The following is a 57671-nucleotide window of genomic DNA, read 5'->3' as shown; positions in this document are numbered from 1 at the left end:
CCGACTTTCAACTGGCTGGCAATCGCCGCCAGGGCACGTATGGATTTTTCCCGCGCAGCCAGCATGCCGTCCAAGGAATAACGCGGGCCGACTTTCTCCCACACCGGGTCAAACGATAGGGAGACTGCTCCAGCACTTGACCGACCACTGGCGACAAACGCCTCCGCGATAAACCGGTGGCTGGGCAACCCCGCTTCAAGGCAGTGGATGCGTACTTGGCCGAGCATTGCACCGTTGCCGCACGCATAGACCTGGGCCTGTTCCCACTGATGCCCATGACTCATTGCAACCTCCTGAACCCTGCCCTCGGAGGACCGCACGGGATGCCAGCGAAAACGGGGATGCTCAAGCATCAGGTGGTCGAGGAAAGCGCTGTCATAAAAGTCCGCCGATTGCGCGCCGCCCCAATACAACGTCACGTCGACATCGCGCTTGAGCGCGGTCAGCAAGATAGGCTTGATGCCCGCGTAACCAGTACCCGTAGCGAATAGCACCACGGGCGCCGCCTCATCGTCCTGCCAGGTACAGGCACCAAACGGCCCTTCCACGTGCAGACGCTCACCCACGGCGAGACCACCCAGGATACCCTCGGAAAAATACCCGCCACTCACCCGGCGAATCTGGAAGACCAAGCGCCCATCGTCCTCATCGGGCAGGTTGGCAATCGAGAAGCAGCGCGTGTCACCGTCCGCCAGGTGAAACTTGAGGTATTGGCCAGCCCGAACCGCCACTGGGGTTTCGGGCATCAATACCAACTCGATCACATCGGGGCCCAGCGCATGCTTGCTGTGAACCTGCGCCGACACTACCAGCGCGGGCGTATCCAGCGACCAGCCGGGAATATGCAGGCGCATGTCGCCACAGGCGTGGCTCTGGCATAACAACATCTCATTGGCTGCCAAAGGATAAGAAGGCTGCGACGCACCCGGCACCAGGCGTTTGGCCCGGTACGCACCTTCGGCGACCACCACCTTGCACGAACCGCAGGCGCCACGGCGGCAGGAGAACGGCACGGCCAGGCCACTGGCGAGCATGGCGTCGAGCAACAATTCGTCACCAGCCTCAAAGGTTTTCCCCGAGGGCGACAGTTCGATGACATGACGTGTATTCATAACAACCTCGGGCTAAGTAAGGCTTGATTGTTGCGCTAGACTAGGCCCATTAAAACCTCCAGATTTGGATACTTCAGATGGTCCAGATGCGTAAATGGCGTCCACTGCTCCGGCTTGAAGAAGGTGCAAGCCAGGCGACTTACCGCAAGATCGCCGAAGGCTTGGTCAATGCCATCCTCGAAGGCCGCCTGCCGCCCGGGACGTTACTGCCGGGCACGCGGGAAATGGCACACTTGCTCGACGTCAACCGCAAGACGGTGATCCTGGCCTACGAAGAAGCCATGACCAAGGGCTGGCTGACCAGCGAGCCGCGCCGTGGCACCTTCGTCAATGTAAAGCTGACACTCAAACACCTGCCCAGCATTACGCAACCGTCATTCGCGCCGCCGTTACTGGAGCAACCGCTGGTACCCTATTTCACCCATAATGCCCAAGTGGTCGCTCTACAGCATCGGCGCGATGCGCTGTTTTTCGACAACGGCACCAGCGACCACCGCCTGCTGCCCCAGGCAGTTCTGCACCGTTACTATCGCCATGCACTGCGCAACAGCTTTGCCTCCAATACCGTGCGCTACGGCAGCGAAGGCACCGGCTATCACTTGCGCTGCGCCCTGGCCGAAATGCTGCGCAACAACCGTGGGCTGACGGTCACTGCCGAAAATATCTGCCTGACCCAGGGCACCCAGATGTCCCTGTTCCTGAGCGCCAGCCTGCTGCTCAAGCCCGGCGACGTGGTCCTGGTGGAACGTCTGAGCTACCCACCGGCATGGGAAATTTTCCGCAAGCTCGGGGCGAAGTTGGTCACGGTCGACATTGATGATGAAGGTTGCCGCACCGACCAGATCGAGCGCTTATGCCGTGAGCACAAGGTGCGCATGATTTACCTCACGCCTCATCACCAATTCCCCACCACCGTGAGCTTGCACGCTGCACGCCGGCAGCACTTGCTGACGTTGGCCGCGCTGCATGACTTCTGCATTATCGAAGAGGACTACGACCACGAATACCATTTCAGTGGCCGCCCTTACCTGCCGCTGGCCAGTGACCGCGCCCAACGCCATGTGCTCTACATCGGCTCGTTGTCCAAGGTGCTGGGCTCGACGTTCCGCTGCAGCTATATCGTGGCGCCCACCTCTGTGATTGAAGCCCTGCAACGCAATGCCGCGCTGATGCTGGGCGATACCGACGCGGTCGCTCAAGCCATGCTGGCAGACCTGATCAATGAGGGGGAGTTGAAGAAGCATTTGCGCCGCGTGTCGAAAGAATATCGGGCGCGCCGCACGGTATTGCAAGATTGCCTGGATCAGGCGTTTGGTGCTCGCATACAAGTGCGCGAGCCCGAGGGTGGTTTGGCGCTATGGGTACGTTTCGAGGAAGAAATAGACGTCGATAAGTTGGCAAGCGCTGGACTGGACCACGGCGTTGTGGTGCGCAGTGGTCGTCAGTTTTCCCCCAACGACCAACCGGTAAACGCGCTGCGCCTGGGCTTTGCCTCCCTCGACCGGGACGAAATCCAGCAAGCCACTCAGCGCCTGGCCCGGGCGATGAACGCCATGGGCAGGCGCTGAAAAACTTACCCTGCGGCCCCTAGAAATGGCAGCGCCAGGTACAACTTGATCACCACCGCGTTAGCGATATCGATGAAGAACGCGCCCACCATCGGCACCACCAGAAACGCGATCTGCGAAGGCCCGAAGCGCTGCGTCACCGCCTGCATATTGGCAATCGCCGTAGGCGTGGCGCCTAGCCCGAAGCCGCAATGGCCTGCCGCCAGCACCGCCGCATCGTAGTTTCGGCCCATCACCCGGAACGTCACGAAAATCGCGAACAGCGCCATCAGCAATGCCTGTGCGGCCAGCAGAACGACAATGGGCAAAGCCAGTGCCGCCAAGTCCCAGAGCTTGAGTGACATCAGCGCCATCGCCAGGAACAACGACAAACTGACATTGCCCAGCACCGAGACTTCGCGTTCGAACACCTGATGCCAGCCGAGCATCGACAGCCCATTGCGCAGCACCACACCGACGAACAATACGCACACGAACGTCGGCAGTTCGAAAGCGGTGCCTTGGATGGCGGCATTCAACAAGTTGCCGCCCTGCAGGCTGATCGCCACCAGCGCCAGGGTCTCGATAAACGAAAACGCGGTGATCAGGCGCTCTTCGTTCGGTTGCTCGAACCCCTTGGCCAGGCTCGATTGCGGTTGCCCAATACCTGGAACCTCGACCCGCTTGATCAGAAAACGCGCCACGGGCCCGCCGATCAGTCCACCGAGCACCAGGCCAAAGGTCGCCGAGGCAATCGCTAATTCAGACGCAGACGCCACGCCATACTGCTCACTGAACACCGCGCCCCAAGCCGCACCGGTGCCATGCCCACCGGACAAGGTCACCGAGCCCGCAAGCAGGCCCATCAATGGGTCAAGCCCGAGCGCCGAGGCCAGCGCGATACCCATGGCGTTTTGCACCACCAGCAAGCCCGTTACCACCAGCAGAAACACCGCCAGGATCCGCCCGCCTTTCTTCAGGCTGGCAAAATCGGCGTTCAAACCGATAGTGGCAAAGAACGCCAGCATCAACGGGGTTTGCAATGAAGGATCGAAGCGTACTTCGATATCGGCAAACGCGCGCAACGCCAGGAGCAGCATGGCGACCAACAGGCCACCGGCTACTGGTTCCGGAATGTTGTAGGTACGTAAGAAGCCGATGCGAGCCACAAGCCCGCGCCCCAGCAATAGCACCAGTGAAGCGGCAACGAGGGTTGAATAGAAATCGAGTTGAAGCATCCGGTCAGTTCTCTGAAGTGGACAAGGAGAATGGGTGGCCAGAGTAGAGAGCACAGGGCGAAAAGGTATCGCCCCCACAAAAAACACAGACTTTCCCTACAAGCCTCACAATAATAACCTACAACCGCCTGCACCTCGCCCCTCCAGAGATAAGCAGAGTAGACTTACCGACGACGCCTTCGCAGCAGAGGCCAGTTGGAGGCGATCTCCCCCGGCTCAGCGTCACGCCCTGCGATTCGCACCAGGTCTGGAAACTCAAGCAACAGGGCACGATTGCCCCGGCCAATGTGCTCCATCACGGCCAGGGTAATGTTTTCACGCACCATGCCCGTCGAAACGTAATACATGGCCCAGGCTTGCTCTGGCGTACAGAGGCCGATCTGTTCTTCAATCTCTTTGTAGGCCTTGTAGTCGTCCGACTCTAAATAACGCTGATCACGACCCTGGCGCATGCTGTCTCCCTCCCCGACCCCGTCACGTACCGCTTTTGACCTTGGTCCAGACCCGTGTGCGAATGCGCTCCGCCTTCAGCGGCAAGGGCTCAAGCGGAACCAGTGTGGCCATGGTCTTTTTATCGGGATAAATCCAAGGGTTATCCCGCAACTTTTGCTCGACGAACTCAGTGGCATCTTTGTTGGCGTTGGGATAGAGCATGTAGTTGGACGTCTTGGCTATCACCTGCGGCTGCAGCATGTAGTTGATGAACGCCAGAGCGGCCTTTGGGTGGCGAGCATCCTTGAGCAACACCCAGTTTTCAGACCAGACCAAGGCGCCTTCGCGCGGCAGGCTGTAGGCAATCTTGCGGCCGCTGTTGGACTTTTCATTAATCGCCTGAGCGGCCAGCGCACCATTGGCCCAGCCGACGACTGCACAGATATTGCCGTCCGCCAGGTCGGCGTCGATTCTGGACGAGTCGAAATAGAGCACATAGGGACGGATTTTCAACAGCAGCGCCTGGGCCTTCTGGTAATCCTCTGGATCGGTACTGTTACTGGGCAACCCCAGGTAGTGCAAGGCGATCGAAATGATTTCGCTGGGGGAGTCGAGCATGGCTACGCCACAAGACTTGAGCTTGCTGATGTTTTCTTCTTTGAAGATCAGGTCCCAACTATCCACCGGGGCGTCATCGCCCAGCGCCGCCTTGACTTTATCCACGTCGTAGCCAATGCCAGTGGTACCCCAGACATAGGGCACGGCGTAGCGATTGCCTGGGTCATTGACCGCCAGCAGGGAGAGGATGTCAGGGTCGGTGTGCGAAAGGTTACTCAACTGCGCGCGATCCAGCGGCTGCAGCACCCCAGCCTTGATCAAGCCGGGTAATACATTGGAGGTGGCCACGACCAGGTCATAGCCGGTGCGCCCAGCCATGACCTTGCTCTGCATGATTTCGGCGCTGTCGAAAGCATCCATATGCAGCTTGATGCCGGTCTCCTGCTGGAATTGCCTGGGCGTCTGCGGTTCAAGAAACCCGAACCAGTTATACAGATACACCGAAGATTCAGCGGCGGCTGCGGGCGTGCTGGTTGCAGCCCCCAGGAGCGAAGCTAAAAAAATAGCTCGCAAGTGTGCTCGACTCATATGACTATCCCTGTCCACACGACACGCCTTCATGGCTATCGTAAGCTCGGGGTGAATATACCGAGCATCAACGAATAGTAAATACCTACAAGTACTTAGCTCTGGCCTGCAAAGCCCTAACCCTAAAGGGGTAGAACATGTCGCTTGACCTTCATAGCCTGGCTTGGCACCGATCGGTTGGAAAACTGATCATGCAGCTCAATCGCCCGGAGTTCTGGAGTTCGTTGATTCGCGTATTGAATGAATATGTGCAGATAGACAATTGGGTGGTGCTGGTTTTTGGCGACCACGCGGTGCGCGTGATCAGCCTGCCCGAAGTAGCAGACAGCGAAGAAATCGACGCCTTTATTCACCGCTATGTGAAAGGCCTGTATCTGCTGGACCCGTTCTATATCGCTGATCGAGAAAACCCACAGAGCGGGTTCTTCCATCTGCTCGATATTGCGCCGGAACACTTCCGGGAAACCGAGTACTACCAACAATATTTCGCGCAATACATCTCGGTCGATGAGGCGCAATACAATGTACGGCTCGATGCTGGCACAACGCTGTGCATGTCGTTTGGCAGCAACCTGCGATTCACCCAGGCGCAGATAACAGTATTGGACCTGATCAAGCCGTGGGTGACGGCATTGATGCATCAACGCATGTTTTTTGAAACTGACCCGACGAAAAACCTCGCCGAGCCGGCCCCATGGGCCGAGGCACTTACTCAGTTGGAAACACAAGTAACGGCACGTGAAAAGGACGTGCTCAAGTTACTCCTCAGTGGGTTCTCCAACAAAGAGATCGCCGGCAAGCTGTCGCTGTCGACAGAAACCATCAAGGTCCACCGCCGCAACATCTACAGCAAGCTGAATATCAAATCTCAGTCCGAACTGTTTGCGCGTTTTTTCATGCCACGGCAAGAGATCCCTTCGACGCTTTGAACGGGGTGGTGCGCTGGCGAAGTAAATTGCGCACAAACAAAAACGCCGATCATCACTGATCGGCGTTTTCGTTAAATATGGAGCGGGAAACGAGACTCGAACTCGCGACCCCGACCTTGGCAAGGTCGTGCTCTACCAACTGAGCTATTCCCGCAAATGGCGTCCCCTAGGGGACTCGAACCCCTGTTACCGCCGTGAAAGGGCGGTGTCCTAGGCCACTAGACGAAGGGGACACGCTACTGAAACACATGGTGTGTGTTCCAGTGCCCAGAGGCCTTGTCCGAAGACTTGGTCCTGGTTTCACTCAATGCCGCCCGAAGGCCACACTGCTTGTAAATTGGAGCGGGAAACGAGACTCGAACTCGCGACCCCGACCTTGGCAAGGTCGTGCTCTACCAACTGAGCTATTCCCGCATATGGCGTCCCCTAGGGGACTCGAACCCCTGTTACCGCCGTGAAAGGGCGGTGTCCTAGGCCACTAGACGAAGGGGACACACCTACAACATTCACTCCCTACCGCGTTTCGCTGTGTGCTTTACGCTGTAAGTGGCGCGCATTCTATGGATGGATTGAAAGGTCGTCAACCCCCAAGGATAAATTTATTTAAATCAATGACTTCGCCATGGTTTCACGGCCTTCGCGGGCATTGGCACCGTCCGAGCCTTGGCGCCTATATTCTGGCGTTCGACAAGACGCTATAGTTCACCCTGACAAATGATGGCAATGTGCATCCATTCAGGAAGCGCCTACCTATATAGAAGAAATCACCTGGGCAACTGGTCGATCGGTCCTATCCGCCGGATGACCCAGTCACTACACTCCACAGCACACCCTATTAAAGAGGTCACACCGGTGACACCACTCATGATCACCCTGCTGGTAATAGCCGGGATCGTAATACTGATCGCCATTGGCTACATGAACCACGTGGTGGAAAACAACAAGCTGGAAAAGAAGCGTACCGAGATCGAGCTTAACGATCGGCTGCGTCGCTGCGGTGAAATCACCGAGACCTTCCCCGGCCAACTGATGACCCCAGCGCTCAAGCTGTTGCTGGCTCGCCTGGAACTGAACGTCAACCAGCGCCTGTTGAACCTCAACAAGTCCAGCACACCGCTCAAGGCCCGCATCAACGAACTGAATGCGCTGATCGCCCAAGGCGAATCGATTCCGGTGCCCAACCCACCGGCCCCGATCCAGACCGAAGCCAAGGCCAAGGACGTGCGCTTCCTGCTCGAAGCCCTGCACGGCCAAGTCACCCGCGCCGCCCAGGATGGCTTCCTGCCGACCAACGAGGCCAAGCACTGGATCAAGGAAATCCGTCATATCCTGGTGCTGCTGCATATCGAGTTTTTCAACAACCTCGGCCAGCACGCCCTGCTGCAAGGCCAACCCGGCCAGGCACGCCTGGCGTTCGAGCGCGGCGTGCAGTACCTGCGCAAACAACCGGAGCCGGTGCTCTACAGCGCCCAGTTGCAACTGCTGGAGTCCCAACTGGCGCGCGCCAACTCCACAGTGCTGACCAACAGCAAGCCGGCCGAGGACGAAGTCAACGAGCTGACCGAGGGCTTGAAAGTCGTCGATGCCGACGCCGAGTGGAAGAAGAAAGCGATCTACGATTGATGGCATCGCGAACGCAATGCTCATAGCAACGAAGATCAAAGGTGGTGGCTTGCCTACGAAGACGTCGGCCCAGCAAACATTGATGTTGACTGACACACCGCTTTCGCGAGCAAGCCCGCTCCCACAGTGGGATTGTGGGGTGTCAGGTAGGTGAGCATCGGCTGGCAGGCCTTCATCGCAGGCAAGCCAGCTCCCACAGTGAAATCATCACATGCCATCAATGTGCACCTATCCCCCCGCTCCCGACTAGCGTAAAAAAGTGCCCCTCACTCCGTGAAATTAGAGGCCTGTTATGCCTGTCGCCGTGATTGATGGACAACCGCTGCACTATATCGACCAGGGCGCCGGCCCTGTCGTGCTACTGGGTTCGAGTTACCTGTGGGCCAGCGACATGTGGGCGCCGCAGATTGAAGCGCTGTCGCAGCAATACCGCGTGATCGTCCCCGAGTTGTGGGGCCACGGTGAGTCCGGGCCGTTGCCAGCACCCACTCATTCCCTGGATGACCTCGCCCGCCAGGCCCTGGCGTTGCTGGATCACCTGAATATCGAGCAAGCCAACCTGGTGGGCCTCTCGGTCGGCGGCATGTGGGGCGCACGCCTGGCATTGCAGGCTCCCGAGCGCATCAACAGCGTAGTGCTGATGGACACCTACCTCGGGGCCGAACCCGAAGCAACGCGCCAGTACTATTTCTCCCTGTTCAAGATGATTGAAGACGCCGGGGCGATCCCGGAACCGTTGCTGGATGTGATCGCACCGATCTTCTTCCGCCCGGGCATCGACCGCGAATCCGCGCTGTACCGGGATTTTCGCCAGTCACTGCAAGACTTCCCCAGAGAACGTTTGTTGGACAGTATCGTGCCGCTGGGCCGCCTGATCTTCAGCCGCGAAGACATCCTGGAGCAATTACCTGGCTTGGACGCCGACACCACCTTGGTGATGTGCGGCGAACAGGACAAACCCCGGCCACCTGCAGAATCCAAGGAAATGGCCGACCAGATTGGTTGCGACCTGATCCTGATCCCCGAGGCTGGGCATATCTCAAGCCGCGAGAACCCCGACTTCGTCAACGAGGCGCTGCTGTCCTTCCTCGCCAACCACGCCTGATCGCCCCGCCCTCAGATCGCAGCGCCTACGCTGCGATCAAAGGCGGAAATGCCCCACCATCCCCTTGAGTTGCGCGCCCAACTGCGCCAACTGGATGCTCGAGGCGGCATTGCCTTGCATGCTCAACGCCGAATGATCGGCACTCGCCCGAATACTGGTGACGCTGCGGTTGATCTCTTCAGCCACCGAGCTTTGCTCCTCGGCGGCAGCGGCGATCTGTTGGTTCATCTGCTGGATCAATGAAACAGCCGCCGCAATGCTGCCCAAGGCCCCTTCGGTTTCCAGCGCATCACTGACCGCCAGCTTCACCAGCTCGCCACTCTGCTGGATCTGCTGCACCGAGGACTGCGCCGCACTGCGCAGCGTGCTGACCAGCCGTTCGATTTCCTCGGTCGATTGCTGGGTGCGCTTGGCCAATGCCCGCACTTCATCGGCCACCACTGCAAAGCCACGCCCCTGCTCACCAGCACGCGCCGCCTCAATCGCAGCGTTCAAAGCCAACAAGTTGGTCTGTTCGGCCACGCTCTGGATCACGCTCAAGACGGTACCTATATTCTGGATTTGCGCGCTGAGGCTTTCGATACTGGCGCTGGCACTGTTGCTGGATGTGGCCAGCAACTCGATACGCTGCAGGCTCATGCGCACCACCTGCTGGCCGCTATCGACCTTGGCATCCGCGGTCTGTGCGGCTTGGGCAGCCTGCTCGGCATTGCGTGCCACATCGTGCACCGTGGCGGTCATCTGGTTCATCGCCGTGGCGACTTGCTCGGTTTCGTCCTTCTGGTTGCTGACTTCGGCAGTGGTTTGCTCGGTGACGCTGGACAATGAATGCGCGGAGCTGGCGAGCTGTTCGATCCCCGCCTGCAACCCGCTGACCATCTGGCTCAAGTTGTTGCCCATCTGCTGCATCGCCTGCATCAGTTGGCCGATTTCATCACGCCGGCTGATCTCCATGCGCCCACTCAGGTCACCCGAGGCGATCTGCTGAGCCACGGCGATCACCGCCCGCAACGGCGCAACAATCAAGCGGGTGATCACCCATGCAGCGATCAAGCCCACCAGCAGCGCCAGGGCAGATGAACCGATGATCAGCAGCGTGCTGTGCTGCAACTGCGTTTGCATGGACTGGTCTTCGGCGGCGTACGCCTGGTTGACCCGATTCACCACTTGCTCGGCGCGGTCATGCAACTGGGTGTAGACCACTTTTTCCTGGGCCAACAGCCCGGTGTATTCGCCGAGCTTGTCACTGAACGACGCGATATGCCCGGAGACTTCATTGAGCACGGTCTGGTAGCCGGGGTCCTTGACCGTGGTTTTGAGTTTCTCGACTTCAGCCAGGGCCTGGTCGGCTTGCTCGATCTTGCCCTGCCCGGCGTCGTCTGCGTCCGCCCTGCGGCTCTGATCCAGGCGCACCCGCGCCTCGTTCATGGCCTGCAACATCAGACGCGACACCTGGCTGACCTGCCCCGCCTGCTCGATAAACTCCGCGCCCTCCTTGCCTTGGCTTTCCTTGAGGCCATAGGCACCGTCGTCCGCCAGCCCGGCTTGCAGCACATCCAGGTTATTGGCCACGCTGGACACCGACCAACTGGCCATTTCCAGGGCGAGGTCCTTGGTCTGAGTCAACTCGACGAACTCATCGAATGCCTGGCGATAGGCGACCAAGGCTTGCTCAACGTCACCCATCACTCGCTCGTTGCTGGCAGACCGAGCCTTGAGACGCGTGGCCTGGGCCAGCAGCGCATCGACACTGGCATGCAGGGCATCAACGGCCTTGGGGTCGGCGTGCAACGCATAGTCCTGCTCGATCACGCGCACCTTGAGCAGGTCGCTGTTGAGCGTGGACATCGACGTGAGGCCTTCGAAGCGCTGGCCGATGGTCTGCAGGGACCACACACCGATGGCCGCTACCAAGGCCGTCAGCAGCAGTACCAGGGTAAACCCCAAGCCGAGTTTTTTTGCCATACCGAGGTTGGCGAAACGTCGTTGCACGCCCGAAATCATTGCACTTGATCCTCTTGCAATGGCAAATGCCATAAGCCAGGTTTACAAGCAGCGAGATTCGCAACCCCGAGGCACTGAGCACAAGCCGCTGGCGCCGGAATAATGGCAAAAAGCTACATGCGCGTCGTTTTCAGAATGGTCGAGGTCGATCTTGCCGCGCCCATGGCTCGGAACAGCGTCAATGCACGTTGATCAGCCGCGTAGGCCACATTGATGCGTAACCATTCGCTGCGCTCACCCGTGGGGCTGAACAATGCGCCGGGCGACAGCAACACACCCAGCCGCTGGGCGCAGGCTTGCAACCGCAAGGGGTCGGCCATGCCTGGTCGTGCCCACAGGAACATCCCGCCCGCGGGTGCGGCAAATACCTGCCACTCTTCATCCTCCAGTACCTGCAACGTGGCGGCCATCTGCGCATTCAAGCGCTTGCGCAGGCGCTGCACCCACTTACGGTAAGTGCCGTTACTCAGCAACGTCGCCACCATGGCTTCGGCAAACCGTGAAGTGCCGATGCCTGTCAGGGTCTTGAGCTGGGCCAATTGCGTAATGATCGCAGCACTGGCACACAGGTAACCCACGCGCAGGGCGCTGCTCAGGGTCTTGGAAAAGCTCGACACATAGATCACCCGGTCATCATGGGCCAGCGCTGACAAGCGCGTGCAACTGGCATGCTGCAGGTCGCCGTACACATCCTCTTCGATAATCAGGAAGTCGAGTTCGCGGGCCAGCTCCAACAACCGCTCCGCCACCGGACGGCACAGGCTGGTGCCGGTGGGGTTGTGATACAGGCTGTTGATGAACAGGCACTTGGGCCGATGGGTTTGCAGCAGCGCTTCCAATGCCGGGATATCCGGGCCGCCATGGGCACGTGGCACTTGCAGCAGCGTGACCCCCCGAAAGGCCAGTTGGCGGTAGAGATTGCCATACCCGGGTGTTTCGACCACCACCTCATCACCGGGTTTGAGCAACGTGCGTATCAGCAGGTCCTGGGCATGGCTGGCGCCATGGGTGGTCAGGATACAGTCCAGGCTGGCGGGCACGTGAATCTGCGTCAGGCGCTTGAGCAGTTGTTCGCGCAACGCCGGCAGCCCCAAGGGTGTGCTGTAGTTGAACAGGCCACCAGTGTCGGTGCGGCTCAGTTCACGGATCGCGTAGCTGATGTCATCGCTTTCGCGCCAAGTGTCGGGTAACCAACCGCAGCCCAACTTCAGCTCGCCCAGCGGGCTATCGGTAAATGCACCCCAGCCTTGTTCCGCACCTTCATACCAATGGTTTTCGTGGGCCGTGGCGGGATGCGCCACCACGAACCCCGAACCCTGCCTGGGAGCCAGCAGCCCCTGGGCCACCAAGCGCTCGAATGCCTCGATCACGCTGGACTGGCTCAGCAGGTTATCGAGGGCCAATTGGCGAATGGACGGCAAGCGTGTGCCAGGGCTCACCCCCTCCTTGCGAATCCATTCTGCCACCGCGCCGACGATCTGCTGAACAACCGGTACCAGGGCTTGTCGATCGATCCCTAAATCCATGAGCCACTCACTTAAACTGTCTGTTAACCCAAAACAGTTAAGCACAGAAGCCTGGTAAAACCGGTCGCCAAGTTTTATTAAAGTATTGATTTTATTAGATTATTTACCTTCGGAAACATATTCAGCCACGGCACTCTGCCAGCTATGGAAACGCCCCACATCACCCCGCGCTCTTTTCAAACAGCGTGCCAAGCGCGGTCCTAGATCGCCGTCGCGCCACCGTCCACCGCCAGGGCCTGACCGGTGGTAAACGCTGCGCCATCACTGCACAGGTACAACACGGCGCTGGCGATTTCCTCAACCTTGCCAATGCGTCCCACCGGGTGCATGGCTGCGGCAAACTCAGCCTTGCGTGGGTCGGCCTCATAGGCGCGACGAAACATGTCGGTATCAATCACGGCCGGGCAGACGGCATTCACGCGAATTTTCTTCTTCGCGTACTCGATGGCCGCCGATTTGGTCAGGCCAATCACCGCATGCTTGGACGCCGCATAGATGCTCATCTTCGGTGCCGCCCCCAGCCCCGCCACCGATGCGGTGTTAACGATGGCCCCGCCGCCCTGGGCCAACAGCAACGGCAACTGATACTTCATGCACAGCCACACGCCTTTGACGTTAACCCCCATGATCGCATCGAATTCATCAAGACTGCCGTCAGCCAGTTTGCCCTTTTCGATTTCGATGCCGGCGTTGTTGAAGGCGTAGTCCAGGCGCCCATAGGTGGCGACGGTCTGTGCCATCAATTGCTGCACGTCCGTGTCGAGCGTGACGTTGCAGCGCACAAATATCCCTTCGCCACCGGCCTGGTGGATCAGTGCCACAGTGCCCTCGCCTCCTGCCACATCAAGGTCCGCGACCACCACCTTCAAGCCTTCGGCGGCGAATGCCAGCGCGGTGGCGCGGCCAATACCAGCAGCGGCGCCGGTCACCAAGGCGACCTGGCCGGAAAACGTCATGCTCATGGGAACTGTCCTGTGGGGTTAGTAACGGTGGAGCGAGTCTAGCCAACGCCGGCAGCCGCGCGTCAGCACTATCAGAAGGCCGGTTGGCGCTGCATGAATCGCAGTGATAAAGCCGCCTGCCTGACTATCAGCGAGGCCTATTGCCGGGCATTCGCCGGCTCCGCACACCCTTGCCCTTCTGCCACTGAGGGTCTATCACTCATGTTCCATTTCTAAAGAGTCCTTGCCATGACCGCCCAGACCAATCGCCAATTTCTGCTCGCCAAACGCCCGGTCGGTGCCGCCACGCGAGAGACCTTCACTTACCAGGAAGTGCCAGTGGGCGAACCCCAGGACGGCCAAGTGCTGGTGCGCAATGAATACCTGTCCCTCGACCCGGCCATGCGTGGCTGGATGAATGAAGGCAAGTCCTACATCCCACCAGTAGGCATCGGCGAAGTGATGCGCGCCTTGGGCGTAGGCAAGGTGATTGCCTCGAAGCATCCGAACTTCGCGGTGGGGGACTACGTGAACGGTGCACTGGGCGTGCAGGATTACTTCCTCGGCGAGCCCCGTGGTTTCTATAAGGTGGACCCCAAGCTGGCACCTCTGCCCCGCTACCTGTCCGCCCTGGGCATGACCGGCATGACGGCGTACTTTGCCCTGCTGGAAACCGGCGCCCCGAAAACCGGTGACACCGTGGTGATCTCCGGTGCTGCCGGTGCCGTGGGTAGCATCGCCGGGCAGATCGCCAAGCTCAAAGGCTGTCGCGTGGTGGGGATCGCCGGTGGCGCCGAAAAGTGCAAGTTCCTGGTGGATGAGCTGGGCTTCGACGCCGCCATCGACTACAAAACTGAAGACGTGCCCGCCGCCCTCAAGCGCGAGTGCCCCAAAGGCGTGGACGTGTATTTCGATAACGTCGGCGGCGATATTCTCGACGCCGTGCTCAGCCGCCTGGCGCTCAAAGCCCGCGTAGTGATTTGCGGCGCAATCAGCCAGTACAACAACAAGGAAGCGGTCAAAGGCCCGGCCAACTACCTGTCATTGCTGGTCAATCGTGCGCGCATGGAAGGCTTTGTGGTTATGGACCACGCGGCGAACTTCGCGGCGGCGGGCCAGGAAATGGCCGGTTGGATGGCCCAGGGCAAGCTCAAGAGCAAGGAAGATATTGTCGAAGGGCTGGAGACATTCCCGGAAACGCTGATGAAGCTGTTCAATGGCGAGAACTTCGGGAAGTTGGTGCTCAAAGTCAGCTGACACACCACAAAAACAGATGTGGGAGCTGGCTTGCCTGCGATGCAAGCAACTCGGTCTTTAAGTGATACCGAGTTGATACTATCGCAGGCAAGCCAGCTCCCACATTTTTGCCGCTCTAAAAATCAGGCGATCTCGGCGACGACTGCTGCCAACGCCTTGGCAGGATCCGCTGCCTGGCTGATCGGACGGCCAATCACCAGATAGTCAGAGCCCGCATCCAGGGCCTGGCGTGGGGTCAGGATGCGGCGCTGGTCATCCTGGGCGCTGCCGGTAGGACGGATACCCGGTGTCACCAGTTGCAGCGAGGGGTGAGCGTTCTTCAGGGCCTGGGCTTCCAGGGCTGAGCACACCAGGCCGTCGAGGCCGGCTTTCTGCGCCAGGGCTGCCAGGCGCAACACCTGAACCTGCGGCTCGATATCCAGGCCAATGCCCGCCAGGTCCTCGCGCTCCATGCTGGTGAGCACGGTTACACCGATCAACAACGGTTTTGGGCCGCTGCGCTGTTCCAGCACTTCGCGGCAGGCGCTCATCATGCGCAGGCCACCGGAGCAGTGCACATTGACCATCCACACGCCCATCTCGGCCGCGGCTTTGACGGCCATCGCCGTGGTGTTGGGGATGTCATGGAATTTCAGATCCAGGAACACTTCGAAGCCTTTGTCACGCAGGGTGCCGACGATTTCCGCCGCGCAACTGGTGAACAGTTCCTTGCCGACCTTGACCCGGCAAAGCTTGGGGTCCAACTGGTCAGCCAGCTTCAGTGCGGCGTCACGGGTGGGGTAATCCAGGGCGACGATGATAGGAGTCTGGCAGACGGACATTGGAATGGGCTCTCAGGCAAGTCGAAATCGGCGCGGATTGTAGCGCAAGCAGCGCCGTTGCGGGATCCGATGATCGGTAAATACCGATCAAGCGCCCAATATAGGCGATTCAGGATGATTGTTTCAGCCCCGATACATTCACGACATGCCCTCAATACGCCGTCCGGCTAGCCTCGCGCACATGACCGCCCGCCCAGCACTTCCAGCCCTGGAACTGGGCGCCTATGCTGACAGCCACAACCAGGCAGATGACCTCGCTATGCATACCCCTTGCGACCCTGTAAACGAAGCGCCAAAAGACGCGGTGATCGCCGAAGACAAGCGCTGGAACACCCGCGCGCTGATTGTCGACGACGACGTACCGATCCGCGAACTGCTGATCGACTACCTGGCACGCTTCAATATCCTCGCCTCAGGCGTCACCGACGGCACCGCCATGCGCCAAGCCATGCAAGCGGAGACCTTCGATGTGGTGGTGCTCGACCTGATGCTGCCGGGCGAAGACGGGCTGACATTGTGCCGCTGGCTGCGCGCCGAGTCGGACATTCCGATCCTGATGCTCACCGCCCGCTGCGAACCCACAGACCGCATCATCGGCCTGGAACTGGGGGCAGACGACTATATGTCCAAGCCGTTCGAACCCCGGGAACTGGTCGCGCGTATCCAGACAATCCTGCGCCGGGTGCGTGATGACCGCACCGAACAGCGGGCCAATATCCGTTTCGACAATTGGCGCCTGAACAGCGTGCTGCGCCAGTTGGTGGCCGATGATGGCCTGGTGGTGCCGCTGTCCAACGCCGAGTTTCGTTTGTTGTGGGTGTTCATCGAACGCCCGCGCCGTGTGCTGAGCCGCGAACAGCTGTTGGACGCGGCCCGTGGGCGCTCTATCGAGGCCTTTGATCGCAGCATCGACTTGCTGGTGTCGCGCCTGCGTCAGAAGCTGGGGGATGACCCCAAGGCTCCGCAACTGATCAAGACCGTACGCGGCGAAGGTTACCTGTTCGACGCCCGGGATATCGGTTGATGCGCGCGCCCTTCAACACGCTGTTCGGGCGACTGTTCGGCCTGTTGCTGGTGGCGATTGTGCTGGCCCATGTGCTGGCGTTCTTCTGGTTCCACCACTACGGCCCGCCGCCACCACCCCGCGCGGCCTTCGTCGAACAACCAGATGGCAGCCTCACGCCCTTGCGCAAAGCGCCTCGCCCCTGGTTCGGCGGCCCGGTTGTGCCCCTGACATTTCAATTTATCTCGCTGATCATCGCTGCCTGGTACGGCGCCAAACTGCTGAGCCGGCCAATCCAGCGCCTGAGCGCAGCGGCCGAGCGCCTGAGCGTCGACCTCGACAGCCCGCCCCTGGTGGAAACCGGCCCTCGCGAAGCACGCCAAGCGGCCTCGACCTTCAACCTGATGCAAAAGCGCATCCGCGAACAAGTCAGCCAGCGCGCCCGCATGCTCGGCGCCGTCTCCCATGACCTGCGCACCCCCCTCTCGCGCCTCAAGCTGCGCCTGGAACAGATCGAAGACCCCAAGCTGCAAGGCCAGATGCGCCAGGACCTGGACGACATGATCGGCATGCTGGATGCCACCTTGAGCTACCTGCACGAACAGCGCACCAGCGAGACACGGCATTGGCTCGATGTACAGGCGTTGGTGGAATCCCTGAGTGAAAACGCCCAGGACCAAGGCCGCGACGTGCAGTTTGCCGGCACCTGTACGCCGTTGCAGGTACAGCCGATGGCCCTGCGTTCATGCCTGAACAATTTGATCGATAACGCCCTGCGCTATGCCGGCACCGCCCGGGTGGAACTGGCCGACAGCCGCGGTGCGTTGGTAATCCGGGTGATCGACCACGGCCCGGGAATCGCCGCCGATAAGCGCGAAGCGGTGTTCGAGCCGTTCTTTCGCCTGGAAGGGTCGCGCAACCGCAATTCCGGAGGGGTCGGTTTGGGGATGACCATTGCCAGGGAGGCCGTCGAGCGACTCGGCGGCCACCTGAGCCTGGAAGATACACCGGGCGGTGGGTTGACGGCGGTGATGTGGTTGCCGAGGGTTTAAGAAGGCAGTCGCACGACCTGCACCTGTGGGAGGCCAAAAATGTAGGAGCGAGCTTGCTCGCTCCTACAGAAGGCCAGTTATGTAGTCACCGATCAGTTACACGGTTTGTCTTCACGACGCACTTGCGCCTGGCTCGCGCTCCAGTCTGTCAACAGGCTGTAGGCCACCGCCAGCAACGTCGGGCCAATAAACAGGCCGATAAACCCGAACGCTATCAACCCACCAAACACACCCAACAGCACAATCACCAACGGCAGGTTGCCGCCACGGCTGATCAGGTACGGCTTGAGCACGTTATCCACGCCGCTGATCACGAACGTGCCCCATACGCCCAGGAATACCGCGTAGGTGTAGTCGCCCTTCCAAGCCAGCCACGCCGTAGCCGGAATCCACACCAGCGGCGGCCCCATGGGAATAAGGCTGAGCAGGAAAGTCACGATACCCAGCACCAGCGCGCCCGGTACGCCAGCGATCAGAAAGCCGATCAGGGCCAGCAGCGCCTGGGCCGCAGCGGTGCCGATCACACCATTGACCACCCGCTGCACCGTGCCGGCCACCAGTTCGATGTAATAGCCAGCGCGCTCGCCAATCAGGCGCTCCAACAGGCGGTGCACAAACATCGCCAGGCGCGGCCCGTCACGGTAGAAAAAGAATACGAAGACCAGGCTCAGGGTCAGCTCAAGAATGCCGCCGCCAATTTGCGCACTGCGCGCCAACAACCAATTGCCGACCTGACCCAGGTACGGCTTGATGCTCACCATCAGCGCCGCGCCTTGTTGATCAATGCTGTCCCAGGTCGCCACCAGGCGCTCGCCTACGAAGGGGATCGACCCCAACCAGGTCGGCGCCTCGGGCAAGCCGTCGACCTGGATGTCCTTGATGAGAGCCACCGCATCACGCACATGGTCAGCCAGGTTGAACCCAAGCCATACCAATGGCACCGCCACCAGCAACATCCACCCCAACGTCAGGATGCCAGCGGCCAGGGACTCTCGGCCGCCGAGCCAACGGGTGAGCAAACGCATCAGCGGCCAGCTGGCAAATGCCAGCACCGCGCCCCAGAACAGCGCCGACCAGAACGGCGCCATGACCCAGAAGCTGGCACCAAACAGCACCAGCAGCAGGATTTGCACCAGCAGGCGATCGTTATTGAGCATCGGGTATCTCGAAAAGAAGGCTGTAGGAAGAGAGCTTAGGCGAACGGCACGGGTCCGTTCGCCCTGTGGTGCTTAGCGTATCAGATGCAGATGCAGCCCTTGGGTTTCACCGGTGCCGGTTTCCAGACGGGCGGTGCGCACGCCCTTCTCCACCAGCGCCTGGCGCCAGGCCTCGGCCTGCGGCCCGCTCAGGCTCACGCGCAGGGTGGTGTCGAGGTTCAAGGCTCGGGATATCAAGGTCAGCCAGGTGTCGTCAGGCTCGGCGCCCAGCGCGGGAAAATCCAGCTCGCCGGTACTTTTGAGTTCCCGCAGCAGGGTCGCCGAGGTGGGCAGCAGCTCGCCCAAGGGCGCGCTGGCGTCGAGTTGCTCCACATGCAGGTAGGCGCGGCGGTTACCACGTGTGATCCCGTACAGCGCGACCAGGGAATTGTCCTGCGGGGCGGCCAGGCGTAGCAGCAGGTATTCCTGTTGGCCGTCGGCGCCCACCAGCTTGGCGTTGCCAAACACTTCGTTGGCCCACAGGCTGCTTTCGCCACAATCGCGGGCCTTGCACCAGAACAACAACTGCGCACCCTTGGCCTGCAAAGCTTCGCGCGTTGCGGTAAAGGCGGCGCTGGAGCTGTGTTCGGCGGGCAATTCATAGGTGATTGCAGTGGCTGGGCCGCGTGCGATGGCCTGGCCTTCATAACGTAACTGGCCGCTGATCTTGCGGATTGCGCCCATGGGGTAAATGCGTTCCTTGTCTTCAGCGGGGCGGTAATCGACGATTTGCGCATCAACCTGACGGGCTACCGCCGGTAGATCCTGGCTGCCAGGCAGATCGGCGGCAAATACCAGGGGGCTGAAACAACAAAGGCCCAGGGCACGGATACATCCTTTACCCAGGCTCATCGGATCAGTGAGCCCTGGCCAATGTTGGTCACAGCGATATCGAGTGTGTTCATGGTTGACTCCCTTTCAATCCGCCCAGCCTCGGCAGTTGACCCCGCCAAGTCAAGGCGTGGAGAAGAACCGATTGAAACAGTCTGCAACAAGAGCCGCACCGGGCTCGTCATTCAGGTGTAAATGATGGCCGCCTGGCAGCGTGGTAACCGTGAAGGGTAGCTGAGAAAGCAATTCGGAATGTTTCGCCAGCATGCCGTCAGCCGCGACCACCAACTGGGTAGGGCACCCTACCCTTCGCACGAAAGCCATGGCTTGTTCGTCGGTCAGGCGCATCGGCGACGCCAGGGTCAGGCGGCTATCGCTGCGCCAGGTGTAACCGCCTGGTACGGGCATCAAACCGCGCTGGGCCAGGAGCTGCGCTGCTTCACGGCTGACCGCGACCACGCCTTTCATCCGCGCCTCGACCGCTCGATCAAGGCTGTTGTAGACCGGCTTGCGCTTGTCCTGCAGGCTCAATTGCGCCTGCAACGCCATGCCCAGGCGCTCGGCCGCGTTCTCGCCACTGGCGGTCGGTGGGATCACGCCGTCAATCAGGCCCAGGTGTGTCACCCGCTCCGGCAAGGCCCCGGCCAATACCAGAGAGACGATGGCGCCCAGGGAGTGGCCAAGTAATGCAAAACGTTTCCAGCCCAGTTGCTCAGCCACCTGCAGCACGTCATAGACGTAATCCCACAAGGCATAACCGGCGCCAGCCGGGCGATGCGCCGAATGCCCATGCCCCGCCATGTCCAGGGCGACGATGCGCAACCCTCGCAGCTTGGGCGCCAGGCGCGCAAAGCTGTTGGCGTTGTCCAGCCAACCATGGAGGGCAATTACCGGCAGGCCGTCCTCGGGCCCGAACAGATGCGCGGCCAGTTCGATGTGCGGCAGGCTCAGGCGTACCTCTTCGACGGGCGTACTCATGCGCAACTGCGCTCACGGGCCTGCCAGCGGGCGAACAGGGTCTTGATCAAGGCAGCAGTGTCCTGAGGGCGTTCGAGGGGAAACATATGGCCGCCGGGCATGGTGAGCATTTCGCCCATGGGCAAGCGGTCAACACCGCTGGCATGGTGACGCATCACCACCCGGCTCTGGCGGCCACGCACCACGGCCAGCGGCACCTTCAACTGGCGCACCTGGCCCGGGCTGGTGTGGGGCACGCCGCGATAGATGCTGATTTCGGTGGCTGGGTCGAACCGCAGGCGCAGGCGATCGCCCACTTGCTGCAGGCCATGTTGCAGGTACGCGTCAAAGCAATCGGGGTCAAAGCCACGGAACAGGGTCTTGCCGGCGAAATAGCTGCGCGCGGTGTCCAGGTCGGTGAATTCTTCGCGCCGGCCAAGCGTGCGCCCAGCCGGGGTGAGTCGGTCGATAAAACCAAAGCGCTTGGCAGCGCGGATCACCCAGCGGTCTGCGCGGGTGAGCACCGGCGAATCCAGCATCACCACGCCCCGGTACAGGTGCGGGCAGCGCATGGCCGCGTGTAAATGCAGCACGCCACCCAGGGAATGGCCCACGCCCCATACCGGCTCTGGCTGCTGCTCCAGATGATGGATCAGCTCGTCCACCAGGTTCTGCCAGTTATCATCCACCGGGAACCTGGGGTCGTGACCATGCTGCGGCAGATGTGCCACCGCATATTCCGGGGCCAGGGCGGCAAACAGCTTGCCGTAGGTGGCCGAAGGGAAGCCATTGGCGTGGGTAAAAAACACGTGCTGCGACATACAGGTTCCATCAACAAAAACAGAGGGGGATTGTCACCATGCCCGGCCTCTACAGCAATGACTGTAACTGCCAGGAATGATGACACTCACGCCACGCCTATCGCGCCGGCGGTTGTTCACCCAGCGGCACCACGGCCATGGTCAGCCGCGAGACACAACTGGCCTTGCCCTCGTCGCTGCTCAGGCGGATGTCCCACACCTGGGTAGTGCGCCCGATATGAATAGCCTTGGCCACCGCCGTCACCCGGCCGCTGCGCACGCCGCGCAGGTGGTTGGCGTTGACCTCCAGGCCCACGCAATAGAACTTGCTTGCATCAATGCACAAGTAGGCGGCCATGGAGCCGACACTTTCGGCCAGCACCACCGAGGCGCCGCCGTGCAGCAGGCCGTAGGGCTGATGGGTGCGGTGGTCGACCACCATGCTGGCGGTAAGGGATTCGTCGTCGAAGCTTTCGAAACGAATATCCAGCATTTCACCGATGGTGTTTTTCTGGATCGCGTTGAGGTGTTCGATATTCGGTTGGGTACGCCACAGGCTCATACGGTTGTCCTTGTTGGTTTTATTACGGCCCTAATCCTGCCACAAAACGGTTTCGGCGCGTGCGCTCCATGCTTGCAATTGTGGCCCGTACGTCGACTCGATCACGTTGCGTTTGATCTTCAAGGTCGGCGTGAGAAAACCGTTTTCCACCGCCCATTGGTCTTTCACCACCACCAATTGCCCCATGCGTTCGTGCTTGTCCAGGCCTGCGTTCACCTGTGCCAGCCAGCGTTCAAGACCACCGCCGAGGGCTTGGCGGTCCTCGCCGGGTGCCGACAACACGCACAGCCCTATCGGCGCACTGAGCCCCTCGCCGACCACACACACCTGTTCAATACGTGCATGTTCGGCCAGGCGGTTTTCAATCGGCGCCGGGGCTACGTATTTGCCTTTGCTGGTCTTGAAGATTTCCTTGAGACGTCCGGTCAGGCGCAGGCGACCGTCCGCGTCCTGCTCGCCCTTGTCACCCGTCCGCAGGAAGCCATCTGCGGTGAGCGTATCCGCGGTTTTCTGCGGGTCCTTGAAGTAGCCCAACATGGTCGCGCCACTGTGTACCTGCACTTCGCCTGACGGGTCGATACGCACTTGCACGCCTGGGCAGGGCTGGCCGATCCAACCGAGCGTTTGCCCACCTGGGCGACACACATGGGAATAGCCGCAGTTTTCGGTCATGCCGTACACCTCCAGCACATCCAGGCCCAGGCGCTGATACCAACGCAGCAACGCCTCGGGCACCGGCGCGGCGCCGGACAGGGCGATGCGCAGCGCATCCAGCCCCAGGCCGGCGAGAATTTTATGGCCGACGCGTTTGCCGATAAAAGGCAGGCGTAACAGGGTATCGAGGCGTTTTTCCGGGATTCTGGCGTAGACGCCCAGTTGGAATTTGGTCCAGATGCGCGGCACGCCAAACAAGGCCGTCGGCCGCGCCCTGCGCAGATCGGTGAGGAAGGTTTCCAGGCTCTCGGCGAAAAAAACGGTTTGCCCGGTATAGATCGACGCCATTTCTACAAACATCCGCTCCGCCACATGGCACAGCGGCAGGTACGACAGCAACCGGTCGCCCTCCCCCAGGCCAAACAGCTCAGTACCGCCCGAGGCAGCAAACCCCAAGGCGCCGAAACTGTGCATCACCCCTTTAGGCAGGCCGGTCGTACCGGAGGTGTAGATGATAGTGGCCAGGCTGGCGGCATCCGGTAGCGGGTTGTCCTGGATCGGTGAACAGGCTTGCAGGTCCGCCCAACTGAAATCGAAAGTCTCTTCAGGAGGGCACAGCGGCAAGCTGATAGTCGGCACACCCACAGGAACGCCAGGCGCCATCGCCGACCAATCATCCAGCTTGCCGATCAGCGCCAACCGCGCCTGCGAGTGAGTCAGCACATGGGCGACTGAGTCCGCGGTGAGGTTGGGATAAAGCGGCACCGACACATGCCCAGCCATCCAGATCGCCAGGTCGGCGATGATCCAGTGGGCGCAGTTTTTTGAAATCAAGGCAATATGCGAGCCCTGGGGCAACTCCCGCGCGCGCAGCCAGTGCGCGGCGCAACGAGCCTGGTGGCCGACCTCGCCCCAGGTGAGGGCCTGCACCTCACCGCCGCCGATGGGCTGAACGAGGAAGACTTTGCGCGGGTGCCGCGCTTCACGCTCGAAGAAGACCTGCAACGGCAAACGAAAAGCGACAGGCATGGGACGCGCTCCTTTGTGATCCGAGATACAGCCAACCAAGCACTTGCTTGGTTGACTGTATAGCACAGACGAAGGAAACGGCCTGCCGCTAACCACGATGCGAAGCGAGACGCTCTTGATCTGCTCTTGATCTTAGGCGCCCCCCAAATCACTGGCGGATTACGGGCACACCGAGCCTGGGCGAGGTGCCGAGTGGTGGGGCAAGAGCCCTTTGGTTACTTTGGGCTGGGCCGGCATTCCGGCTTTGCCAAAGTGACCCGCCGTTCAGGGCGGAACCCTAAGTGGCCGTTACCGCAGGAATGGATATGTACTCGGTATAACGGTGTCGACTGTGACGCCGTCTTCGCGAGCAAGCCCGCTCCCACAGTGGAATCGTTGGGGCGTCAGCGAGATAGGCGTCGGCTGGCAGGCCGCCTTCGCAGGCAAGCCAGCTCCCACAATTGGATCGCGGGGCGTCAGCGAGATAGGCGCCGGCTGGCAGGCCGTCGCGGGAGCAAGCTCCCTCGCCACAGCGTCGCACGATGCCTAAGGATTCTTCACATCCACCAGACTCATCAAGCCAGCCAACGGAAAGTCACCCTCAAGCTCCGCCAGGCTGGCCGTGTACATCGGCTGTGGCTGGCGCTGATGCCCATGCTGCAGAAAACTGATCAGGCTACCCACCAGCGGTTGGTGGCTAACCAACAGCACGTCGTCGTCGGTGTCGAGTTTCTCCAGCACTCGCTGGACATCCCCATCGGGCGTCAACCACGGCACCGTGCAGATATCAGGCTCAAACCCCAGCACATCGCGCACCAACTGCGCCGTCTGCTGCGCCCTAACATAAGGGCTGGCAATGATGGCGCCCAAGGGCTGGCCAATCAGGTGCGCAGCACTGCGCAATACTTCAGCACGCCCATGCTCGGTAAGGTTGCGCTCGGCGTCCGTGCGCGCATGCGCTTGGGCCTCGCCGTGACGCAGAATCCATACTTTCATAGCTTCGGCTCTTCATCACGCACCGGGTGCGGTGCCGGCGGTACGCTGTGGGCCGCTTCGCCTTCGGGGGCGCGTGGGGTTGGCCAATCGGCGAACGGCCAGGGCTTTTGTTCGGTGTGGAAGCTGCCGAAGCGGCCAATCTGCGCCAGGAACTGGCTGAGGCTGTCGCCAAAGTTCATCAGGCCCAGGTTCGGTGCGCCGTAGATCAGCCGGTAAACCAATTGCACCACCACCAGCGCACCGAGCAGGAATTGGGCTACCTGCCACACCAGCGCAAACACCAGCATCCACAGGATGCGCAAGACAATCGACTCGTATGGGGGGGCAGCTTTGGGATCGTTCATGACGCGTTCCTCAGTTGAAACCACTGGTGGAAATAAAGTCGACATCGGTCTTGGGCTCGGCCCGCATCAGCAGCTCGATGACCTGGTTCAGGGTGCGCCCTTCGAACAGGATCGCATGCAGGCCGGCGACCAGCGGCATGTACACGCCCACTTCCTGGGCCTTGGCCTTCAAGACCTTGAGGGTGTTGACCCCCTCGGCCACTTCGCCCAGACGCGTCACCGCTTCCTCCAGGCTCAGCCCTTGGCCCAAGGCGAACCCGACCTGGTAGTTGCGGCTTTTGGGCGAAGAACAGGTGACGATCAAGTCCCCTACGCCCGCCAGGCCGAGGAAGGTCATCGGGTTGGCGCCCTGGTTCACCGCAAAACGTGTCATCTCGGCCAGTGCGCGGGTAATCAGCATGCTCTTGGTGTTTTCGCCCATGCCCAGGGCCACGGCCATGCCAGCAATGATCGCGTAGACGTTTTTCAAGGCCCCGCCCAATTCGACGCCGAAGCGATCGCCGCTGGCGTAGACCCGGAAGGTACGGCCGTGCAACACGGCCTGGACGCGCTCGCACAAAGCCTCGTCCTCACTGGCGACCACGGTGGCGGTCAACGCGTGCTCGGCGACTTCCCGCGCAAGGTTTGGCCCGGACAGCACGCCAATGCGCGCCTGAGGGGCGATTTCGGTGAGGATTTCACTCATCAACTTGAAGGTGTGGGCTTCGATGCCCTTGGTCAGGCTGACCAGTAACTTGCCGGCCAAGCGTTCGGCGTGTGGCGCCAGTACCGAGCGCAAGGCGCTGGAAGGCAGCGCGACAAAGCACAGGTCGCAGGCCGTGAGGGTTTCCAGCAGGTCGGTCACCGGCTCGACGGCGGGATGAATCTTGATACCTTTAAGGTAACGAGGGTTTTCGCGATGCACGCGAATGGCTTCGGCCTGCTCGGGGTCGCGCATCCACTGGCGCACCGCGTGACCGTTCTCGGCCAGCAGGTTAGCCACGGCGGTACCAAAACTTCCGCCTCCCAGGACCGCAATAGGGCGCTGTTCAGTCATATGCAATCCGTTAATCCATACCAGTGGCGATGGCGGCATTATACGGGGCGCCCCGCTTGCGGCCAGCCCCCGTATCAATTCGCGCGAGTCAGAAAATGCCAGAGGCGTGCGAAGTAAATGCAAGTCCGACGACTGGCAAACAGCCGCACCTCGGTTAACATGGGCGGCTATCCGCAATTAACAAGGCCGTGCCGTGTATCTGGGCCCTCCTCCTCGCTCATCATTGTTGTTGGTGCTGTTGTGCGCTACCTGCGCGCAGGCCGACGATCTGTTCCTCGACAGCCAGCCGCTGCCGCAGGTCTTGACCGCCACGCGTCTCAAGCAATCGGCCGCCGCCGTGCCCGGCAGCATGACGGTGATCGACAGTGAGCTGATCAAGGCCAGCGGTGCCCGGGACATCTCGGAACTGCTGCGGCTGGTCCCGGGGATGATGGTCGGCTACACCAGCGGCAACCAGGCGTCGGTGAATTACCATGGCACCAGCGCCAGTGACGCACGGCGCATGCAGGTGCTGATCGACGGTCGCTCGGTCTACCGCGCCGGCCTGGCCACGGTGGATTGGAGCGATATCCCAGTGGCCATGGAGGACATCGAGCGCATCGAGGTCTTTCGCGGCCCCAACACCGTCAGCTACGGTGCCAATGCGCTGATGGCGGTGGTGAATATCCTCACCCGCTCGCCAGCCAACAGCCACGGCTCGCGGGTAAAGGTCATCCGTGGCGAGCGTGGCATCAATGACTTCTATGCCAGCCAGGGTGTGGGCTGGGAGACCGGCGATTTGCGCTTGTCTCTGTCCGGGCAACAGGACGATGGTTTTGACAGCGACGCGGTCGGCGCCGACCGCCGTGACGGGCGTCGTCTCAACCGTTTCAGTCTGGCGGTGAGCCAGGCCTTGAACGCGCAACAAAGTCTCGATTGGCAACTGAACGTCAAGGAAGGCACCAACCAGCGCCCTTATACCTACACCCCGGTGTTTGCCGGAATTACCGAAGGCGGCACCAATTCCGATGTCACCGCCAAGGACTACGCAGGCTCCCTGCGCTGGAACTTCGACTTCAACCCCGACCACAGCCTGTATATCCAGGGCTCGGCACAGCAATGGGACCGCAAGCAAATCTGGAAAGCCTGTGACGCCAAGGCCTCGTTCAGCCCTGAACTGACCCAGTTATGGCAGCTCAACCCCAACTATGCCGAATTGCTGGCACGGCACATGGACACCTACAGCCAAGGCTCCGCCCCACCGGGTAACGCCGCCGAACAGGCCTTGGCCAACCAGGTGCTGGACCAGTGGCGCAACGGTGCCAACCAAAGCGTGTGCGGCGATATCGACCAGAGCACCCGCGAAAGCCGCTACGACGTGGAAATCCAGGACACGCTCAGCCTCTCCGACAGCCTGCGCCTGGTCAGCGGTATGAATTACCGCTATGACCGCGCCGACTCCGAAACCTACTTCAATGGCACCCTGGACGACACCACCTGGCGCCTGTTCGGCCACCTGGAATGGCGCGCCAGCGAGCACTGGCTGCTGCAAGGTGGCGCCATGTACGAAGACACTCACCTGAGCGGCAACTCGCTCACGCCGCGTGTGGCGGTCAATTACCTGATCAATCCTCGCCACGGCTTGCGCGCGGTGTACTCCGAGGCAATCCGCTCGCCGGACATGTTCGAGAACAACGTCAATTGGAGCTACCGCGTCACCAATCTCAGCTCCCCGACCTACGGGCAAAACGCCGGTCAATATTTTGTCGTGACGCGCGGCCCTGGCAACCTCGACAAAGAGTTGATGCGCTCGCGCGAACTGGGCTACAACGGCTTCTTTGCCGAGCTGGGGCTGAATGTCGACGTGAAGCTGTTCTATGACGAAATCACCGACATGATCAGCTCGCCGCTGCGCAACAACCAATACATCGCCAGCAACGCCAACAGCTCGCGTTTTAGCGGTGCCGAGTCGCAGTTCGACTGGCGCGTGAGTGACGCCGACCGCCTGCGCCTGACCTATGCTTATGTAGACGCCACCTCCAGCAACCCGCTGGACAAAGCGCAAACCGCGCGTAACAGTGGCTCGGCCGGTTGGCTGCGTGAGTGGGGCCAGGGTTGGTCCAGCGCCTTGTTCTACTATGGCGACGACGCTCTCAACCAATATCGCTTCCAGCGGGTCGACCTGCGGGTGGCCAAGCGCATTGCCGTAGGCAAAGCCAATGTGGAGCTGGCGGGCATGTTGCAGCAACGCCTGGATGACCAGCCCACCACCTGGGCCGACAACAACTACGACCATCGCCACGTTCTCTACTTCAGCGCCGAGCTGGACTTCTGACATGGCCGACCAGTCACGGATGACCCTCTTGTTGGTTTCACGGTTTTGGCGCCGCGGCCTGCTGCTCGCCTGCCTGTTGCTGACAGCGCCGGCGTGGAGTGCCGACATTCTGCTGACGGCCGCCGAAGACAGCGCCGGCGTGCGCGCTTTTACCCAGGCCCTTGCCCAACAACGCCCCGAAGACCAGGTCAGCTTCACGCCACTCAAGCAGTTGCCAGCGCCCAGTCACCTGCCTGCCAGCACACGCCTGATTCTCCTTGACCTGCCGGGTCTGGACTGGCGCCTGCAGGATGCTCAGGGGCCATCAACCCTTGTGCTGCGCATCAGCCGCCTGCAGGCCCGACAACGCCTGGGCAATTCCCACCCGGCAAAAATCAGTCTGCTATGGAGCGACCCGCCGCTGGAGCGTCAGCTGCGCCTGATCGCCAATATCCTGCCCCAGGCCCGGCGCGTCGGCGTGCTGTACGGCGTCGATAGCGAATTCCTGCTGCGCGAACTGATCCAGTTCGCCAAACCCATGGGCCTGGAAATCATGCCCCAGCCATGGGACAACACCAGCGACAGTCGCCCGCTGCAAACCCTGTTCAAAAACAGCGACGTGCTACTGGGCCTCGACGATCCGCAGCTGTACAACCCCAAGACCGTAAAAAACCTGTTGCTGAGCAGCTACGCCCAACAACTGCCGTTGGTGGGGCCCAACGCTGGGTTTGTGCGGGCCGGCAGCCTGGCCAGCACCTACAGCGATCAATCCGATTGGCTCGCGGTGCTGGACCAACTGCTGGACCAGCCGCCGGCCAGTTGGCCCAGCACGCTCTACCCGCAGCACTTCAAAGTCGTGGGCAACCCACAAGTCGCGCGCTCACTGGGCATCGAACAGGTCGATGAAATCGCCGTTGCCGCCCGCCTGGCCGAAGGAGAACAACGCCCATGACCTTGCGCCGTCGTTGGGATATCAACACCCGCACCCAGCTCATTACCCTGGGCCCCGCGCTGCTGTTGACCCTGCTGCTCATCACCTTCTTCACCTTCGTGCGCATCCAAGACTTGCGCCAGGAGCTGGACCACACCGGTCAATTGATCGCCAACCAGCTGGCGCCTGCCACTGAGTACGGCGTGATTTCCGGCAACAACGATGTGCTTGAAACCCTGCTACGTGCGACCTTGGCCACACCCCATGTGCGCTTCCTGGAGATCCAGGACAGCGCCGAGAACATCTTGGTGTATGTGGAGCAGCCGTCCGAGCGGCATGACCGTTCGCTGTCGGTGAAGGTGTTCCAGGCACCGATCCGCCTGCAACACATCCAGCTCAACAATGACTTTTTCCAGGACAACCTCAGCGAACCCAAGGCACCCCGCGCGGACTACCTGGGGCGGGTGATTGTGGGCATGTCCAACGACGCTTTCAGCCAGCGCCAGCAGGAAATCCTGTTCAAGGCAGGGGTCCTGGCGCTGTTTGCCCTGCTGTTTACCTTCCTGCTGGCGCGACGCTTGTCGGCCAGCCTGTCACAGCCGATCAGCGCCATGGGGCACGCGGTCAAGGCCATCCAGCAAGGCGATTACAAGACACCACTGCCCATCGTCGATGACTCAGAATTGGGCGACCTCTCGCGGCATATCAACAACCTGGCCGAGGGCCTTCAACAGGCCAGTCGCGAACAGCAACAAGCCATGGCCCAGTTGATCCAGACCCGTGAAGAAGCCGAGCGGGCGAACAACGCCAAGTCGGATTTTCTGGCGATGATGAGCCACGAACTGCGCACGCCCATGAACGGCGTGCTGGGCATGCTGCAACTGCTGGAAACCACGGAGATGACCGAGGAGCAGACCGAGTACGCGGCGCTGGCGTGCGAGTCCACCGAGCATTTGCTCAAGGTGATCAATGACATCCTCGATTTTTCACGCATTGAACGCGCCGCCCTGGAACTGGAACATATTCCGTTCAACCTGGCCGATCTGATCAACAGCTGCGCCCAGGCTTTCCAGCACAGCGCCCAGCAGCGCGGGCTGAGCCTGGAACTGCCCATTCCCATGGGCATGGAGGCTCTGCGTGTACGCGGCGACCCGACGCGGATCCGCCAGATTCTGGTGAACCTGATCGGCAATGCATTGAAATTTACCGAACATGGCAGCGTGACCGTGGAGCCCCACTGGCAAACCCTGGACCATGAGTTGGTGTGGTTCACCTGCACCGTACGCGACAGCGGTATCGGTATTTCCGCCGAACGCCTGGATTTGATGTTCGATGCATTCCAGCAGGCAGACAGCTCCATTTCCAGGCGTTACGGTGGCACGGGCCTGGGCCTGCCGATTGCGCGCACCCTGGCCGAACGTATGGGTGGCACCTTGCGCGCCCAGAGCGAAGAAGGTCGAGGTTCAGTGTTCACCTTGGAGATTCCGCTGGCCATTGACCAGCAGCATGCCCCGGTCACCGCACCTGACGCGCTTGGCAAAGCCAGCGCCGGCGATGGGCGCCACGTGCTGTTGGTAGAGGACAACCCGGTCAACCGCACCGTGGTCGAAGCGATGCTGCGCAGCCTGGGTTTTGAAGTCAGCCTGGCCACGGACGGCGCCGAGGCGATCCGCAGCGCCGAGAGCCTGATTTTCACCGCTATCCTGATGGATTGTCGCCTGCCCTTGATCGACGGCTACGAAGCCACACGGCAGATTCGCCAACTGCCCGGTTGCGCCGATCTGCCGATCATCGCCCTGACGGCCAACGCCTTGCAGGGCGATCGCGAAGCCTGCCTGGCAGCCGGAATGAACGATTACCTGGCCAAGCCGTTCAAACGCACGGATTTGCAGCAAATCCTGCAGCGCTGGGTGCAATAGCGCCGCGCCATCAGCCAACTGCGACTGGCGTGAAAGACGAAAGTGCGGCAGTCTTAGGCACCCGAACGGGCTGATAAACAGGCCCGGTTTAAAATTTCAGTGAACAAGTGTACATTCAGTGCCTTGCCGCTGTGACTTTCACTACAACGCAATAGTCTATGTGTAGGCTGCCGCTATGAGGCATGAACGCTTCATTCGGTTCGGGAAGATTTGCCCTACCCTGCCGCATGGGATTATTGAGGAGCTCGCATGACCAAACAAAACGCCTTTACTCGGGAAGACCTGCTGCGCTGCAGTCGCGGTGAGCTGTTCGGCCCAGGTAACGCGCAACTGCCCGCCCCGAACATGCTGATGGTGGATCGCATCACCCATATCAGCGAAGAGGGTGGCAAGTACGGCAAAGGTGAATTGGTCGCCGAGCTGGATATCACCCCTGACCTGTGGTTCTTCGCTTGCCACTTCGAAGGCGACCCTGTGATGCCAGGTTGCCTGGGCCTTGACGCCATGTGGCAACTGGTTGGCTTCTACCTGGGCTGGCAAGGCCTGCCGGGCCGCGGTCGCGCCCTGGGTTCGGGCGAAGTGAAGTTCTTTGGCCAGGTACTGCCGAGCGCCAAGAAAGTCACCTACAACATTCAAATCAAGCGCGTCCTCAAGGGCAAGCTGAACCTGGCCATCGCCGACGGTTCGGTGACTGTCGACGGTCGCGAGATCTATACTGCCGAAGGCCTTCGGGTCGGCGTATTTACTTCCACTGACAACTTTTAAGGGTTATCCGCATGCGCCGCGTCGTTATCACTGGTCTGGGCATCGTTTCTTGCCTGGGCAATGACAAAGAGACCGTCACCGCTAACCTGCGTGCAAGTCGCCCTGGCATCCGCTTCAACCCGGAATATGCCGAAATGGGTCTGCGTAGCCAGGTTTCCGGCTCCATTGACCTGCCCCTCGAAGAACTGATCGATCGCAAGATCTATCGCTTCGTCGGCCACGCTGCCGCCTACGCCTACCTGGCCATGAAAGACGCGATCGCCGACTCCGGCCTGGGCGAAGACCAGGTTTCGAACGTACGCACCGGCCTGATCGCCGGCTCCGGCGGCGCATCGACCCTCAACCAAATGGAAGCGCTGGACATCCTGCGCGAAAAAGGCGTGAAGCGCGTCGGCCCTTATCGTGTCACGCGGACCATGGGCAGCACCGTTTCCGCCTGCCTGGCTACGCCATTCCAGATCAAGGGCGTGAACTACTCGATCTCCTCCGCATGCGCCACCAGCGCCCACTGCATCGGGACTGCCGTTGAGCAGATCCAACTGGGCAAGCAGGACATCGTATTTGCCGGCGGCGGTGAAGAAGAGCATTGGAGCCAGTCGTTCCTGTTCGACGCCATGGGCGCATTGTCCACCCAGTACAACGAAACCCCAGAAAAAGCCTCCCGCGCCTACGACGCCAAGCGTGACGGTTTCGTCATCGCCGGTGGTGGTGGCATGGTGGTGGTCGAGGAGCTGGAACACGCCCTGGCCCGTGGCGCCAAGATCTACGCGGAAATCGTCGGCTACGGCGCGACGTCCGACGGCTACGATATGGTTGCGCCAAGCGGTGAAGGCGCCATCCGCTGCATGCAGATGGCAATGTCCACCGTCGATACCCCAATCGACTACCTGAACACTCACGGCACTTCGACCCCGGTCGGCGATGCCAAGGAAATGGAAGGCGTGCGCGCGGTATTTGGCGACAAGGCTCCGAAGATCAGCTCCACCAAGAGCCTGTCGGGTCACTCCTTGGGCGCCGCTGGCGTTCACGAAGCGATCTATTGCCTGCTGATGATGGAAGGCAACTTCATGGCCGGCTCGGCCAACATCGACGAGATTGATCCGGTTGTGGCCGATATGCCAATCCTGACCAAGACCGTTGAAAACGCCAAGATCGACACCGTGATGAGCAACAGCTTTGGTTTTGGTGGCACCAATGCCACCTTGGTACTCAAGCGCTGGCAGGGCAAGTAAGCTCGCAGGTTGATCACACGAAAAAGCCCCGACTGGTTCGGGGCTTTTTTTTTGCGTTTGATTTGAAACCGCGTCGCCTTCATCACAGGCAAGCCAGCTCCCACGTTCGACCGCGTTCATCCTGAAGGAATACGGTCCAGTGTGGGAGCTGGCTTGCCTGCGGCTGGGCCACCCCGGTTCCCCGCCCTACACCGAAAACCGCGCCACCATCGAATTCAGATCCACCGCCAACCGCGACAACTCCTGACTCGCTGCACTGGTCTGGTTGGCCCCGGTCGATGTCTGGTGCGCGAGGTCGCGGATATTCATCAGGTTACGATCCACCTCCCGAGCCACCGCCGCCTGCTGCTCCGACGCGCTGGCAATCACGAGGTTGCGTTCGTTGATCAAGGTGAATGCCGAGGCAATCTCTTCCAGGGCCATGCCCGCCGATTTGGCGAGATCCAATGTAGAGCGCGCCCGTGTATTGCTCTGCTGCATCGAGCTGACAGCCTGGTCGGTGCCCTGCTGAATCCCGCTGATCATCTGCTCGATTTCCTGGGTCGACTGTTGCGTGCGATGGGCCAAGGCCCGCACTTCATCGGCTACCACCGCAAACCCGCGCCCGGCATCCCCCGCTCGCGCCGCTTCAATCGCCGCGTTCAGTGCCAGCAAGTTGGTTTGCTCGGCAATCGAGCGAATCACATCCAGCACTGTGCTGATGCCATAGACCTTTTGCGCCAGCGCTTCGACCTGGGTCACATTGGCGGTCACATCGGTCGCGAGGGCTTCAATCGACACCACCGTCTGCTGCACCTGCTCACGCCCTTGCTGGGCAATCCGGTCGGATTCGCGAGATGCCTGGGACGTGGCCACGGCATTGCTCGCCACCTCCTCCACCGCCACCGTCATCTGATTGACTGCCGTGGCCGCCTGTTCGATTTCCTGGTTCTGCTGGTGTAAACCACGGGTCGCATCCTCGGTGACGCAACTGAGCTCTTCGGAAGCCGACGCCAATTGGTTCGACGATTCTGATATGCGCCGGATAGTGTCGCGCAAGCTCTCCTGCATGCGTTTGAGCGCCTGTTGCAAGCGCGCCGGCTCGTCGCTGCCACTGAGCCTGATGTCGCCCGTCAAGTCGCCACTGGCAACGCCCTGGGCCACTTTCAACGACTGTGCCAGCGGCAGCACGATGCTGCGTGTCAGCCACACCGCCAGGCCAATCGTGACCAACGCCGTGACGCCAATCATGGTCATCACCCAGACCCGCGACTGGCTGAACACCTGCTGTGCCAGCCGGGCGGCCTCGTTGGCGCTGGACTTGTTCAGATTGACCAAGTCACGCAGCGTCACGGCCATCTGGTCAGCCATCTGATTCATTTCGCCATTGACCACCGCAATGGCCTCCTCCAGCCGATTGGCCTTGGATAAGCCCACCACCTGCTCCTGGCGTTGCAGGTACTGCTGCTCCTCGACCTTGAAGCGATCAAACAGCACGCGCTCCTCAGGCAAGACGATCAATGCCTCGTACACGCCTTCAGCGTGGTGCAAACCGGTTTTGATCTCGGCAATTTTCTGCTCGTTCTGCGCCACCGCCTGGGGGTCGCGGTTGACCAGCAAGCGCAACGTCAGCGCCCGAATGCGCAACACATCCTGGTTCATCTCCCCCACCGCCATCACGCTGGGCAGCCAGTTGGTCTCCACCTGGTCCGACTGCTGGCGCATATTGGCCATCTGCAACAGGGCAAAGCCGCCCAAGACGAACACCATCAACGCCAGCACACCAAAGCCCAGGCCAGCGCGAGGGGCGATATTCAAACTGCGGATATTCATGCCAGGGTTCCTTCCAAAAGTACTGCATCCACCTGCAGCGGGTCTCTTGGACGTTATCGGCACCTCAGGTCATTGGCGTAAGATCAAAACGCGATATCAAGGCGCGTCGCCATCGCGATGCGGCTTGGGCAGGATGGCGAGGAAGTTGTCGCGCGCAACCTTGTGGGCAACGTCTTCGGGCAACGCATCGAGGAAAGGATCGAAACGGCGCATCTCCTTGCCCAACTTATTGAAGCGCCCCACAACATCGGAGCCGAGCATGAAGCGATCCGGGAAGCGCTCCACCAGCGCAACCCATTGCGACCGTGGCTTGCCGGCGTCATCCAGCAGATAGGGCGTGAGCATGCTCCAGGACAGGTCGATATACAGGTTGGGGTACGCCTCAAGCAGGCGCGTCAGGGTAGGCAACAAAAAGTCCATCTGCACCTGATGACGGTGAATTTCCTTGCTGGTACCGGCATGGGCCCAGATAAAACGCGTGTGCGGGTGATTGCGTAACGGCTGCTCGACTTCCGCCAGGTACAGCGGGTTGCGCTCACGTTTGGAGGTGATGTTGGAGTGCAGCATCACCGGCAGGTCGTTTTCGGCCGCCAGGTGATAGATGCGCGTCATGGCTTCGTTATTGGCGCGCGGGGTGTCACCGGAGGTCAGGGCGGTAAGGTCATCGTGCCGGGTGAACACTTCACCGATGCCCTGCCACAGCCCTGGGTTGAGGTCGAGCATACGCTGGATGTGGGCGGCGGAGTTTTTGTCGTTGGGATTGAAACCGGCGAGGAAGGGATGAAAGTGCTGGCGTTGCTCGGGGGAAAGTTTATTGACCGCCGCCGCGACGATCACATCCGTGGCGCTGTACCAATAGGCATCGGCGTCGTCACCGGCGTAGTAGCGCGGGCGCTTGGGCTCGTCTTCGTGCCATTTCTTGGCCACGGGAATCCCGGAAATCATGACGTGCTCAATACGGTTGTCCGCCATGGCCTTGAGCAGCTTGTCCATGCCTGCGGTTTCCTGGAAAAAATCCACGTAATGCAGGTGCGCGTCGCTGTAGGCATAGTCACGGGCCTGCGCGACAAGGCTGCTGGCGGCGAGCAACAAGGCAAGACTCAGGCGGGCTCCAGACACGGTAAAACCTCAATAAGGGTTGATACGGGTAGACCTTGCGCCAGCCTTCAGGGTTCAGCATGGAAAAAACCGGAACACTGGGGTGCCAGCATGCTCTATAACTGCATGACCTTCATCCTGCGCCCTTATGAGGTTTGCCATGCCTGTTACCGTTAATACGCTGAACGCTGAAAACTTCCGTCACAGCGTGAATATCAATAATCACGAGCTGTTTACCGACCTGCCCAAGAGCCTGGGCGGTGACGATTCGGCACCCTCCCCCCACGATTATTTCGATGCTGCGCTGGCGTCGTGCAAAGCTTTGACCGTGAGGCTCTACGCGCAGAAAAAAGATATCCCGCTGACCGGCGTGACCGTGGAGGTCACTCACGACAGCGACGAAGAGCAAAAGGGTAAATACAAACTCAACGTCAAGCTGACCCTCAAGGGCGTACTCACCGACGCCCAGCGCGATGAACTGCATCGCGTGGCCGATAAGTGCCCGGTACATAAGCTGATGACCACCGCCGAAATCACTATCGAGACGAAATTGTCGGAAGGCGCCTTCAGCCAATAGCCCCAACTTCCCATCGAGCGGGTTATGCTCAAAGCATCCAACCCGCTCAGACTGGGATGCCCATGACCACCCTCACCGTGATTCGCCCTCGCCCCGAAGATGTAGAAGGCCAGCCTATCCTGCGGCCCCTGCCCTCACGTGAATGCCGCAGCGTCGGTCCCTTTGTATTTTTCGACCATATGCTGCCGACCCGCTACGCACCGGGTAACGGCATGAATATCCGCCAGCATCCCCACATCGGCCTGTCCACCCTCACCTACCTGTTTGAAGGCACCTTGCAGCACAAGGACAGCCTTGGCTCGGACCAGGTGGTGCAAGCCGGCGATGTCAGCTGGATGACCGCCGGCAGCGCGATTGCCCACGTCGAGCGCACACCTGAAGCGGTCAAGGCCAGGGGTTTCAACCTGCATGGCCTGCAGGTGTGGCTGGCCTCGCCCAAGGACCACGAGACCGGGCCCGGACACTACAGCCACCACCCAGCCGCAAGCTTGCCGATGAGCGATAACCTCGGCGTGCAGGTGCGTTTGATCGCCGGTGATGGCTTTTGCCTCAGATCACCGGTGCCGGTGCTGTCGCCGACGCTGTATGCCGAGGTACAGATGCAAACCGCCACCACCCTGTTGATTCCTGATGAACATGAGGAACGCGCGGTGTATGTGCTGGAGGGTGAGGTGCAATTGGACGGTGAAGCCCTGGAGGTCAACAGCTTGGTGGTATTGCCGACTGGGCAGGAGATGACTCTGTATGCCGAGAGTGATTGCCACCTGATGGTATTTGGCGGGGCACCGCTGGATGGGCCACGGCGGATCAACTGGAATTTTGTGGCGAGCGACCCGGCTGTGATCGAGCAGGCGAGACAGCGTTGGGCGGCTGGGGATTGGCCCACTGTGCCGGGGGAGTCAGAAAGAATCGAGTTGCCTGTGAAATAGCTATCGCAGGCAAGCCAGCTCCCACATTTGATGGGTATACACATTTTAGAATGTAGGAGCTGGCTTGCCTGCGATGGCGTCCGATCAGGCGCTGAGAAATCAGCCCTTGAACACTTCATCCAACAAGTTATGCATCGACTGGAAAGCCCGTGCGGCGGTCTTAGCGTCGTACATCATCTTGCCCGGCACATTGGCATGGGGGTCGGTGAAGGAATGCACCGCGCCGCCGTAGCTGAGCAACTGCCAATCCACACCCGCCGCGTTCATTTCATCTTCGAACGCTGGCAGTTGCTCTTTGGGCACCAACGGGTCCGAGGCGCCATGCAGCACCAGCACTGAACCCTTGATGTTCTTCGCGTCTGCGGGGTTCGGTGTATCCAGAGTGCCATGGAACGACACGGCAGCCTTCAGCGGCGCGCCGGTACGGGCCAGTTCCAGGGAGCAGCAACCGCCAAAGCAGAAGCCGAAGGTGGCCAGTTTGGACGTGTCCACCGCGGCTTCAACCTGGCCTTGCAGTTGCTCGAAGGCGGCTTGCATGCGCTTGTTCAGCAACGGGCGATCATTCTTCAACGGCATCATCGCCGCGCCCGCTTCATCGCCATTTGAAGGACGTACGTTTTGCCCGTAGAGGTCGGCAATCAGCACCACGTAGCCCTTGCCAGCAACGGCCTTCGCAATCTCTTCGGCCCCCGCACTCACGCCCATCCAGTTCGGCGCCATCAGCAGTCCCGGCAACGGGCCCTTGTGGCTGGCATCGAATGCCAGACGGCTTTCATAAGACTGGCCATCAATCTGATAGACCACGGAACGTACAGTGACTTGGCTCATCATTTTCTCCAATTCAGATGGATTGACGATGCTCCCTGTAGGAGCGAGGGGGACGCCTAGTTCTTGCTCGCGAAAAACGTGAGATCACCGCGCTCATTCAGCATTTGCGCGTTATCGTTGACGTTCTTCGCGAGCAAGCTCGCTCCTACAGTAGAGCCAGAACGAAAAAACCCGCCGAAGCGGGTTTTTCTACAACGGTGTTAAACCGACAATTCAACCAACAGCTTGTTCAGTCGACGCACATACGCGGCCGGGTCCTTCAAGCTGTCGCCGGCTGCCAGGGCGGCCTGGTCGAAGAGGATGTGCGACAGGTCGCCAAACCGCTCTTCGCTCTGCTCGCCATCGAGTTTCTCGATCAGCGGGTGAGACGGGTTGAATTCGAAGATGGGCTTGGAATCCGGCACTTTCTGGCCGCTGGCTTCGAGGATCTGGCGCATCTGCATACCCAGGTCCTGCTCGCCGATAGCCAGGATCGCCGGGGAATCGGTCAGGCGGTGGGAAACCCGCACTTCACTCACCGCTTCGCCCAGGGAAGCCTTGATGCGCTCAACCAGGCCCTCTTTGGACTTGGCGACTTCTTCGGCTTCTTTCTTCTCTTCTTCGGAGTCCAGGTTACCCAGGTCCAGGTCACCACGGGCCACGTCGACGAAGGTTTTGCCGTCGAACTCGGTGAGGTAGCTCATCAGCCACTCATCGATACGGTCGGTCAGCAGCAGCACTTCGATGCCTTTCTTGCGGAAGACTTCCAGGTGCGGGCTGTTCTTGACCTGGGCGTAGGTTTCGCCGGTCAGGTAGTAGATCTTGTCCTGACCTTCCTTGGCACGTGCCAGGTAGTCAGCCAGGGACACAACCTGCTCGCCGTCTTCGCCTTGAGTCGAGGCAAAACGCAGCAAACCGGCGATTTTTTCCTTGTTGGCAAAATCTTCCGCCGGGCCTTCTTTCATGACCTGGCCGAAGTTTTTCCAGAAGCTCTTGTATTGCTCAGGCTCGTTCTTCGCCAGCTTTTCCAGCATGTCGAGTACGCGCTTGGTCAGCGCCGACTTCATGGAGTCGATGATCGGGTCTTTCTGCAGGATTTCCCGCGACACGTTCAGCGACAGGTCGTTGGAGTCGACCACACCTTTGATAAAGCGCAGGTACAGCGGCAGGAAGGATTCCGCCTGGTCCATTACGAACACGCGCTGCACGTACAGCTTCAGGCCTTTTGGCGCCTCGCGCTGGTACAGGTCGAACGGAGCACGGGCCGGTACGTAGAGCAGCGAGCTGTATTCGAGCTTGCCTTCAACCTTGTTGTGGCTCCAGCTCAGCGGGTTCTCGTAGTCGTGCCCGATGTGCTTGTAGAACTCCTGGTATTCCTCGTCCTTGATCTCGGTACGCGGACGGGTCCACAGGGCGCTGGCGCGGTTGACAGTTTCCCACTCCACCGCAGGGGCTTCTTCGCCTTCGGCAACGGTCTGTTCCTTGGGCAACTCGATCGGCAACGCGATGTGGTCGGAGTACTTCTTGATGATGTTGCGCAGACGCCAGCCATCGGCGAATTCGTCTTCACCGGCTTTCAAGTGCAGCACGATGCGGGTGCCGCGGTCAGCCTTGTCGATAGTGGCGATTTCAAATTCGCCCTCGCCCTTGGAAGCCCAGTGCACGCCCTCGCTGGCGTCAAGGCCGGCGCGGCGGCTGAATACTTCAACCTTGTCGGCGACGATGAAGGCCGAATAGAAGCCCACGCCGAATTGGCCGATCAGGTGAGAGTCTTTTTTCTGGTCGCCCGACAGGTTCTTCATGAAATCTGCGGTGCCGGACTTGGCGATGGTCCCCAGGTGGGTGATCGCATCGTCACGGCTCATGCCGATACCGTTGTCTTCGAGGGTGACGGTCTTGGCGTCTTTGTCGTAGCTCACACGGATCTTGAGTTCCGCGCCGCCTTCCAGCAACTCGGGCTTGGACAGGGCTTCGAAACGTAATTTATCGACAGCGTCAGAGGCGTTCGAGATCAATTCGCGAAGGAAAATTTCCTTGTTGGAATACAGCGAATGGATCATGAGGTGCAGCAGTTGCTTCACCTCGGTCTGGAAGCCCAGGGTTTCCTTTTGAGTTTCCACACTCATGGTCATCAAACTCCAATTGGATGGCAGTGGCCGCGCCCTTGAGGGTTGGCGGCGGGTTGTCATCAAAGTTGGGGACTAAGACCAGGATTTCAAGGGCGGACCAATTCCTCAATTTTGAAATGTGCCCGGGCAGTGGCAATCGGTTCGGCCGGCGTGCTCTGCCAAGCGGTAATCGCCACGTTGGCCACGCGCCGGCCCTGGCGCCATACCTGACACTTGGCATAGGTGTCCCGAAACTGGCCGGCGCGCAGGTAATCCAGGGAGAAGTCGATGATTTTCGGCAGGCCCGGAGCGCCAGTGAACACCAGCAGGTGCATGGCGGCTGCCAGCTCCATGAAGCCGGCGATCACCCCGCCATGCAGCGCTGGCAATATGGGGTTACCAATATTGTCCTTGCTGGCCGGCAGGCGAAACAGCAACTCATCCCCCAGGCGGGTGCATTCGATGCCGATCAGCCTGGCATAGGGCACCAGCTCGAGCAGCGCATCGTAGTTGCCACGGTCGAGGGCTTGCTCCAGGCGCGTCTTGAACCGATGCGTCATGCCTGTTCTCCCTTGATGACAGTGCCCAAGCCTTGAGTCCCTTTGAGGCGCTTGCCCATGCGCATGAACGTGCCTACCACATGGGCGATAGGTTGTTGCGGGTCATCCTGATAGGCAACGCCACGGGTGAAGATCACGTCGGTGGTGACCCGGTAGCATTGCGCGAAGCCATACACCGGCTTATGGGGTTCGGCGGGATGCATGTAGTCGATACGCAGGTCCAGGGTGGGGCACACCTCGAACTCGGGCAATACGCACAGGGTCGCCATGCCGCAAGCGGTGTCCATCAAGGAGGTCAGCGCGCCGCCGTGGATCACCCCGGTCAGGGGATCACCGACAATATGCGGCCCATAAGGCAGTACGAGGGTCATGCCCTCCTCGCTGGCTTCATGCACCGCCACACCCAGCACCTGGCAATGGCGCAGGGCCGAAACGAAGCGCACGGCACGCTCCAACAAAGGGTTTACGGTCATTGTTTTTAGACTCTTATTAGTGTGAATTCGGCGGATTGGAATGACTGGGTAAAGTTCCTGTACGAAACATGCTATATATCTGTGGGACATAAGGAACTAATGCTGGCCCCTTGGGTTCGAAAGGCCAGTAGATATCTTCAATAAGGAGAAACACCCCATGCGTAAGACATTAGCTATTTCCATGATGCTGGCCGCTGCTCTCGGTCTGGCTGCCTGCGACAAGAAATCCGAAGACAAAGCCCAAGACGCTGCTGCACATGCTGAGCAAGCTCAGCAAGATATGGCTAAAGCACAGGATAAAGTGAACGACGCTGCGAAAGAAAACGCCGAAGCTGCCAAAGCTCAGGCCGAATCGAACGAAGCTGCTGCAAAAGAAGCTGCACCTGCCGCACCTGCAGAACCTGCCAAGCAGTAATCGCAGGGTTTGAAGCTGTATTGCAGCAAAAAGAAAGCCCGCTGACTAAGCGGGCTTTTCTTTGTCTGCGATTTACTGCCAGCGCTACGATGCGCCCTCTTTTACAGCGTCGACTGCTGGCATATCGGTCGGGGTGTACACCATCACCTGCAATACATCGGAATGGAACTCGCGGCGGTACAGCACCAACACCACCCCACTGCTCATCAACATGAACAACCAGGGGCTGACAAACCAGGCCAGCATGGTCATGCCGAAGTAATACGCACGCAGGCCAAAGTTGAACTGGTTGGCCGCCATCGAAATCACCCGTGCCGCCCGCAAGGCAAATGCATTGCGCTCCTGCTCCGACACATGTCGTTCACCAATCATCGGCGCCGAGCCCACCAGCACCGCCGCGAAGTTGTACTGGCGCATGCACCAACTGAAAGTAAAAAACGCATAGACAAATACCAGGGCCAGGCACAGCAACTTGACCTCAGACATGCCCTGGGACGCCTGCTGCACCATCGGAATGTCTGCCAGCAACGACACCGCCCGCTCCGAAGCACCGAGCACGGTCAGGATACCCGCAAGGATGATCAACGTACTGGAGGCAAAGAACGAGGCATTACGCTCCAGGTTGCCGATCACGCTGGCATCGGCGATGCGGTTATCGCGCAACAGCATGCGGCGCATCCAGTCTTCACGGTACAGGTGCAACACGCTGGCCAGGCAGGCCGTATCTCGAGCTTTCCAGGTGGCATAACGGGTATAGCCACCCCAGCACAGGATGAACCACAGTGCGGCAAGCAGGTGGACTTGATTGGTTTCGACGAACGACATGCGGGTCCTTCTAAATGTGAGCCCGGTGAGTTGTGCAACAAATATCAAAACCCCGGCCGTACTACCTGTCTTTTATGAGAATTCCTGTTTCCAGATGTACATGAGTTCGGCCTTGGAACCAATAGGACGCCTCCACTCACTTAGTTGGCCCCAGGGCACGAAGCCTTGATCATTTCTCAGGCGGAAGGAACTGCATATCTATCCTTAGGATGTTAAATGCGCTCAACGTCTCTCTCTGTCAGCCAAACACATGCGCCGCAAGCGATCCAGCTGTCCGTGGGCACAGCCTCTGAATCAACAACGCAACACCCGCCTTTATCGCATCACCCTCAGCCCAAGCCGTTGGGACTGAACACGGATGATCGGATCAAAATCCAAGTAGCCGGCATAAAGCCAGTCGTTGCCAATGATACAGGGCCGAACGCAGTCGCCGCGCAATCCCAATTGATTGAGCAGCATCAGGCGTACAACCAGAAAATTATTGATTTACTCAGTCAGCAGATGACATTCCAACGCTTCACCCAGGCTCAGTTGAAAAAAGCCTTTCCCCAGCTCACATCAATCGACCCGAACATTATCCACGTCAACACCTATCGAAAACAGCCGCCGGCAGAGCCCGTGCTGATTTCTACGCAAACCTTATCGGAGGCATTGCTCGAAAAAGTCGCGCAAGTCCACATAAACGCCGTCACTGGCACGCCCAACACTGAAGAGCACAGTGCCGACATACAAACGGGCTTTTACATTGACGGACCTGCGGGTGCTCCCCAAACCAGACTGGAGCATCAGGGTTCCCTGCTGACGCTTGCATACGATATCGCAACCCGCTTTTCAGGCGCGCTCAGTAGCTACTGGAAAAGATCACCCGTAGGCTCCCCCAAGCAGCCATCACGATCAGCCCAACTGCTCGCCCTGCATCGGCAAATGCTTTCCACCGAGGCAGCCCTGCGGGTTGAAGACGGAACCCTCAGCGAGGCTGGCAAAAAGCTGATCGACACCGCCTTTCAGTACCCCACCCTTGAAGCACGCGAGCGCGAACTTCCCGCAGGGGATCGGCCTGGGGTGTATCCGATCCGGATAGATGACAACTCCGCCAACGGCGCATTTTTAGCCGGTTGTTTTCTTATCACTCGCAGCGACGGCTCGTCGGCCGAGGCACCTTACACCGCAAGTGACACCCGTAATATCGGGCTGGATGACACCACCGGGCCTGTAGTGCTTTATACCCCCGGGGACGGTTTCGAGGAGTTCGCGAGCCCTGGCAAAGCCCGCGAAGCATTGATGCAGAGAATCGATAATGATGACGAGAAGGCCAACCTGCTACTCAAAAGTCTACCGGTGTCGGTAGAGTACAGTCGAAACCCTCCGTGGGGTGATGATTTAATGCTGGGATTCGCCCCCGTCTGCGGCGACGTCGTGGCACAAACCTTTCCCCAGTTGTTGCAGCGACAGGCTGACGAGGTCAATGAAACCATGCAGGCCGGGTTCGCCCAAGCGCAAGCCGAAGCTGGCTCCTCTCGCACACCGTCGTTGCTCTCTGCCCAAACTGTCGAAACCATCAATGATGCAGCGGATCTTTCACTGCATTTCGATGGCAGTAATGCCCTGCTCGCACGCAATGAGCAACTGCACAACAAACTGCAGCCACAATGGCTTAAAGAACTGACTCCCCAACAAGAAACGAGCTATAGGGAGCTGGAGGAAGCACAGGATACAAGCCTTACGCACTTGCAAGCGCTATTGGCAAACATCCCGGACCCCAACATTTTCGCCAAACAGTTGCTGGCCCAGGCGTTGAAAGCCAAGCTGCCGGACCGCTACCGGCACGAGGAAATAGACCCTGACCACGTGATGGTTCAGATGACCACACAGCAGTCGAGCAATCGCGGCCTTTTAGGTTCCGCAAACGCACCAAAGCCGAAGATCCACACCCGATCGCTTACCGACCTGACGCTCATGAACACAACGCCATGGCATGAACGCTCGCCGACGAGCACCTGGGCCGCTCGCGTCGTAAGTGCCAATGGAAAATACCTGCTGACCCTGGATAAGCCGTTTCTCGAGGACCTGATCAGCCAAACCGATGTGGGCGGCAAATACCTCAAACTACTGGATGACAAACTCAGCCCCACTGCCACCTCCGACGAAGCCAGGGTGCTGCCCGACGCGTGGAAAAACCATCTGAAGGCAAGGATGGCCAAGGACGCGTTCATCACCAGCCTGGATCCCGACGCCTATCTGAACAGGCAAAAAATCGCCGAACAATGGATCGAAGCGACGCTTGAGCATAGCGACTCCACCACCTGGCCAATCGTGAATGGTGCGTCCATCGTCTCGCATAGAGTGGTCCTGAACGGCAAACCCGTCCAGGGCATGATGGTCATCAAACCGACCAACCACCCCTCGCTGGTGCTGTACAGCCCGGATGCTCCCGACGGACGTCCTTTCAGAGAAATTGTGGACGAGGATCAACTTAACACGCTGCTGAACACGTCCGAGTGGATGTCCTACATGGATCAGCGGGTATCACCTGTTGATCGATACAATATTCACGACACCCTGTTTTTGCCTCAGCTCGGCACGTGGCTCAAGAAATTCGCGGCCGACCATGAAGCGGGCATCCGGCTGAAGCCGTTCAAAGGTAGCATCACTGAAAACCTGTACATGCAGGAGGTGGGGTTACTCAGAGGGAGAGCGTCGGTTGGGATGACAACCAGCGCAGAGATATCGGCCCGATCCACAGCCAACAAATTAATGTTCGCCGCAGACATAGCCCAATTCGTTCTAAGCCTCATACCGGTCAACGCTGGTATGTCAGCCACCAACAGGCTCTCCAAGGCTGCGCTAAGAACGTTGCGTACACCCGGACAAAGCCTGCCCAAGCTCCTCACCCAACCGGGACGCTGGGGGGCGGTGTACAACGACTTCGCCATGGCTGCGTCGGGTATCCCTTTACTCAAAAGGACCCCGTTGCGCCCAGTGTTCAGAACCCCTGGGCGCACGCTCCAACAGCGACTGACAATCACGGCAGGTACAAACGGTACGCCAAGCGGTCACGTCGTACCGGTTCCGGGTACGTCGATATCGGCCGGCCGCCCCTCAAGCATCCCGACTCAATTGCCGAACCCGGCCCACCCTGTACAGAACCGTGGGGACCTCGCCGCGCACGCACTGGATAATCAGCTACTGGCAGGAAAACCGCTCAGCGCCACCGGGCCACAACAAGTCGGTGAAAAATGGTTGATCCGTTACACCGATAACTCAGACGTGAGCAGGGTCTATCAAATAAGCCCAGCGTTCAAATTCGAATCAGGATTTGTAAACGTTATAAACCCCGAGACAAAGCGTCGGGTGGCTACGCTTTTGAACAAAGGGAACGGCGAATGGGTGCTAACCGGTTTGCCGGGAGGCGCCAAACTACCTCAAACGCTAGCCCCCCTACCGCAGCCTCATTCTGCCTCCTCGGCGGAAAACCTAGTGCCTGCAAGCAGCTCCTCCACCTCCGGCAGCTCGCGAATAGAGCCGCCCATTCGAAAACCACTTGCAGTGCTGGTCAATACCAGGGCTCGTGACCTGAACGCCGAGCTGCATCTGGCCGGAGCGGCATTGAACCCCCGAGCGGCCCGAGCGGAACTGGTTCGCATCACAAAGCCGGATGACCTGAAGGTTGTATTGAAACCCGACACAGTCAGCAAGTTCGTCTTCACTCAAGACAACCAACTGATCATCGGTACTATCGACAAAAGTGCACCGCCAAAATGGTTATCACATCCTGCCATCGCGGAAATCGGTGCTGGCAGTGGCCAATCAGAAAAGGTAGTCAGCGCAGGCTATATAAGGAAAGACGCCTTCGGGAAATTCCACCTTTCCGATGTCTCTGGACACTATCTACCCAAAAAAAGCGATTTAAGGCCCGCCCAGGAATATTTGAGGAACATGGGAGCGGATTCGACAAAGAGCAAGTTCCCGATACCCTGAAACAGGCAGCCTGGCTTGGCACTGCGTACAAAAAAGCCCCGGATCATTTGATCCGGGGCTTTTTAATTGCAGCGTATAAGTCAGCGGTTTTAAGCGATCGCTTCGCTGCGCTTGCCCAGCATACGGTCAATCACCACGGCCACGACCAGCGTCATCACCGACGGCACCAGCCACGCCAAGCCTTGTTCGCTCAACGGCAGGTTTACCAGTTGCGTAGGCATCCAACCCGCCAGGCCCGCACCCTTGAGTGCGTCGATGCAGCCAAAGATGAACGACACCAGCATCACCGGGCCGACAATACGGCCCTGTTCCTGCCAGAACCCTTTGCAGAAGCTCAAGGCCACCAACACGATGCACGGCGGGTAGATCGCGGTCAGCACCGGGATCGAGAAGGCAATGAGTTTGGTCAAGCCCAGGTTGGACACAAACAGCGAGAACAGTGCCAGGATCACCACCAGGGTCTTGTAGGACAGCGGCAGGATCTTGCTGAAGTACTCGGCGCAGGCACAGGTCAGGCCCACGGCGGTCACCAGGCATGCCAGGGAAATCAGCACGGCGAGGAAACCACTACCCAGGGAGCCGAACGTGTATTGCACATAGGCGTGCAGTACCGCCGCGCCATTGCTGGCACCCGCGGCCACGGCATGGCTGCCCGAACCCAGACGGAACAGGCTGACGTACACCAGTGCCAGGCCCACGCCGGCAATTAGCCCGGCAATGATCGCGTAACGGGTGATCAGCTTGGGCGACTCGACGCCACGGGAGCGGATAGCGTTGACGATCACAATGCCGAACACCAGGGCGCCCAGGGTATCCATGGTCAGGTAACCATTGATAAAGCCTTGGGAGAACGGCGCGGCAACGTATTCCGGCGTGGCAACCCCCACCTCACCGGCGGGCAAGGCAAACGCAGCGATACCGAGGATAGCCAGGGCGATGATCTTCAGCGGCGCCAGGAAACGGCCCACGGTGTCCAGCAGTCGCCCTGGATACAGGGAGACAAAGAACACCACCAGGAAATACACCGAGCTGTAGAGGAACAACGCCAACGGGCTTTCACCGGTCAAGGGCGCCAGGCCCACTTCAAACGATACTGTTGCGGTGCGTGGGGTCGCAAACAGCGGGCCCACTGCCAGGTAGGCCGCTGCCGCCAGCAGGCCACCGGCAATCTTGCCAATTGGGCTGCTCAGCGCGTCCATGCCACCACCGACCTTGGCCAGGGCGATCACGGTGACCACCGGCAAACCGACTGCGGTGATCAGGAAGCCCAGCGCCGCCATCCACACATGCGGCCCGGACTGCAAACCCACGATAGGCGGGAAGATGATGTTGCCGGCGCCCACGAACAGGGCAAAGGTCATAAAGCCCAGCGCCAGGATATCCTGGCTTTTCAACACTTTCATTTGAGGAAATACCACACTACTGAATCGGAATTTAGAGAGGGCTTCCCTATGGATGAGGGAAATGCTGCCGGCCCTTGTGGGGACCGACCGGTCTAGCGCGCAGCTTCCTTTTGGGACGCGGACGCATAAAGAGGCGGCTAGAGTACAGAATCAGGCTGACAAACGCACTGTTGCGGGGCGAACTGTCCGATAAGCGACATTTGAATGTCGCGTTTTCATACTTAATTGGGCAACACAGAACCCTGTGGGAGCTGGCTTGCCTGCGATGGCATCGACTCGGTTTGGCTGATGCACCCAGTTGCCTGTATCGCAGGCAAGCCAGCTCAGACATTGAACCGAGCACATTCGTCAATCTGGCTATATCCAGAATGCACAAAGGCCACCCGAAGGTGGCCTTTGTGTGGTGAAGCGTCAGCTAAGCGCGAGGCTTACTTGACAGCCCAACCGGTCAGCTCGGCCAGGGCCTTGCCGATGTCTGCCAGCGAACGCACGGTTTTAACGCCTGCGTCTTGCAGTGCAGCGAATTTCTCGTCTGCAGTGCCTTTGCCGCCAGAGATGATTGCGCCAGCATGGCCCATGCGCTTGCCCGCAGGGGCAGTCACACCAGCGATGTAGGAAACAACCGGCTTGGTCACGTGTGCCTTGATGTAGGCAGCCGCTTCTTCTTCAGCCGAACCGCCGATCTCACCGATCATCACGATCGCTTCGGTCTTCGGGTCTTCCTGGAACAGCTTCAGGATGTCGATGAAGTTGGAGCCTGGGATCGGGTCACCGCCGATGCCGACGCAAGTCGACTGACCGAAACCGGCGTCAGTGGTCTGCTTTACAGCTTCGTAGGTCAGGGTGCCGGAACGGGAAACGATACCGACTTTACCTGGCAAGTGAATGTGACCTGGCATGATGCCGATCTTGCATTCGCCTGGGGTGATCACGCCTGGGCAGTTAGGGCCGATCAGGACTACACCCAGCTCGTCGCACTTAACTTTAGCGTCCAGCATGTCCAGGGTAGGAATGCCTTCGGTGATGCAGACGATCAGCTTGATGCCGCCGAAGGCCGCTTCCAGGATCGAGTCCTTGCAGAAAGGAGCTGGAACGTAGATCACGCTGGCAGTGGCGCCAGTGGCTTCTACCGCTTCTTTCACGGTGTTGAACACGGGCAGGCCCAGGTGCTCGGTGCCGCCTTTGCCTGGTGTTACGCCGCCAACCATCTGGGTGCCGTATTCGATGGCTTGCTGGGTGTGGAAACTACCTTGCGAACCGGTAATACCCTGGCAGATAACTTTGGTGTCTTTATTGATCAGGACGCTCATTACTTGCCCTCCGCAGCTTTGACAACTTGTTGAGCAGCGTCGGTCAGGCTGGTAGCCGCGATGATGTTCAAACCGCTTTCTGCCAGTACTTTAGCGCCCAGTTCAGCGTTGTTACCTTCAAGGCGAACAACAACCGGGATTTTAACGCCGACTTCTTTCACTGCACCGATGATGCCTTCGGCAATCATGTCGCAACGAACGATGCCGCCGAAGATGTTGACCAGTACTGCGGCGACGTTGGAGTCGGACAGGATGATCTTGAACGCTTCGGTAACGCGTTCCTTGGTAGCGCCACCACCTACGTCGAGGAAGTTGGCTGGCTTGCCGCCATGCAGGTTGACGATGTCCATGGTACCCATGGCCAGGCCGGCACCGTTGACCATGCAGCCGATGTTACCTTCCAGGGCTACGTAGTTCAGTTCGAACTTGGCAGCGTGCGCTTCGCGCGGATCGTCTTGCGACGGATCGTGGAAAGTCTTCAGCTTAGGCTGACGGTACATGGCGTTGGCGTCGATGTTGATCTTGGCATCGAGGCAGTGCAGATCGCCGTCAGCCTTGATCACCAGCGGGTTCACTTCCAGCAGGGCCAGATCGTGATCCTGGAACAGTTTGGCCAGACCTACGAAGATCTTGGCGAACTGGGCAACTTGCTTGCCTTCCAGGCCCAGCTGGAAAGCCAGCTCGCGACCCTGGAATGGCTGAGCGCCAACCAGTGGATCGATAGTGGCCTTCAGAATTTTTTCTGGGGTTTCGTGAGCGATTTTCTCGATGTCCACGCCACCTTCGGTGGAAGCCATGAACACGATGCGACGGCTCGAACGGTCAACGACAGCGCCCAGGTACAGCTCTTTAGCGATATCAGTGCACGATTCAACCAGGATCTTGGTGACTGGTTGGCCATTGGCATCAGTCTGGTAAGTCACCAGACGCTTGCCCAGCCACTGCTGTGCGAAGGCCTTGGCGTCTTCTTTGCTGCGAACCAGCTTGACGCCGCCCGCTTTACCGCGACCACCGGCGTGGACCTGGGCTTTGACAACCCACTCGCTGCCGCCGATTTTGTCGCAAGCTTCTGCTGCTGCTTCCGGGGTGTCTACTGCGTAGCCCTTGGAAACTGGCAGGCCGTATTCAGCGAACAGCTGCTTACCCTGATACTCGTGAAGATTCATGCTTTTTACCGTCTTCGTTAGGTACTGCGCATTCGGCGCTGCGCTCATTATGAGTGCCGCGCCACCTGTGACTGCTGCTTGCGCAACTTGCGGGGCTTATGGCCCGTAAAGCTGCGCAAGGCTGCGTCCAGCGGATATTCCGCGGTGAGTCTTGCGCGCAAGGCTCACGACGGGCAACTCCGCCGTGGTTTCTTATTATCTCGCTTAGCGCTTCTTGCGGTTGGCGATGTGGATGGCGCCGCCATTCACTGCCAACGCTGCTTCGTGCAACGCTTCGGACAGGGTCGGATGGGAGAAGACCATCATGCCCAAGTCCTCGGCACTGGTGCCGAATTCCATGCCGATCGCGCCTTGCTGAACCAGTTCTGCAGCGCTTGGGCCAATCACGTGGACGCCCAAAACGCGGTCAGTCTTGGCATCAGCGATGACTTTGACAAAACCACCGGTGTCGTTGGCTGCCATGGCACGGCCAGAAGCGGCAAACGGGAAGGTGCCGACGTTAACTTCAACGCCTTCAGCTTTCAACTGCTGTTCGTTCTTGCCGACCCATGCAATTTCCGGGTGGGTGTAGATAACCGATGGGATCAGGTCGTAGTTCATCTGGGTCTTGTGACCCTTGATGCGCTCAACAACCATGATGCCCTCTTCGGAAGCCTTGTGGGCCAGCATCATGCCACGAACCACGTCGCCAATGGCATAGACGCCAGGCACCGTGGTAGCGCAATGATCGTCAACGTGGATGAAACCACGCTCGTCGATGTTCACGCCGCTGTCGGAAGCCAACAGGTCATTGGTCACTGGGCGGCGACCAACGGCAACGATCAGCTTGTCGAAGGTGATGGTCTGCTCGCCGTCTTTATCGGTGTAGGTCACCACGACTTCTTCGCCGTTGACCTTGGAACCGGTAACACGGGCGCCAAGCTTGATGTCCAGACCTTGTTTGGTCAGGGTTTTCAGCGCTTCCTTGGAGACTGCAGTGTCAGCCGCCAGCAGGAACGTGTCCAGGGCTTCCAGCACGGTGACTTCAGCGCCAAGGCGCGACCATACCGAGCCCAGCTCCAGACCGATGACGCCAGCGCCGATCACGCCCAGGCGCTTAGGCACAGCCTGGAATTCCAGGGCGCCGGTCGAATCAACGATCACGTTGTTATCAACAGGAGCAGGCGGAATGTCGATTGGACGCGAACCTGGCGCCAGGATCACGTTTTCGGCTTCGATGACTTCAACCGAACCGTCTGGCTTGGTGACTTCAACTTTCTTGCCGGCCAGCAGCTTGCCGTGGCCTTGAATCGAAGTAACGCCGTTGGCCTTGAACAAGGTCGCAACGCCGGAAGTCAGGCCTTTGACGATGTTGGCTTTACGGCCGACCATTGCTGGTACGTCCATGGTCACGCCAGCATGGTTGATGCCGTGGATCGCGAAGCCGTCTTGGGCTTCGTGGAATTTCCAGGAGCTGTCCAGCAGCGCCTTGGACGGAATGCAACCCACGTTCAGGCAAGTACCGCCCAGCGCCAGTTTGCCTTCCTTGTCGGTGTATTTTTCGATGCAAGCAGTGGAGAGGCCCAGTTGCGCAGCCTTGATGGCGGCAACATAGCCGCCAGGGCCTGCACCAATCACTACAACGTCAAATTTCTGTGTCATGAAAATAGATCCTCTATTTGCGACAAGCTTCTAGCCACACGTTGCAAGCCAAGCTGCTTTTTCCTACAGCTTGTAGCTCGCAACGTGCGACTGCTTCTATCAGATGTCCAGGAGCAGGCGAGCAGGGTCTTCCAGCAGGTTCTTGATGGTCACCAGGAACGTCACGGCTTCTTTACCGTCGATCAGGCGGTGATCGTAAGACAATGCCAGGTACATCATTGGGCGGATCACGACCTGGCCGTTGATGGCCATCGGACGCTGGATGATGTTGTGCATGCCCAGGATCGCGGCTTGCGGTGGGTTGACGATCGGCGTCGACATCATCGAACCGAAGGTACCACCGTTGGTGATGGTGAAGGTACCGCCGGTCATCTCGTCGATGGTCAGCTTGCCGTCACGGGCTTTCTTGCCGAAGCCAGCGATGCCGCCTTCGATTTCGGCCAGGCTCATCAGCTCGGCGTTACGCAGGACTGGAACCACCAGGCCACGGTCGCTGGAGACGGCAACGCCGATATCTGCGTAGCCGTGGTAAACGATGTCGCCGCCGTCGATGGAAGCGTTGACTGCCGGGAAGCGCTTCAGCGCTTCGGTGGCCGCTTTCACGAAGAACGACATGAAGCCCAGGCGCACGCCGTTGTGGGACTTCTCGAACAGGTCCTTGTACTTCGAACGCAGGGCCATGACTTCGGTCATGTCGACTTCGTTGAAGGTGGTCAGCATCGCCATGTTCGACTGAGCTTCAACCAGGCGCTTGGCCACGGTGGCACGTACGCGAGTCATCGGTACGCGCTTCTCGGTGCGGTCGCCAGCGGCAAACACAGGCGCAGCGGCAGCAGGCGCTGCAGCCTTGGCAGGTGCGGCAGCCGGAGCGTTCTTCTTGGCTTCAACTGCGGCAACCACGTCTTCCTTGGTCACACGGCCATCTTTGCCGGTGCCCTTGATGGAAGCCAGGTTGATGCCGTTTTCTTCAGCCAGTTGACGCGCAGCCGGAGCAGCGATTGGATCTTCGCCACCGGCTGCCGGCGCAGCGGCAGGCGCCGAAGCAGCCGGTGCAGCAGCGGCAGGAGCAGGCGCTGCAGCAGCGCTGCCCTCTTCGATCGAGCCCAGTACCTGGTTCGACAGAACGGTAGCGCCCTCTTCAGCAACGATCGCGCCCAGCACGCCGTCAGCTTCGGCCAATACTTCCAGAACGACTTTGTCGGTCTCGATGTCGACGATCAGGTCGTCACGCTTGACGGCCTCGCCTGGTTTCTTGTGCCAGGTGGCAACGGTGCCATCGGCAACCGATTCCGGGAATGACGGGGCTTTGATTTCGATAGCCATTATCTGTAGGTCCTTAAAATTCGGTTTCAGTCAGCGCGAAGGCGTTAAACAGTGAAAGCATCTTGCAGCAGTTTTTCCTGCTGCTCGGCGTGCATCGACGCATAACCACAGGCAGGTGCAGCAGAAGCATCACGACCGGCGTACTCAAGGACCAAGGCCTTGTTGTGGTTGCCGATGCTGCGACGCAGATGATGCTGGCTGCTGTACCAGGCGCCCTGGTTCATCGGTTCTTCCTGACACCACACTACGTTCGTGAGGTTGGTGTAAGGCGCGATGATCTCCATGAGGTCATCTTCCGGGAACGGATAAAGCTGCTCGATACGCACGATGGCGATGTCTTCGCGGCCTTCGGCACGGCGTTTTTCCAGCAGATCGTAGTAGACCTTGCCGCTGCACAGGATCAGGCGAGTGACCTTGGCGGCGTCCAGCGTATCGATCTCTGGAATCACGGTCTGGAACGAACCTTGGGCCAGATCTTCCAGGGTCGAAACGGCCAGTTTGTGACGCAACAGCGACTTCGGCGTCAGCACCACCAGCGGCTTGCGCAGCGGACGGATCACCTGGCGGCGCAGCAAGTGGTAGATCTGGGCCGGGGTCGTCGGCACGCACACCTGAATGTTGTGCTCGGCGCACAGTTGCAGGTAACGCTCCAGACGGGCCGAGGAGTGCTCCGGGCCCTGACCTTCATAACCGTGTGGCAGCAGCATGGTCAGACCGCACAGACGGCCCCACTTGTGCTCGCCGCTGGTGATGAACTGGTCGATAACCACCTGGGCACCGTTGGCGAAGTCGCCGAACTGGGCTTCCCAGATCACCAGCGCGTTCGGCGTGGTGGTCGAGTAACCGTATTCGAACGCCAGTACGGCTTCTTCGGACAGGAACGAATCGTACAGGTCGAAACGTGGCTGGCCTTCGTAAAGGTTCTGCAACGGGATGTAGGTGCCCGCGTCTTTCTGGTTGTGCAATACAGCATGACGGTGCGAGAACGTACCGCGGCCGATGTCCTGGCCGGTCATGCGGATCGGGTGACCTTCGAACGCCAGGGTCGCGTACGCCATGGTTTCGGCGTAACCCCAGTTGATCGGCAGGCCGCCAACTTGCATCTTCTGACGGTCTTCGTAGATCTTCGCAACCTGGCGCTGTACGACGAAGCCTTCGGGAATTTCCAGCAGCTTGGCGGACAGTTCCTGCAACGTCTTCAAATCGAACGAGGTATCGTGACGGGCAGTCCAGGTGTGACCCAGGTACGGGCGCCAATCAACGAACAGCTCTTTGTTCGGCTCCTTGACCAGGCTTTTCACTACATGCAGGCCGTTGTCCAGCGCGTTGCGGTATTCGTCGACTTTCGCCTGAACACGCGCATCGTCAACCACGCCGGCCTTGGTCAGGCTTTCGGCGTACAGCTCACGGGTGGTGCGCTGCTTGGTGATCTGCTGGTACATCAACGGCTGGGTGCCGCTTGGCTCGTCCGCTTCGTTGTGACCGCGACGGCGGTAGCAAACCAGGTCGATGACCACGTCACGCTTGAACTGCATGCGGTAGTCGACAGCCAGTTGGGTCACGAACAGCACGGCTTCCGGATCATCGCCATTCACATGGAGGATCGGCGCCTGGATCATCTTGGCAACGTCGGTGGCGTACTCGGTGGAGCGCGCATCCAACGGGTTGCTGATGGTGAAGCCCACCTGGTTGTTGATGACGATGTGAACGGTACCGCCGGTCTTGAAGCCGCGAGTCTGCGACATCTGGAACGTTTCCAGGACCACGCCTTGACCGGCGAATGCCGCGTCACCGTGGATGGAAATCGGCAGCACTTTCTCACCGGTGGCGTCGTTACGACGGTCCTGGCGAGCACGCACCGAACCCTCGACCACTGGCGAAACGATTTCCAGGTGGGAGGGGTTGAATGCCATGGCCAGGTGAACTTCACCGCCGGTGGTCATCACGTTGGACGAGAAGCCCTGGTGGTATTTAACGTCACCGGAACCCAACTCGACCTTCTTCTTGCCTTCGAACTCGTCGAACAGCTCACGCGGGTTCTTGCCGAAGGTGTTGACCAACACGTTCAGGCGACCACGGTGAGCCATGCCGATCACGATTTCCTTGGTGCCATAGGAACCGGAACGCTGGATCAACTCGTCGAGCATCGGAATCAGGCTTTCGCCGCCTTCCAGGCCGAAACGCTTGGTGCCTGGGTATTTGGTGCCCAGGTATTTTTCGAGACCTTCGGCCGCGGTCACACGCTCCAGCAGGTGGCCGCGCACATCGGCGGACAATACCGGACGGCCACGCACGCCCTCTAGGCGGTGCTGGAACCACTGGCGCTGCTCGGAATCAGTGATGTGCGTGAATTCAGCGCCGATGGTGCGGCAATATGTCTGCTGCAACGCTTCGTGAATTTCGCGTAGGCTCGCTTCCTCTTTGCCGATGAACAGGTCGCCGGCACGGAAGGTCGTATCAAGATCGGCATTGGTCAAGCCGTAATGATTGATCGACAGGTCTGCAGGTGCAGGACGCTGCCACAGCCCCAGCGGGTCAAGCTGGGCTGCCTGGTGGCCACGCATACGGTAGGCCTGGATCAGTCGCAGTACTTCAACTTGCTTCTTCTCGTGCTCACTGCTCACGCTGCCGGCGGAAACCGGTTGGGCGCGGCGCTGGTTCTTTGCCAGCAGCACGAACTGATCGCGAATTGTTGCGTGCGATACATCGGTGGCAGCGTTGCCGTCTGAAGACAACGTCTGAAATTTGGTGCGCCATTCTTCTGGCACAGCGTTAGGGTCGTGCAGGTAGAGCTCATAAAGCTCTTCCACATAGGCAGCGTTACCACCTGAAAGATAGCCGCTGTTCCACATGCGCTGCATCACGCTTTCTTGCATGCTTGGTCACCCTCGATTTGGGGACACCACCGGCGAAAACACCGAGTCTGCTTGCAAAAGGCCAAGTGCAGCGACCAAAACAAGCCACTTAGGATCACGCTGATAGTTCGGGTACCAACCCGAATGCCCCTGCTTGTCTCATTTCTTCAAAATAAGAGCCGCGGCTTTGTAAGTCGCTGCTCAAGTTAAAACTACGGCGCCGGTTGAAGCCTGCGCCGTAGCATTTACGGGCACAACGGTCCTGCTTTTACTACAACGTCAGTTACACGCCGCTCTGCAGCAGCATGTTACGGATGTGACCAATGGCCTTAGTCGGGTTCAGGCCTTTAGGACATACGTTGACGCAGTTCATGATCCCGCGGCAGCGGAATACGCTGAACGGGTCATCCAGCGAAGCCAGACGCTCGGACGTCTTGGTGTCGCGGCTGTCTGCCAGGAAGCGGTAGGCTTGCAGCAGCGCAGCTGGACCCAGGAACTTGTCCGGGTTCCACCAGAAGGACGGGCAGGATGTCGAGCAGCAAGCGCACAGGATGCACTCGTACAGGCCATCGAGCTTTTCACGTTCTTCCGGGGACTGCAGACGCTCGATGGCCGGAGCCGGCGTGTCGTTCTGCAGGAACGGCTTAACTTTCTCGTATTGCTTGTAGAAGATGCTCATATCGACGACCAGGTCACGGATAACCGGCAAACCTGGCAGCGGACGAACGATCAGCTTGTTGCCTTTGACCACGGCGGACAGCGGCGTGATGCACGCCAGGCCGTTTTTGCCGTTGATGTTCATGCCGTCGGAACCGCACACACCTTCACGGCAAGAGCGACGATAGGAGAAACCCTCGTCCTGCTCTTTGATCAGTGCCAGTACATCCAGCACCATCAGGTCTTTACCACCGGTATCGACCTGGAACTCCTGCATGAACGGCGCAGCGTCCTGATCAGGGTTGTAGCGATAAACACTGACTTTCAACATGGCAGCCACCCTTAGTAAGTCCGAATCTTCGGTTCAAACGTCGGTACCGTCTTCGGCGAGAAGTTCACGGCACGCTTGGTTACGCGCTTGTCACCCGGGAAGTACAGGGTGTGGCACAACCAGTTTTCGTCGTCGCGATCTTC

General features: G+C 59.6%; 48 protein-coding genes, 4 tRNA genes and 2 pseudogenes (2 of these 54 cut by a window edge). 16 read left to right on the top strand and 38 right to left on the bottom strand.

Annotated features, from left to right (window positions below):
• On the bottom strand, window positions 1–1112 hold the 5' portion of the coding sequence (locus tag AC1RAC_RS13180; protein ID WP_054898858.1) for a M24 family metallopeptidase. The gene continues 550 nt to the left of window position 1, outside the view; the window shows 1112 of its 1662 coding nt (coding positions 1–1112); the start codon lies at window positions 1110–1112; its stop codon lies beyond the left edge, outside the window.
• Between the two features lie 77 nt (window positions 1113–1189).
• On the opposite strand from AC1RAC_RS13180, the gene pdxR reads away from it, so the two are divergent.
• Window positions 1190–2680, top strand: coding sequence for a MocR-like pyridoxine biosynthesis transcription factor PdxR (gene pdxR, locus AC1RAC_RS13175; protein WP_492616636.1), 1491 nt, complete (start codon window positions 1190–1192; stop codon window positions 2678–2680).
• A 5-nt stretch (window positions 2681–2685) separates the two neighbouring features.
• On the opposite strand, the gene gltS is transcribed toward pdxR, so the two are convergent.
• The 3 genes from gltS to AC1RAC_RS13160 form a co-directional block, all read right to left on the bottom strand.
• Complete coding sequence (gene gltS / locus AC1RAC_RS13170) at window positions 2686–3897, bottom strand: sodium/glutamate symporter (RefSeq protein WP_034127220.1); 1212 nt, start codon at window positions 3895–3897, stop codon at window positions 2686–2688.
• Between the two features lie 164 nt (window positions 3898–4061).
• A complete protein-coding gene (locus tag AC1RAC_RS13165) occupies window positions 4062–4349 on the bottom strand; it encodes a hypothetical protein (protein ID WP_054898856.1) in 288 nt (95 codons plus the stop codon).
• Window positions 4350–4371: 22 nt separating this feature from the next.
• Window positions 4372–5475, bottom strand: a complete 1104-nt coding sequence (locus tag AC1RAC_RS13160; protein WP_054898855.1) for a polyamine ABC transporter substrate-binding protein — start codon at window positions 5473–5475, stop codon at window positions 4372–4374.
• A gap of 137 nt (window positions 5476–5612) precedes the next feature.
• Between AC1RAC_RS13160 and AC1RAC_RS13155 the strand changes: the two genes are divergently transcribed.
• Window positions 5613–6404 carry a helix-turn-helix transcriptional regulator gene (locus AC1RAC_RS13155; protein ID WP_054898854.1) on the top strand — a complete coding sequence of 264 codons (792 nt, stop codon included), beginning with the start codon at window positions 5613–5615 and terminating at the stop codon, window positions 6402–6404.
• A 78-nt stretch (window positions 6405–6482) separates the two neighbouring features.
• On the opposite strand, the gene AC1RAC_RS13150 is transcribed toward AC1RAC_RS13155, so the two are convergent.
• The 4 genes from AC1RAC_RS13150 to AC1RAC_RS13135 form a co-directional block, all read right to left on the bottom strand.
• Window positions 6483–6558, bottom strand: a tRNA-Gly gene (locus AC1RAC_RS13150).
• 3 nt (window positions 6559–6561) lie between these two features.
• Window positions 6562–6637, bottom strand: a tRNA-Glu gene (locus AC1RAC_RS13145).
• Window positions 6638–6742: 105 nt separating this feature from the next.
• Window positions 6743–6818, bottom strand: a tRNA-Gly gene (locus AC1RAC_RS13140).
• Between the two features lie 3 nt (window positions 6819–6821).
• Window positions 6822–6897: transfer RNA gene (locus AC1RAC_RS13135), tRNA-Glu, on the bottom strand.
• A 359-nt stretch (window positions 6898–7256) separates the two neighbouring features.
• Between AC1RAC_RS13135 and AC1RAC_RS13130 the strand changes: the two genes are divergently transcribed.
• Both AC1RAC_RS13130 and AC1RAC_RS13125 read left to right on the top strand, forming a co-directional pair.
• Window positions 7257–8027: a hypothetical protein gene (locus tag AC1RAC_RS13130; protein ID WP_034127216.1), complete on the top strand. Its 771-nt coding sequence runs from the start codon at window positions 7257–7259 to the stop codon at window positions 8025–8027.
• Window positions 8028–8319: 292 nt separating this feature from the next.
• Window positions 8320–9132 (top strand): alpha/beta fold hydrolase, encoded by an 813-nt coding sequence (locus AC1RAC_RS13125; RefSeq protein WP_127881404.1) that lies wholly within the window; start codon window positions 8320–8322, stop codon window positions 9130–9132.
• Window positions 9133–9168: 36 nt separating this feature from the next.
• On the opposite strand, the gene AC1RAC_RS13120 is transcribed toward AC1RAC_RS13125, so the two are convergent.
• From AC1RAC_RS13120 to AC1RAC_RS13105, 4 genes and pseudogenes are all read right to left on the bottom strand, one after another.
• Complete coding sequence (locus AC1RAC_RS13120; RefSeq protein WP_370706333.1) at window positions 9169–10011, bottom strand: methyl-accepting chemotaxis protein; 843 nt, start codon at window positions 10009–10011, stop codon at window positions 9169–9171.
• 15 nt (window positions 10012–10026) lie between these two features.
• Window positions 10027–10254, bottom strand: a pseudogene (locus tag AC1RAC_RS13115) (HAMP domain-containing protein); the annotation flags it as partial.
• 995 nt (window positions 10255–11249) lie between these two features.
• Window positions 11250–12662, bottom strand: coding sequence for an aminotransferase-like domain-containing protein (locus tag AC1RAC_RS13110; protein ID WP_054920050.1), 1413 nt, complete (start codon window positions 12660–12662; stop codon window positions 11250–11252).
• Window positions 12663–12862: 200 nt separating this feature from the next.
• Window positions 12863–13624: an SDR family oxidoreductase gene (locus AC1RAC_RS13105; RefSeq protein ID WP_003190072.1), complete on the bottom strand. Its 762-nt coding sequence runs from the start codon at window positions 13622–13624 to the stop codon at window positions 12863–12865.
• 228 nt (window positions 13625–13852) lie between these two features.
• Between AC1RAC_RS13105 and AC1RAC_RS13100 the strand changes: the two genes are divergently transcribed.
• The gene (locus AC1RAC_RS13100) at window positions 13853–14860 is read left to right on the top strand and encodes an NADP-dependent oxidoreductase (protein ID WP_089042713.1); all 1008 of its coding nucleotides are present in this window, start codon (window positions 13853–13855) and stop codon (window positions 14858–14860) included.
• Between the two features lie 122 nt (window positions 14861–14982).
• Here the strand turns inward: AC1RAC_RS13100 and pyrF are convergent, their stop codons facing one another.
• Entirely contained in the window at window positions 14983–15681 is a 699-nt protein-coding gene (pyrF, locus tag AC1RAC_RS13095) for an orotidine-5'-phosphate decarboxylase (RefSeq protein ID WP_003190068.1), read from the bottom strand.
• 259 nt (window positions 15682–15940) lie between these two features.
• Between pyrF and AC1RAC_RS13090 the strand changes: the two genes are divergently transcribed.
• Window positions 15941–16705, top strand: a complete 765-nt coding sequence (locus AC1RAC_RS13090) for a response regulator (RefSeq protein ID WP_034127268.1) — start codon at window positions 15941–15943, stop codon at window positions 16703–16705.
• The gene (locus AC1RAC_RS13085; protein WP_014717755.1) at window positions 16705–17736 is read left to right on the top strand and encodes a sensor histidine kinase; all 1032 of its coding nucleotides are present in this window, start codon (window positions 16705–16707) and stop codon (window positions 17734–17736) included. Before AC1RAC_RS13090 ends, AC1RAC_RS13085 begins: the two co-directional genes overlap by 1 nt.
• Window positions 17737–17828: 92 nt before the next feature.
• On the opposite strand, the gene AC1RAC_RS13080 is transcribed toward AC1RAC_RS13085, so the two are convergent.
• The 9 genes from AC1RAC_RS13080 to AC1RAC_RS13040 form a co-directional block, all read right to left on the bottom strand.
• Window positions 17829–18893 (bottom strand): AI-2E family transporter, encoded by a 1065-nt coding sequence (locus AC1RAC_RS13080; protein WP_003190063.1) that lies wholly within the window; start codon window positions 18891–18893, stop codon window positions 17829–17831.
• A 72-nt stretch (window positions 18894–18965) separates the two neighbouring features.
• Window positions 18966–19784 (bottom strand): DUF4892 domain-containing protein, encoded by an 819-nt coding sequence (locus AC1RAC_RS13075; RefSeq protein ID WP_054920057.1) that lies wholly within the window; start codon window positions 19782–19784, stop codon window positions 18966–18968.
• 102 nt (window positions 19785–19886) lie between these two features.
• Entirely contained in the window at window positions 19887–20741 is an 855-nt protein-coding gene (locus AC1RAC_RS13070) for an alpha/beta hydrolase (RefSeq protein WP_054920059.1), read from the bottom strand.
• Window positions 20738–21541, bottom strand: coding sequence for an alpha/beta fold hydrolase (locus tag AC1RAC_RS13065; protein WP_044273029.1), 804 nt, complete (start codon window positions 21539–21541; stop codon window positions 20738–20740). Before AC1RAC_RS13065 ends, AC1RAC_RS13070 begins: the two co-directional genes overlap by 4 nt.
• Window positions 21542–21638: 97 nt before the next feature.
• Entirely contained in the window at window positions 21639–22082 is a 444-nt protein-coding gene (locus tag AC1RAC_RS13060; RefSeq protein WP_014717751.1) for a hotdog fold thioesterase, read from the bottom strand.
• A gap of 30 nt (window positions 22083–22112) precedes the next feature.
• Window positions 22113–23765: an AMP-binding protein gene (locus AC1RAC_RS13055; protein WP_127881401.1), complete on the bottom strand. Its 1653-nt coding sequence runs from the start codon at window positions 23763–23765 to the stop codon at window positions 22113–22115.
• A gap of 525 nt (window positions 23766–24290) precedes the next feature.
• Window positions 24291–24740, bottom strand: coding sequence for a phosphohistidine phosphatase SixA (gene sixA, locus AC1RAC_RS13050; RefSeq protein ID WP_236454913.1), 450 nt, complete (start codon window positions 24738–24740; stop codon window positions 24291–24293).
• Window positions 24737–25084 (bottom strand): DUF4389 domain-containing protein, encoded by a 348-nt coding sequence (locus AC1RAC_RS13045; RefSeq protein ID WP_054899024.1) that lies wholly within the window; start codon window positions 25082–25084, stop codon window positions 24737–24739. The genes sixA and AC1RAC_RS13045 overlap by 4 nt, the downstream gene beginning before the upstream one ends.
• Window positions 25085–25094: 10 nt before the next feature.
• On the bottom strand, window positions 25095–26120 hold the full coding sequence (locus AC1RAC_RS13040) for an NAD(P)H-dependent glycerol-3-phosphate dehydrogenase (protein WP_034127205.1): 1026 nt from the start codon (window positions 26118–26120) through the stop codon (window positions 25095–25097).
• A 193-nt stretch (window positions 26121–26313) separates the two neighbouring features.
• Between AC1RAC_RS13040 and AC1RAC_RS13035 the strand changes: the two genes are divergently transcribed.
• The 5 genes from AC1RAC_RS13035 (at window position 26314) to fabB (ending at window position 33260) form a co-directional block, all read left to right on the top strand.
• Window positions 26314–28434: a TonB-dependent receptor plug domain-containing protein gene (locus tag AC1RAC_RS13035; RefSeq protein WP_083544080.1), complete on the top strand. Its 2121-nt coding sequence runs from the start codon at window positions 26314–26316 to the stop codon at window positions 28432–28434.
• Window position 28435: 1 nt separating this feature from the next.
• Window positions 28436–29365 carry an ABC transporter substrate-binding protein gene (locus tag AC1RAC_RS13030; protein WP_492616635.1) on the top strand — a complete coding sequence of 310 codons (930 nt, stop codon included), beginning with the start codon at window positions 28436–28438 and terminating at the stop codon, window positions 29363–29365.
• Entirely contained in the window at window positions 29362–31263 is a 1902-nt protein-coding gene (locus AC1RAC_RS13025) for an ATP-binding protein (RefSeq protein WP_054899022.1), read from the top strand. The genes AC1RAC_RS13030 and AC1RAC_RS13025 overlap by 4 nt, the downstream gene beginning before the upstream one ends.
• A 249-nt stretch (window positions 31264–31512) precedes the next feature.
• Window positions 31513–32028 carry a 3-hydroxyacyl-[acyl-carrier-protein] dehydratase FabA gene (gene fabA / locus AC1RAC_RS13020; protein ID WP_003190035.1) on the top strand — a complete coding sequence of 172 codons (516 nt, stop codon included), beginning with the start codon at window positions 31513–31515 and terminating at the stop codon, window positions 32026–32028.
• An 11-nt stretch (window positions 32029–32039) separates the two neighbouring features.
• Window positions 32040–33260: a beta-ketoacyl-ACP synthase I gene (gene fabB / locus AC1RAC_RS13015; RefSeq protein WP_197900608.1), complete on the top strand. Its 1221-nt coding sequence runs from the start codon at window positions 32040–32042 to the stop codon at window positions 33258–33260.
• Window positions 33261–33446: 186 nt separating this feature from the next.
• Here the strand turns inward: fabB and AC1RAC_RS13010 are convergent, their stop codons facing one another.
• The 3 genes and pseudogenes from AC1RAC_RS13010 to AC1RAC_RS13000 form a co-directional block, all read right to left on the bottom strand.
• The gene (locus tag AC1RAC_RS13010; protein WP_405647825.1) at window positions 33447–34310 is read right to left on the bottom strand and encodes a methyl-accepting chemotaxis protein; all 864 of its coding nucleotides are present in this window, start codon (window positions 34308–34310) and stop codon (window positions 33447–33449) included.
• Window positions 34302–35072: pseudogene (locus tag AC1RAC_RS13005) on the bottom strand (MCP four helix bundle domain-containing protein); the annotation flags it as partial. The pseudogene AC1RAC_RS13005 and the gene AC1RAC_RS13010, both read right to left, overlap by 9 nt.
• Before the next feature lie 96 nt (window positions 35073–35168).
• Complete coding sequence (locus AC1RAC_RS13000; protein WP_492616634.1) at window positions 35169–36191, bottom strand: amidohydrolase family protein; 1023 nt, start codon at window positions 36189–36191, stop codon at window positions 35169–35171.
• 139 nt (window positions 36192–36330) lie between these two features.
• Between AC1RAC_RS13000 and AC1RAC_RS12995 the strand changes: the two genes are divergently transcribed.
• Entirely contained in the window at window positions 36331–36747 is a 417-nt protein-coding gene (locus AC1RAC_RS12995) for an OsmC family protein (RefSeq protein ID WP_197900607.1), read from the top strand.
• A 62-nt stretch (window positions 36748–36809) separates the two neighbouring features.
• A complete protein-coding gene (locus AC1RAC_RS12990) occupies window positions 36810–37676 on the top strand; it encodes a pirin family protein (RefSeq protein ID WP_060764490.1) in 867 nt (288 codons plus the stop codon).
• A gap of 99 nt (window positions 37677–37775) precedes the next feature.
• Here AC1RAC_RS12990 and AC1RAC_RS12985 read toward each other — a convergent pair whose 3' ends face one another.
• The 4 genes from AC1RAC_RS12985 to AC1RAC_RS12970 all read right to left on the bottom strand — a co-directional run bounded on the left by AC1RAC_RS12985 (window position 37776) and on the right by AC1RAC_RS12970 (window position 41624).
• Window positions 37776–38504 carry a dienelactone hydrolase family protein gene (locus AC1RAC_RS12985; RefSeq protein ID WP_054898384.1) on the bottom strand — a complete coding sequence of 243 codons (729 nt, stop codon included), beginning with the start codon at window positions 38502–38504 and terminating at the stop codon, window positions 37776–37778.
• A 200-nt stretch (window positions 38505–38704) separates the two neighbouring features.
• A complete protein-coding gene (htpG, locus tag AC1RAC_RS12980; RefSeq protein WP_014717738.1) occupies window positions 38705–40609 on the bottom strand; it encodes a molecular chaperone HtpG in 1905 nt (634 codons plus the stop codon).
• An 89-nt stretch (window positions 40610–40698) separates the two neighbouring features.
• On the bottom strand, window positions 40699–41151 hold the full coding sequence (locus AC1RAC_RS12975) for a PaaI family thioesterase (protein WP_054898383.1): 453 nt from the start codon (window positions 41149–41151) through the stop codon (window positions 40699–40701).
• A complete protein-coding gene (locus AC1RAC_RS12970; RefSeq protein WP_014717736.1) occupies window positions 41148–41624 on the bottom strand; it encodes a PaaI family thioesterase in 477 nt (158 codons plus the stop codon). The genes AC1RAC_RS12975 and AC1RAC_RS12970 overlap by 4 nt, the downstream gene beginning before the upstream one ends.
• Before the next feature lie 157 nt (window positions 41625–41781).
• Here AC1RAC_RS12970 and AC1RAC_RS12965 point away from each other — a divergent pair, with 157 nt between their 5' ends.
• Window positions 41782–42039 carry a hypothetical protein gene (locus AC1RAC_RS12965; RefSeq protein ID WP_034127196.1) on the top strand — a complete coding sequence of 86 codons (258 nt, stop codon included), beginning with the start codon at window positions 41782–41784 and terminating at the stop codon, window positions 42037–42039.
• Between the two features lie 84 nt (window positions 42040–42123).
• Here AC1RAC_RS12965 and AC1RAC_RS12960 read toward each other — a convergent pair whose 3' ends face one another.
• Entirely contained in the window at window positions 42124–42864 is a 741-nt protein-coding gene (locus AC1RAC_RS12960) for a DUF599 domain-containing protein (protein ID WP_034127195.1), read from the bottom strand.
• 216 nt (window positions 42865–43080) lie between these two features.
• Here AC1RAC_RS12960 and AC1RAC_RS12955 point away from each other — a divergent pair, with 216 nt between their 5' ends.
• Complete coding sequence (locus tag AC1RAC_RS12955) at window positions 43081–46842, top strand: dermonecrotic toxin domain-containing protein (protein WP_492616633.1); 3762 nt, start codon at window positions 43081–43083, stop codon at window positions 46840–46842.
• A gap of 89 nt (window positions 46843–46931) precedes the next feature.
• On the opposite strand, the gene brnQ is transcribed toward AC1RAC_RS12955, so the two are convergent.
• The 8 genes from brnQ to sdhA form a co-directional block, all read right to left on the bottom strand.
• Window positions 46932–48245 (bottom strand): branched-chain amino acid transport system II carrier protein, encoded by a 1314-nt coding sequence (gene brnQ / locus AC1RAC_RS12950; RefSeq protein WP_003190014.1) that lies wholly within the window; start codon window positions 48243–48245, stop codon window positions 46932–46934.
• Between the two features lie 428 nt (window positions 48246–48673).
• Window positions 48674–49555, bottom strand: a complete 882-nt coding sequence (gene sucD, locus AC1RAC_RS12945) for a succinate--CoA ligase subunit alpha (protein WP_003190013.1) — start codon at window positions 49553–49555, stop codon at window positions 48674–48676.
• Window positions 49555–50721, bottom strand: coding sequence for an ADP-forming succinate--CoA ligase subunit beta (gene sucC, locus AC1RAC_RS12940; protein ID WP_003190011.1), 1167 nt, complete (start codon window positions 50719–50721; stop codon window positions 49555–49557). The genes sucD and sucC overlap by 1 nt, the downstream gene beginning before the upstream one ends.
• 204 nt (window positions 50722–50925) lie before the next feature.
• Entirely contained in the window at window positions 50926–52362 is a 1437-nt protein-coding gene (lpdA, locus tag AC1RAC_RS12935; protein ID WP_003190010.1) for a dihydrolipoyl dehydrogenase, read from the bottom strand.
• 99 nt (window positions 52363–52461) lie between these two features.
• Complete coding sequence (odhB, locus tag AC1RAC_RS12930) at window positions 52462–53685, bottom strand: 2-oxoglutarate dehydrogenase complex dihydrolipoyllysine-residue succinyltransferase (protein WP_034127192.1); 1224 nt, start codon at window positions 53683–53685, stop codon at window positions 52462–52464.
• 44 nt (window positions 53686–53729) lie between these two features.
• On the bottom strand, window positions 53730–56561 hold the full coding sequence (locus AC1RAC_RS12925) for a 2-oxoglutarate dehydrogenase E1 component (protein WP_054920093.1): 2832 nt from the start codon (window positions 56559–56561) through the stop codon (window positions 53730–53732).
• A gap of 262 nt (window positions 56562–56823) precedes the next feature.
• A complete protein-coding gene (locus tag AC1RAC_RS12920) occupies window positions 56824–57528 on the bottom strand; it encodes a succinate dehydrogenase iron-sulfur subunit (protein ID WP_003172807.1) in 705 nt (234 codons plus the stop codon).
• An 11-nt stretch (window positions 57529–57539) separates the two neighbouring features.
• Window positions 57540–57671, bottom strand: the final stretch of a protein-coding gene (gene sdhA, locus AC1RAC_RS12915) for a succinate dehydrogenase flavoprotein subunit (protein ID WP_054920095.1). The gene runs 1641 nt beyond the window's last position; the window shows 132 of its 1773 coding nt (coding positions 1642–1773); the start codon falls outside the window, past its right edge; the stop codon is at window positions 57540–57542.

It is taken from the genome of Pseudomonas sp. GW823-FHT02F05, from assembly GCF_058797315.1.
The sequence above is the reverse complement of the archived record's forward strand: the minus strand, read 5'-3'. Positions and strand labels throughout refer to the sequence as shown.

Excerpts from the sequence above, each read along its gene's own strand:
- pdxR (WP_492616636.1), top strand. The coding sequence starts at position 1,190 with ATGGTCCAGATGCGTAAATGGCGTCCACTGCTCCGGCTTGAAGAAGGT.
- gltS (WP_034127220.1), bottom strand. The coding sequence starts at position 3,897 with ATGCTTCAACTCGATTTCTATTCAACCCTCGTTGCCGCTTCACTGGTG.
- AC1RAC_RS13165 (WP_054898856.1), bottom strand. The coding sequence starts at position 4,349 with ATGCGCCAGGGTCGTGATCAGCGTTATTTAGAGTCGGACGACTACAAG.
- AC1RAC_RS13160 (WP_054898855.1), bottom strand. The coding sequence starts at position 5,475 with ATGAGTCGAGCACACTTGCGAGCTATTTTTTTAGCTTCGCTCCTGGGG.
- AC1RAC_RS13155 (WP_054898854.1), top strand. The coding sequence starts at position 5,613 with ATGTCGCTTGACCTTCATAGCCTGGCTTGGCACCGATCGGTTGGAAAA.
- AC1RAC_RS13125 (WP_127881404.1), top strand. The coding sequence starts at position 8,320 with ATGCCTGTCGCCGTGATTGATGGACAACCGCTGCACTATATCGACCAG.
- AC1RAC_RS13120 (WP_370706333.1), bottom strand. The coding sequence starts at position 10,011 with ATGGTCAGCGGGTTGCAGGCGGGGATCGAACAGCTCGCCAGCTCCGCG.
- AC1RAC_RS13110 (WP_054920050.1), bottom strand. The coding sequence starts at position 12,662 with ATGGATTTAGGGATCGATCGACAAGCCCTGGTACCGGTTGTTCAGCAG.
- AC1RAC_RS13105 (WP_003190072.1), bottom strand. The coding sequence starts at position 13,624 with ATGAGCATGACGTTTTCCGGCCAGGTCGCCTTGGTGACCGGCGCCGCT.
- AC1RAC_RS13100 (WP_089042713.1), top strand. The coding sequence starts at position 13,853 with ATGACCGCCCAGACCAATCGCCAATTTCTGCTCGCCAAACGCCCGGTC.
- pyrF (WP_003190068.1), bottom strand. The coding sequence starts at position 15,681 with ATGTCCGTCTGCCAGACTCCTATCATCGTCGCCCTGGATTACCCCACC.
- AC1RAC_RS13090 (WP_034127268.1), top strand. The coding sequence starts at position 15,941 with ATGCATACCCCTTGCGACCCTGTAAACGAAGCGCCAAAAGACGCGGTG.
- AC1RAC_RS13085 (WP_014717755.1), top strand. The coding sequence starts at position 16,705 with ATGCGCGCGCCCTTCAACACGCTGTTCGGGCGACTGTTCGGCCTGTTG.
- AC1RAC_RS13080 (WP_003190063.1), bottom strand. The coding sequence starts at position 18,893 with ATGCTCAATAACGATCGCCTGCTGGTGCAAATCCTGCTGCTGGTGCTG.
- AC1RAC_RS13075 (WP_054920057.1), bottom strand. The coding sequence starts at position 19,784 with ATGAGCCTGGGTAAAGGATGTATCCGTGCCCTGGGCCTTTGTTGTTTC.
- AC1RAC_RS13070 (WP_054920059.1), bottom strand. The coding sequence starts at position 20,741 with ATGAGTACGCCCGTCGAAGAGGTACGCCTGAGCCTGCCGCACATCGAA.
- AC1RAC_RS13065 (WP_044273029.1), bottom strand. The coding sequence starts at position 21,541 with ATGTCGCAGCACGTGTTTTTTACCCACGCCAATGGCTTCCCTTCGGCC.
- AC1RAC_RS13060 (WP_014717751.1), bottom strand. The coding sequence starts at position 22,082 with ATGAGCCTGTGGCGTACCCAACCGAATATCGAACACCTCAACGCGATC.
- AC1RAC_RS13055 (WP_127881401.1), bottom strand. The coding sequence starts at position 23,765 with ATGCCTGTCGCTTTTCGTTTGCCGTTGCAGGTCTTCTTCGAGCGTGAA.
- sixA (WP_236454913.1), bottom strand. The coding sequence starts at position 24,740 with ATGAAAGTATGGATTCTGCGTCACGGCGAGGCCCAAGCGCATGCGCGC.
- AC1RAC_RS13045 (WP_054899024.1), bottom strand. The coding sequence starts at position 25,084 with ATGAACGATCCCAAAGCTGCCCCCCCATACGAGTCGATTGTCTTGCGC.
- AC1RAC_RS13040 (WP_034127205.1), bottom strand. The coding sequence starts at position 26,120 with ATGACTGAACAGCGCCCTATTGCGGTCCTGGGAGGCGGAAGTTTTGGT.
- AC1RAC_RS13030 (WP_492616635.1), top strand. The coding sequence starts at position 28,436 with ATGGCCGACCAGTCACGGATGACCCTCTTGTTGGTTTCACGGTTTTGG.
- AC1RAC_RS13025 (WP_054899022.1), top strand. The coding sequence starts at position 29,362 with ATGACCTTGCGCCGTCGTTGGGATATCAACACCCGCACCCAGCTCATT.
- fabA (WP_003190035.1), top strand. The coding sequence starts at position 31,513 with ATGACCAAACAAAACGCCTTTACTCGGGAAGACCTGCTGCGCTGCAGT.
- fabB (WP_197900608.1), top strand. The coding sequence starts at position 32,040 with ATGCGCCGCGTCGTTATCACTGGTCTGGGCATCGTTTCTTGCCTGGGC.
- AC1RAC_RS13010 (WP_405647825.1), bottom strand. The coding sequence starts at position 34,310 with ATGCAGGAGAGCTTGCGCGACACTATCCGGCGCATATCAGAATCGTCG.
- AC1RAC_RS12995 (WP_197900607.1), top strand. The coding sequence starts at position 36,331 with ATGCCTGTTACCGTTAATACGCTGAACGCTGAAAACTTCCGTCACAGC.
- AC1RAC_RS12990 (WP_060764490.1), top strand. The coding sequence starts at position 36,810 with ATGACCACCCTCACCGTGATTCGCCCTCGCCCCGAAGATGTAGAAGGC.
- AC1RAC_RS12985 (WP_054898384.1), bottom strand. The coding sequence starts at position 38,504 with ATGAGCCAAGTCACTGTACGTTCCGTGGTCTATCAGATTGATGGCCAG.
- htpG (WP_014717738.1), bottom strand. The coding sequence starts at position 40,609 with ATGAGTGTGGAAACTCAAAAGGAAACCCTGGGCTTCCAGACCGAGGTG.
- AC1RAC_RS12975 (WP_054898383.1), bottom strand. The coding sequence starts at position 41,151 with ATGACGCATCGGTTCAAGACGCGCCTGGAGCAAGCCCTCGACCGTGGC.
- AC1RAC_RS12970 (WP_014717736.1), bottom strand. The coding sequence starts at position 41,624 with ATGACCGTAAACCCTTTGTTGGAGCGTGCCGTGCGCTTCGTTTCGGCC.
- AC1RAC_RS12965 (WP_034127196.1), top strand. The coding sequence starts at position 41,782 with ATGCGTAAGACATTAGCTATTTCCATGATGCTGGCCGCTGCTCTCGGT.
- AC1RAC_RS12960 (WP_034127195.1), bottom strand. The coding sequence starts at position 42,864 with ATGTCGTTCGTCGAAACCAATCAAGTCCACCTGCTTGCCGCACTGTGG.
- AC1RAC_RS12955 (WP_492616633.1), top strand. The coding sequence starts at position 43,081 with ATGCGCTCAACGTCTCTCTCTGTCAGCCAAACACATGCGCCGCAAGCG.
- brnQ (WP_003190014.1), bottom strand. The coding sequence starts at position 48,245 with ATGAAAGTGTTGAAAAGCCAGGATATCCTGGCGCTGGGCTTTATGACC.
- sucD (WP_003190013.1), bottom strand. The coding sequence starts at position 49,555 with ATGAGCGTCCTGATCAATAAAGACACCAAAGTTATCTGCCAGGGTATT.
- sucC (WP_003190011.1), bottom strand. The coding sequence starts at position 50,721 with ATGAATCTTCACGAGTATCAGGGTAAGCAGCTGTTCGCTGAATACGGC.
- lpdA (WP_003190010.1), bottom strand. The coding sequence starts at position 52,362 with ATGACACAGAAATTTGACGTTGTAGTGATTGGTGCAGGCCCTGGCGGC.
- odhB (WP_034127192.1), bottom strand. The coding sequence starts at position 53,685 with ATGGCTATCGAAATCAAAGCCCCGTCATTCCCGGAATCGGTTGCCGAT.
- AC1RAC_RS12925 (WP_054920093.1), bottom strand. The coding sequence starts at position 56,561 with ATGCAAGAAAGCGTGATGCAGCGCATGTGGAACAGCGGCTATCTTTCA.
- AC1RAC_RS12920 (WP_003172807.1), bottom strand. The coding sequence starts at position 57,528 with ATGTTGAAAGTCAGTGTTTATCGCTACAACCCTGATCAGGACGCTGCG.